Below are 57,671 nucleotides of genomic sequence, written 5' to 3'. Positions count from 1 at the left end.
CGGCGCCAACGCCGCACACGACATAAAGCCCGCAAATGGGCCATTGAACGGGAAACGAAACGATGAACCGCGCACTTGATTTCAGAACGCTGCCCGTATCGGCGCTGAATGACGACCAGACGCCAGCCGCCGTGAAAACGCGCTTGATGTTTGCGCAAGCCTTCGGCGCGGGTCTGTTCAGTCTGGTTTTGCTGATGCTGGTGGCCTGGGCCAGCCCCGCCAACGCCGCATCGCGGATCAAGGACGTGGTCGATTTCGAAGGCGTGCGCGACAACATGCTGGTCGGTTACGGGTTGGTGGTCGGTCTCAACGGCACCGGTGACACGCTGAAAAACGGCCACTTCACCAAACAAAGCCTGCTCGCCATGCTCAATCGCCTGGGCGTCAAGCCGACCGAAGCGGGTCTGGATTCCAAAAACGTCGCCGCGGTCATGGTCACCGCGTCGCTGCCGGCCTTTTCATCCAAGGGCTCACGCGTCGACGTCACAGTCAGCGCACTGGGCGACGCGAAGAACCTGCTCGGCGGCACGCTTCTGGTAACCCCGCTGCTGGGCGCAGACGGTGAAGTTTACGCCGTGTCGCAAGGCCAAGTCGCGGTCGGCGGCTTCTCCGCCGGTGGTGCGGGCGAAACCGTCACCAAGGGCGTGCCGACATCGGCGCGCATCGCCAACGGCGCCATCGTCGAACGCGAAATCGGTTTCGACATGGATCGTATGAACAGCGTCAAGCTGAGCCTGCGCAACCCCGACTTCACCACCGCGCGGCGCATCGCCCAAGCGGTCAACGCATTTCTCGGCACCACCGCAGCCAGCGCCACCGACCCCAGCACGGTGCAAATGAACGTGCCCGACGCTTACCAAAACAACGTCGTCAACCTCATCACCGACGTCGAGCAACTGCGCATCGAACCCGATCAAATCGCCCGCATCATCATCGACGAGCAATCGGGCGTCATCGTCATGGGCGAAAACGTGCGTCTGTCGACGGTGGCGATTGCCCAGGGCAACTTGACCATCCGCATCACCGAAACGCCGCAGGTCTCGCAACCCGGACCGTTTTCGCAGACCGGCACCACCACCACGGTTGCGCGCACCGACGTGCAGGTCGACCAAGGCGGCAACAGCCGTTTGGCGGTGGTCCAAGACGGCGTGTCGTTGCAAGAGTTCGTCAACAGTCTCAACGCATTGGGCATCGGCCCGCGGGACATGATCACCATCTTGCAAGCCGTCAAAGCCGCCGGCGCACTGCAAGCTGAAATCGAGGTGATGTGATGACCAACGTCATGCAAATGGACATCGAGACCGCCATGGCCCAGGGCCCGGCCCTGCCCAAATTTTCCAAGACGGCGGACCTCAACAAGATCCGCGAAACCGCGCAAGACTTCGAAGCCGTGTTCCTGTCGCAGATGCTCAAGCCAATGTTCGAAGGCATCGAAACCGACGGTCCTTTCGGCGGCGGCCAGGCGGAAGGCATGTGGCGGTCCTTGATGGTCGATGAATACGGCAAATCCATCGCCAAAAACGGCGGCATCGGCATCGCCGACGCGGTGATGTCGGAAATGCTCAAATTGCAGGAGGTACAGTGACATGGACGCAGGAAAACGCATTGATGATCTGTTGTTCATCACCAACGGCCTTGCGGATTTGTTGGAACAGGAAAACGCCGCCTTGCGCAGCAACCGGTTGGATGTCGTGCAGAATTTGCTGGAACGCAAAACGACCCTCAGCCGGGCCTATGAAATTCGTGTGTTCGGCATGAAGCAGGAACTCGAACACGAGCAGGCCCAGTACGATGAGGTCGATCACGCCAATCTGGAACGTCTGAAAGACGTCGGCGCACGGGTCGCGGTGTTAATCGAAGAAAATGAAAAAATGCTGAAAGTGGCGCTGGAAGTCAGCCGCCGTTTCATGGCTTGCGTGGCGGATTCCGCGAAACACGCCACGCCCGGAACCGGCGCATATTCCGCTAAAGGTGATGTCGGCACGCAAGCATCGATTGCGCACAAACAGGCCACATCCCTGGCCTTGGACGAAACACTCTAAGGCTTAAAGAAGCCTTCAAGGACACGCACCCAGAAAGGAAGCACTCATGTCCGGTAGTTTGACCCTAGCCTTGAGAACCGCGCAGAGCGGCTTGCTCGTCAACCAAAGCGCTTTGGACGCGGTGGCACAGAACGTTGCCAACGTGAACTCGCCCGATTATTCGCGCAAGATCGTGAATATGGAACAGCGCGTCGTCGCCGGAACCGGCGCGGGCGTGCAGCTTTCCCAAGTGACACGCGCTGTCGACGAAGGCTTGCTCAAAAGCCTGCGTCTTGAGCTGAGCGCTTTCAACCAACACGACGCTCAATCCAGTTATTTCAGCCGCTTGCAGGATTTGTTCGGCGCACCGGGGGACAACACCTCCATCGCGCACATCATGACCGAATTCGGCAAATCCATGGAAGCCCTGACCCTGGCTCCGGATCAGTCTTTGGAACAAGGCGAATTCGTCCGCCAAGCCAAAGAGGTCGCAAACAAGCTGACCCAGATGAGCTCCACCGTGCAGGAACTGCGCGTTCAGGCCGATACCGAAATTGCGGCTGTGACCAGTACCATCAATACCCTGGCCAGCGAACTTTCCGACATCAACAACAAGATTATCCAGAACTCATCCACAAGCGCGGATGTCACAGACCTGCGCGACAAGCGTGATGCCAAGCTGGATGAGCTGGCCGGCTATATCGACATTTCTTATTTCTATCGCGGCGACGGCGACGTGGTGGTGTTCACCCGCGCCGGACGCACCTTGGTCGACAACTCCTCGCCGACCATCTCGCACTTACCGGCAAGCACCGCAGCATCGACCACCACCCATGCCGAAGGTGATTTCAACGGTATCTACATCGGTATCGAAACCGCTGCGAACGACATCACCGACGAAGTGCGCGACGGCAAACTCAAAGGCTTGATCGATCTGCGCGACGGCACTTTGGCCGATCTGCAAAGTCAACTCGACGAATTCGCCGCGGAACTGCGCGACGCCGTAAACCTGATCCACAACCAAGGTTCCGGCTTTCCCGGCTCCGCGACGATGAGCGGCACGCGCGCATTCATCAACACCGGTACGGCCAAAACCGTGCCCATCGCCGGTGAGCAAACCATCACCATGGGCAACAATTCCGACACGCGCATCACGCTGTTCGATTCCACCGGAAATCAGCACACCACCACCACGGTTCAAGCAATCATGGCTTCTGCGTCTTACGGTTCCGGCGCATCGGCCGCGAACGGTCCGTGGAATATCGCCGAGGTCGCTGCGACCATGCAAGATTGGCTGCGTCAAAATGGCACCGCCAACGCCACCGTTGCGGTCAGCAGCACCACCGGAAAACTCAACATTAACCTCAATTCGACGACCTACAACATCGCCTTGCGCGATGAGGTCAACACCGCCGGCACCGTGCCTGCTCCGGTCGGTAGCACGGCGGCCAACGCTACCATCCAGTTCGACGCCAACGGTGACGGCACGGCCGACGAAACGGTCAGCGGCTTTTCAAATTTCTTCGGCCTCAACGATTTGTTCGTCGATGATGTGGTCGACAACATCTGGGAAACCGGGGTGATGTCAACCAGCTACGCATCGACCGCCGCGACCTTGACCATCTATAACGGCACCACGTCTACCAACGTCACCGTCAACAACGGCGACAGCCTGACCACCATCGCCGCCAGCATCAATGCAGCCACCGCCGCGGGCGTCACCGCCACCATCATCCCGGACGGCTCAGGCCAACGCCTGCGCATTTCCAGTCAAAACGGCAACGCCTTTACGGTGACCCAGGCCGCCGCCAATACGTTTATTTCCGACACCTCCCTGCACAGCGCCGATGTGCGCGTCAGCGAGCAAATCCGCGTTCGCGAAGACATTATTTCTTCACCCAGTCTGGTCACCCGCGGCGCCATTCAATGGGATGCGAACAAGGGGGCGTCCGGTGAATATTTCCTCAGCAAAGGCGACAATACGCTGATCAAAAGCATGTCGCAAATGTTCGCCACGACCAATACCTTCGATGCCGCCGGCGGACTGTCTTCTACCAGCATGACCTTCGTATCGCGGTCCACGAGCATCCTCACCAACAACGCCACGTTGGCGGAATTGAACGACAGCCAGCGCACCTATCAAGAGGATTTGAGCAACAGCCTTAAAACCAAATCCGATACCTTCAGGGGCGTCAACCTGGACGAGGAAATGTCCAATCTGATCTTGTTTGAGCAAGGCTACAACGCCGCTGCCCGCGTCATATCCGTCATCCAGGCCATGTTCGATTCACTCGAACGTGTGATCCGGTAACTGGTAAAGAAAGGAGACCCTGATCATGGCTGACCGGATTGCAAACTTAGCGACTAGCAACCAATTGATGAGTTACCTGGGCAAGACGCAGAACCGTCTCATCGATCTGCAGTACCAGGTGACGTCGGAAAAAGTCTCGCCGAACTACAAAGGCATTTCCAAGAGCGCCCAGTATCTTTTAGGCCTGGAAGCCACCCGCGACAGCATCGCTGGTTACATGAAGAACAACGAAATCATGAATGTTCGCCTGGACATCAGCACCACCGCTATGGACGGCATCCAGACCAACATCAACGATTTTAAAAAATCGCTCAAAACCTTCAACAGCCAGGCGGGCAAAACCCAGATCAACATTCGCGATATTCAACAGCAGGCCTTTAACTCGTTGTTGTCGTTGCAGGCATACCTCAACACCTCCGTCGGGGGCCGTTATGTATTTGCCGGTGGACGCACCGACACCATTCCGATGGACATGAACCTGACCACGTTGGACGATTTCCAAGCGACCTTCGATGGCGCCGCTGTCAGCTACCCCACGACGCGCGATGCGCATATCGAAAACTTTTCCATCAACAGTGATTCCACCGGTAAAACCAACTGGCTGACATTTCAGCAAGACGGTGACGGCAACACCGCGACCACGGGTGTCGGCACCATCACCGCCACCACGGCTCAATTCGCCAACGTCACCGTCGGTTCGACCATCGAAATCACCGGCACGACAAGCAACAACGGTACATACACGGTTGAGAGCGTGCTCGGGGGCGGAACCGGGATCACGGTCAAGACGCGTATGTTGACCAACGAAAGCAACAACGCCAGCTCCGTCCTCACCATAAGCCCCAACACGGCAACCAATGTCGCCCAAGCCGACAAAGTGACATTGGGCGGATCGATCGTCGCCGGCGATGCCTACACCGTGACGATCAATGGCACGGCGATCACCGCAACAGACGCCGGCGTCGGCACCGTCGTGGCTTTGCGCGATAGCTTGATCAGCCAAATCAACGCGAATGCCACGATCAATTCTCTCGTTACGGCGACCGCAAGCGGCGCCGATGGAATCAGTTTGGTATCCAAAGCACCGGGTGTGCCTTACACCCTTGCGGTGGGCACCACCGAAGCCGGCGGCGCCGTGGCCAACACAATTGACATCACGCCAGTCACCGCCAACGTCACGGCAGCCAACACGATTCTGACTTCGGCAAACTTTACGGACCTTTCGTTCGATCGCGCCACCAACCGCATCACGGTCGGCGCCGCCAGCATTGGCACCAACGCCTTGAGCGCTCTCACCGTTGGGTCGACCTTCACCATTTCCGGTACCGCACAAAACAATGGCACCTATACCGTCGCCGCCGTTGGCGCCAACGGCGACACGGTCGACATCGTACCGAAAAAATTGACGGACGAAGGCACAGCCGCCACGCCGACACTGAACTTCGCCGGCAACCAGACCTTTACCGTCAATACCGGCGACGACACCATCACGGCAGCGGCCGGAACGTATTCCAACGTCAAGGCGGGGATGAGCATCACAATTGCCGGCACCGCCAGCAACAACGCAACCTTCACCGTGACCTCCGTCGCTTCCGACGGATCGTCGATCAACGTACGCGAAACGCTGACGGCGGAACCGGCAGTAGCCAGCACCGCCGTCATCAGCAACGCCGACGGCACGATCTCATCGCAAACCTATTACGCTGGCGATGACCTGACGATCACCCACCGCGTCGACGAAAGCCGGAGCCTGAACTTCGACCTCAACGGTTTGGATCCCGCGTTCGAAAAAGCCATTCGCGCCATGGCCATCATCGCCCAAGGCAAATTTGGAACCGAAGGAGGTCTGGATCAAAACGCCTCGCGCGCGACGGAAGCGATCTATCTTTTGGAAAGCGCGTACGACGGAACCGCCGGGGGCACTCCCCCCTACGGCACCGAGTTGAGCGGCAGCATCAAGGACTTGTTGATCACGTCCGGCTATCAGCAGGTTCTGATCAGCCAGACCACGGAAAGTCACAAAACCTACACGGGGTTTCTCGAAACCCAGATCGCCAACATCGAAAATGCCGACCCGTTGGAAACGATCACCCAACTTTTGGACGACCAGCGGGCCTTGGAAGCATCGTATCAGACCCTCGCGCGCATTCGCGATTTGAGCCTGATCAAGTTCATGTAAGGATTGCGCGATAAATGGAGGGGGGGTTGAGCCTGGACATCCCCCCATAGTAGACTCTATCGTGATTTACCAGTCCGGATGCGGCAAGCCAAAGTCTAAGAGCAAACGAGCGGAGCACAAATGTCAACATCGCCCTATTCTTCCGTACCTCCGGCAGGTTCCCCCAGCCATTCCGAGGCTTGGGCTCTGACCGAAGCCGCCCGGCGCATTGCCACGGCACTGGAGAAGGTCGCAAGCGCCGACGATTTGGCGCAACCCGGCGCACGGCGAGAACTCCGCGATGCGATCCGCCTAAACTGGCGGCTGTGGACCATTTTTCAGGCTGAACTGACGTTGGAAACCAATCCCGTTCCGTTCGATCTGCGCCAAAACATGCTGACGCTGTGCCAATTCGTCGACAATCACACCATTGTGTGCATGAGCGAGTTGAATCCCGAGCAGATCAAAACCCTGATCGATATAAACCGCAACATCGCCCAGGGCCTTCTGGAAGGCCTCAACAACACCTTGGACAACGCGCCGCAAAACGCACCCAACCAGACCCAGAAAAGCCAATCTGAAGAACCCTTGCCCGCCAACAGCGGTGGGACCTTGAACACAAACGCGTAAGCCGCCATTTCGCGGCCCCGCGCGCCCCTCTCGCTTGTTCTATTTGCGCAATAATGGTATAGTTTTCACGTTACACAGGAAATGCCCAGAAGGGCGACATGGGCGCCAACGTGGTGCTCGTAGTGGAGAACGGGAAGAATGCCCATACCAAACGCCACCGATACCAATATTGGGACGACCCTGACGCGTGTCTCGGCGGCGAGCTTTCGCTTTGGTTTTGAGCAGCAATTCAACCAAATCCAAAACACCGTCATTCGCCGTATCAACAGCGAAATCGATACCGTCATCCGCAATGACGACACCCCGCGCCGCCTTGCCGCGTTGGAACGTGACTACGGAAAACTCGAAAAGAACAAGGCGCTGATCGACAGCTTCGCCTTCGACATGCGCGCCAACCAGACGCGCTTGGCCAGCATGCAGACGAACGTCTACGAGGCCATTTCCGCGTTCACCGCCGTCGATGACAACACCAACCTCACTGCCGATGAAATCACCGCGCTGAACGCCAAACGCGACGCGCTGATCGAAGAAACGTCGGCTTTGCTGCTGTCCGTGCATCCCGACATTTCGACGCCCTATGTGGTTCGCGATGTCAAAAACATGTACGAAACGCTGAAGGCCATGAGCCCTGTAGAGGGGGTCGTCGACCCGGCAGGCACCACAACGCCAACCAACGGCAATCGGCAAATCCTCGATGACTTGAACACCTTAAGCGGCCTCATCGATACAGCTTACGACGTCACCACGACAACGCTTGAAAACGCATCGCAGACCTCTTTGAATTTGTCCGCGACGTTGGCCACCAAACTGTCCGACATGACCCAGTTGTCCTCTATCGAACTGCAAAAACGTGAAGCGCAAATCGAAGACATCAAGGCCAACTACGGCAACATCTTGCGCGTGATCTCTCTCTCGTTCGAAGCGCGGATCAGTTCGGTTGAAGAAATGAATAAATCGGTTCAGGGCTGGGACATCCCGCCCGGGTCCGTGATGAATTTGTTTGTTTAAATCAGACACTGGTCGCAAGCGTTCCTGCGAAATTAGCCTCACACATACTTTTAGGATCAGACGTGCCTCTTCTTATCGACTTCAAATCCGGTGACAAGCTGATTATCAACGGCTCCGTTCTTGAAAACATCGGCGGCAACACGAAGATTCTCGTTCACAACAAGTCGGCCATCTTGCGGGAAAAAGAAGTCCTTTCCCAAGAGGATGCGCAAACGCCTGCTTCGCGTGTCTATTTCGAACTTCAGGGCGCATACATCCTACTTGATCCGGCGGAACGTGAGGCCTGCCTCGCACGCTTCGAACAACGCCTCAACGAGTTCATCGCCGCCTGCCCCAACGCCTTGGACATTGCCATCAAGGTGCGCGACCACGTGCACAACGACCGCATATACAAGGGCCTGAAAGAGGCGCAGAACCTGATCAAATATGAATCGAACGTGCTGCATAAATTCAGCGAACAGCTGAAAGCCTTCTTGGCGGAAAACGAACTCCTGCCCGAAGACGATGCCGCGGATGAGCCTAAACAGCTTCAAGGAGAAGCCCCCTAACCCTTTAAACATCCCAGGAAGAATTCATGGATATTTTTAAAGGCAAGTCCGTTCTCATCACCGGCGGCACAGGATCGTTCGGTCAAAAAATGGTTCGCCAGATTTTAGCCGAAGGCCACGCCAAACGCGTGATCGTCTATTCCCGCGACGAACTCAAGCAATTCGAAATGAGTAATGCCCCCGGCATCGCAGGGCGAGACGAAATGCGCTATTTCATCGGCGACGTACGTGACCGCGACCGCCTGACCATGGCATTGCGCGGGGTCGACATCGTCATCCACGCCGCCGCGCTGAAACAAGTTCCCGCAGCCGAATACAACCCTTTTGAGTTCGTCGCCACCAACATCATTGGCGCGGAAAACGTCGTTCAAGCTGCGTTGCGCGCCGAAGTCTCAAAAGTCATCGCCCTGTCCACCGACAAGGCCGCCAACCCGATCAATCTTTATGGCGCGACCAAGCTGGCATCCGACAAGATCTTCATCGCCGGCAACAACTTAGCGGGGCCTTTGGGCACGCGTTTTTCGGTGGTGCGGTACGGCAACGTGGTGGGTTCGCGCGGCAGCGTTATTCCCTTTTTTCAAAAGCTCATCGACGAAGGCGCGGATCACCTGCCGATCACCGACGAGCGCATGACGCGATTTTGGATCACCTTGCGCCAAGGCATCGATTTCGTCACCGATTGCTTGAACCGCATGCTCGGCGGCGAACTGTTCGTGCCTAAAATCCCGTCCATGCGCATCATCGATCTTGCCCACGCCATGGCACCCGACTTACCGCACAAAATCGTCGGCGTCCGCCCCGGTGAAAAACTGCACGAAATCATGATCACCTCCGATGACGCGCGCAACACCGTCGAGGTTGATAACGGCTACGTCATCAAGCCCCCCATCAGCTTTTGGGAAGGCGCGCAAGAAACGCTCAATCTCGGCACCCCGGTCGCCGAAGATTTTTCCTACGCTAGCGACACCAATCCTGAATGGGCCAGCCATGCCGATCTGTTGGCGATGATTCGGGAACACCACGATGACTGAACCCCAAGGCCTGTTCGCCGGCGCTGGCGCACCGGTTTTCATTGCCGAAGTGTCCAGCAATCACCATCGCGACCTCGAACGCTGCTACGCCTTTATCGAGGCGGCACACCGCACCGGCAGCGGTGCGGTGAAATTTCAGTTGTTTCGTATCAACGAACTGTTCGCCCCCGAGGTGTTGAAAAAAAGCCCCGCGCATCGTGCCCGCGCCGACTGGGAACTACCTGTCGGCTTCATCCCTAAGTTGGCGCAAAAGGCGCACGATCTCGGCATGCTGTTTTCGTGCACCCCGTTTTACCTGGATGCCGTCGGCGAGTTGGAACCTTATGTCGATTTTTACAAAATCGCGTCCTACGAACTGTTGTGGGACGACCTGTTGATCGCCTGCGCCAACACGCGCAAGCCCGTCGTCCTATCGACGGGGATGGCGACCATGAACGAAATCGCCCACGCCAGGGACGTAATCCACAGCGCGGGATGTGTCGAGCTGACGCTCTTGCATTGTGTCTCCAGCTACCCGACCCCGCCCGAACAGATGAACCTCTCGGCGTTGGAAACCCTGCGGAACACCTTTGGCGTGCCGACCGGACTATCCGACCACTCGGTCAATCCCGGCATCATCGCGCGCGCGGTGCATCGCTTTGGCGCCGTTGTGGTCGAGTACCACCTCGACTTGGATGGCGAAGGCGAAGAGTTTTCCGCCGGACACTGCTGGCTACCCGACCAGATCGCCGCCGTGATCGAGAATATCGAGACCGGCTTCAAGGCCGATGGCGACGGGATCAAGCAACCCGCCCCGTCCGAAATGGCCGATCGCGACTGGCGGGCGGATCCCGACGATGGGTTGCGACCGCTGAAATCGATACGTGATTTCGGGGACAGCGATGACACATAACCCCAAAATCGCGGCCATCATTCAAGCCCGCATGAGCTCGTCGCGTCTACCGGGAAAAATCATGCTCGATCTGGCTGGCAAGCCGGTGCTTTGGCATGTCTTTCACCGGCTCAAGAAATCAACTCGGATCAACCAAATCATTCTCGCCACCACCACGGACAGTTGCGACGATGTGTTGGTCGATTACGCCCATGAGCACGGCGTCGACGTCGTGCGCGGCTCGCGCGACAATGTCCTGTCGCGTTTTGCCGAAGCCGTGGACCTGCACAATCCGGATTACATCGTGCGCGTCACATCCGACTGCCCGATGCTCGACCCTCAAGTCATCGACAACCTGATCGAGGTTCTGATCAAAGAGCAAGGCGATTACAGCACCTGGAATCCCCATGTCGTGACCTTGCACGGCGGGTTCGAACCCTTCACCCGCGACTTGTTCCAGCGCATCATCGACGAAGGCGCCGACAATCCCGTGGCTCAGGAGCACGTTTTTGGCTACCTGAACGTGAATCCCAACCTTGGCAGAATGGTCGGCATTCCCGCGCCTGAGAATCATATTTTCGATCACGTTCGCTTGTGGCTCGACACCCCGGCAGACTTATTGTTGCTGCGCACCTTGTACGCCCGCACCGGGGCCGCGCCGGGCGAAATCGACATGGACGATGTCGCCACCTTGCTGCACAACGACCCGGATTTGCGCGCCCTCAACAGCCATGTGCGTCAAAAGCAAGCGTACGAGAGTTCGCGCAACGTCATCTTCCGATGCGACGGCGACGCCGCCATCGGCCTCGGCCACATCTCTCGCATGGTGGCGTTGGCGACGCAATTGCGCGAACGCTACGCCACCGCCGTTCACTTCGCCGTGATGCGCGGCGAACAGGGCGTGGCGATGATCGAAGACGCGCGCTTTCCCTATCAACTGGCGCCGTCCGGGGTGGAAGAAGCCGCATGGCTTGACGCCCTGATCCGCGACAAGGGTGCGCACGCCTTGGTGCTGGACATCCGCACCGATCTCAGCGGCGACGCCTTGGATCTATGGCGCGACAGCGGCGTTCTGTGCGTGCTGATCGACGACATCGGCCCGCGTCTGGAACATGCCGACTTGGTGTTCTGCCCGCCCACGCCGCGCACCCTGGCGCTGAATGGCCGTCCCGGTCGCCCGGACATCAAAGCCGGATGGGAGTGGCTGATTTTACGCGATCCGTTCAGCCACAAAACCATCCCTCCGCAAAACCCGCATCCCCACGCCCTCGTCAGTTGCGGTGCGAGCGATCCGGCGGGCTTCACCCGTATGGCTTTGCAAGCCTTGAATGATGTGACGGAGACGATCGATATCGACGTCGTGGCGGGCCCCTTGTTCACGGACCGGGCGGCTCTTGCCCAAATCGTTGAAAGCCATCGCCATGCGGTGCACGTTCACGACGCACCGCAAGACCTTGCGGGCTTGATGGCCGCATCCGACATCGGGATTGTTTCCTTCGGCGTCACGGCGGCCGAGATGGCGGCCATGGGGCTACCCGCGATCTATTTGTGCCTCAGCGACGACCATGCCCAATCCGCATCTGTGTTCGAGCAGGCGAAACTGGGGATCAACCTCGGGCGCGTCACACCCGACGATGCATCACGACTGGCGCGCACCTGCGCAGAGTTGCTCAACGATCCGTCCCGCCTGCAAGACATGTCGAAAACCTCACGAGATACTGTGGATGGGCGCGGTGCGGCGCGTATTGCCGAGATCATCGCTGAGCGCATTCAAGCCGGACGGCAAAATCAATTGCCGGCTTGAACCCGGCAACGTCAATTACATCACATAAGCAAAAATGTCGTCGTACAAGGTGACGATCTTGTCACGCGGGCACCCCGCCGCCTCCAGTTGACGTGCGATCGCATCCTGATAGGCATAGGACGACACAACCACGGTATCGTAGGCTGCAAAGTCCAACTGATCCGGCGACAGCACCGCATGGCCAAGAAATTCCGTCAGGTTCGCATTGCTGTCGGCCAGATCGCAGCTTTGCAGCCAATCGGGAAAGCGGTTGAACAAAGCGATGGTGTGCACACCCGCACCGTACACCAAGGTGTGCTTTCCGCTCAGCGGTTTAAGACGGGCGAAGGCATCTTCCCGCGCTTTTTCCCAAACCGCCAACGCATCTCGGCTGAGCTGCACGGCGCTCGGCGATATCGGGTGGGATATCGGGGTGCGATCAGGTGTAGACGCCTTGGCGGCAATCACGCGAATGCCCGGATAATGGTGTCGCTCGACTTCATCGCGACAGCGAAAGCCCAAATCGCCAATCATCCACGCCAGATTGATGAGGTTGAAATTGGTGACGTGGTAATAGCCCAATGGGGTGGAGATGCAGCGATCGTAACGCATCCCATCGGGCACCTCGACATACAATATACCCCCCGGCGCCAACAACGCATGCGCCTTGGCGATCACCTCTCGCGGATTGTCGAAATGTTCCAAGCAATGCGACAGCACCGCGATGTCGTACCCGATTTGCGGAGTATCGAAGGTTTCTAGAAATGACTGCGAGCACACCGTGCAGCCGTCGATTTCGCCGCATGGTTCCGCCGCACCGGTGCTTTCCACCAGCGTCGCGTTGAGGGTCCGCCCCTGCTCGCTCATGCGCTGATGAACCATGCGAAAAAGCATGCCGTCGGAGGCCCCGACCTCAAGATACTTAACCGGATCAGCCGCAGAGCCAGGACGAGGCATAGCCGCGATGATTTCCGCAACCTGCATGGTTTTCGTTTCCAGGTTCCACACATCGCTCGAAAGCGGCGACAGACCTGGGCGCTGGTGTCCGTGATTCTTTTCGATATCGGCGACGGCGGTGTACAGGCGGTCCTCGCGACTGCGGGTGCGGCTATAGATGATGCCGCAGTGGGGACACAGATCGACGCTGAAATACAACCGTCCGCCCAGCAATTCGATAAAATCTTCTGCGATGCGTTCCGACGCATCGCCATCGTGATCGCACACCGGACAAGTCGCCAAGGTCTTGAGCATTTTGGGATCGAATTCAGCGACCAACGTCATGCGTCGTCATCCTTGAGCTTGGGACGGTCGACGACCCGGCCGCTCCAATCCCAATCGATGCATTTGTCGCACACGCAATCGCTGGGGATGCGGTTGGTGATGTGCTGCGCGCGCAGGTCCAACATCTTGTCGCCTTGCCAGGCTTCGGCGATGGTCATGTCGCGAATGTTGCCCAACGACAATTCGCCGTCGATGTTTTGGCTGCACGGCACCAGTTCGCCGTTGCTCAACACCACCAAGCGCAACCACAACTGTCGGCATGCCAAGCGATCGTCGGAACTGCGATCGAGAATGCTTTCACTGTTGGGATCGCCTTGCGTTTCGCGGATGGGCGCGCGGCCGAGATAATCGAACTGTGGGCTGATGTGGATGGAATTGACCTTGTCCTTCCAGGTACTTTGAAAGGTTTCGATCTGCTCATCCGTTTCTTCGGTGCGCACATAGGTCAACGACACCCAGGGCTTTTCCGATTTGTGCTTGGCTTTGTAGTGATACAGACGCTCGATGTTGCGCAGGACCCTTTCGTAACTGTCGGTGCCGCGAATGGCTTCGTACTTTTCGCGGCTCAGTCCTTCGAATGAAATGTGGATCGAGTCCAACCCATCGACCACCAATCGCTCAATCTCGGCGTCCTTGATGGACGTGAAGTTGGTGGTGACGGACACCAGCGGGATGCCCTTTTGCTTGGCGATGCGGATATAGTCGACCGTTTTGCGGTTGAGGAACGGCTCGCCGAAAAAGAAAAAGTGCACCGCATATACGCCGAATTCGGCGCACTGGTCGATGGCCTTCAGCGCGATGTCGTCATCGATAAACGTCACCGGGCGCTGCATGTCGGGATGCACGCACATGACGCAGGTCTGGTTGCATTTGTTGGTGGGTTCGATATGTACGGTGGTGGGAACACGGGTGTTGAGTTTGAGATTGTAGGCCGTTTGGTTGATATCCAGGTACTCTTGGCGGTTTTTCGGCGTAAAAGCCGCCAGTTCCCGCAGCTCGTAAGCCGCAAACATGTTGTTAATGGATTTCATGCCACACTACCCTTTCTGGGCATTTACCTGCTCAAAGGCGCTTTCCACCTTGCGGGGAAGAGCTTATCATAGGTCGGGACTGGCACGAAAGCCAATCAGACGACGCATGAAATACAGCACTTCATCCGAACAGAATTTTTGAATGATGAGCACCATATGACGACCTCACCCTCTCATCCGGACCTCCGCGAAACCGCGCGTTTGATCCGTTGCCATTCCATCGCGTCCATTTATGTCGCGACCTCCGGCCATCCGGGCGGGGCGCTTTCTGCCGCCGATCTTCTGGCGTATCTGTACAGCGCTGAAATCGGCGATGAAGAACCGCGCGACGGCGATTTGACACGCAACCGCTTCATTTTGTCCAAGGGCCATGCCTGCCCGGCGCTCTATGCCGCTTTGGCTGTCAAAGGCCAGATTTCACCGACCGATCCGCTGCAACTGCGCAAATTGGGCTCAACCATGCAAGGCCATCCCCACGTCGGCGCATTGCCCCATGTGGAAACCAGCACCGGATCGCTCGGCCAGGGTTTTTCCGCCGCGCTCGGCATGGCGTTGGGCATCCGTCACCAAGGCGGCAGCGGCCGCGTCTACGTGATGCTCGGTGATGGTGAAATGCAAGAAGGCGAAGTTTGGGAAGCGGCTCAATGCGCAGCGCATTATAAACTCGACAAGCTCACCGCCATTCTCGATTACAACAAAATGCAAAGCGACGACTTGAACGAAAACATCATCGGCTTGGAACCGCTGGCCGACAAATGGCGCGCTTTTGGCTGGCATGTGGTTGAAATCGACGGCCACGACTTCGCCGCCATCGAGGCCGCGGTCGCCGAAGCCAAACGCACCACCGGCAAACCGACGTTGATCCTAGCCCACACGCTCAAGGGCAAAGGCGTGAGCTTCATGGAGAACTACCCCACCTGGCACGGCAGCGTGACCATGAGCTTGGACGACACCGAAAAATCCCTGATCGACTTGGGCGTAGCGCAAAGCGACGTGCCCGGCTGGCTCGACGGCACGATCCATGGGGGGCACACGCAATGAGCAACGCACCGCAACTGATCGGCAGCAGCGGCGATTCCCTGCGTGAAGCCTTCGGCAAAGCGCTCGTTGGCTTGGCTGACGAATTTCCCAATCTGGTGGTACTCGACGCCGACGTCGCGGGCGGCACCGGTGCGCATAACTTTCGCACCGCCCATGGTCACCGCTTCTACCAATTCGGCATCGCCGAACAAAACATGGTCGCGGCGGCCGGCGGCATGGCCGCGACGGGGTTGATCCCGGTGGTTACCACGTTCGCGGTGTTCGCCTTGCGCGCCCTGGAACAAGCGCGTCTGTCGGTGGCTTACGCCAACCGCAACGTCAAGATTGTCGCCTCGCATCCGGGCCTGGATGTCGGACCGGATGGTGCGTCGGCGCAATGCTTGGAAGACTTGGCCGCCTTTCGTGCCATTCCCAACATGACCGTGATCAGTCCCGCCGATCAAATCGAAACGGAGTTGGCGACCCGCGCCATGATCGAACACGTCGGTCCCGTCTACATGCGCACCGGGCGCAGCCCGACGCCGCGCATTTTCGGTTCTGAGCACACCTTTAAAATCGGCAAGGGGCAAATCGTGCGCGACGGCACCGACGTGACCATCGTCGCCTGCGGTGTTCAGGTTGCCCGCTCACTCGATGCCGCCACACTCTTGAACGGCGAAGGCATTTCGGCGCGGGTCGTCAACATGGCGACCATCAAGCCGCTGGATCACGACCTGCTGCAACGCTGCGCGATCGAAACCGGCTGCATGGTGACGGCGGAAGATCACAACATGTTCGGCGGACTTGGCGGTGCGGTGGCAGAATCGCTCGTCCAACGCAGCCCCTGCCCGGTTGAATTCATCGCCGTCAACGACCGCTTCGGCCAATCGGGCGAACCGGACGAACTGGTGCAACACTACAATCTCGGCATCACGCATATCGCCGATGCCGCACGTCGCGCGATCAAACGAAAGTAAGGACACGTCATGCTGCTTGCGGGTAAAATCGCCTTTGTCACCGGCGCCAGTCGCGGGATCGGTGCCGCCATCGCCAAAGGCTTGGCTGCTGCCGGTGCAGATGTGGCGTTGAGCTATCAAAGCAATGCCGACATGGCCCAAGCCGTGTGTGCAGACATCGCCGCCCAAGGACGCAAAGCCATCGCCGTTCAAGCCGATGTGCGCGACCGCGCCGCCATGCGCGCGGCCTATGACCAGGCGGAACGCGATCTCGGTGGCATCGACATCTTGGTCAACAATGCGGGCATCAACAATCCCACCGATTTCGATCAGATCACCGATGAAGACTGGGACGAAATCTTGGGCGTGAACCTCAAGGGTCCGTTCATCTGCGCACAAGAGGTCTTGGCGTTCCTCAAAAAACGCGGCGGCGGATCGATCGTCAACATCGGTTCCGTCAGCGGCCAATACGGTGGCCCGCGTACCGCGCATTACGCGGCGTCCAAGGCGGGCCTGATCTCTTTGGGGCAGGTGATCGCACGCTTCGGCGCACCTGACAACATTCGCTGCAACACCGTCGCGGCGGGCTTGATCGAATCCGAAATGGCCGCCGCCGGAATGCAATCCGCAGCGGTGCAAGAGGCTGCCAAAAACGTGGTGATGAAGCGCTTCGGCACACCCGATGAAGTCGCCGATGCGGTGGTGTATCTCGCATCCGACAAATCGTCATACATCACGGCGCAGACCATCAATGTCAACGGGGGGCTCTACTTTTGAGCCGCGCCTTGCTCATGGTTGGCGGCGGCGTGCAAGCCGTGCCCGGCATCCGCATGGCCAAGGACATGGGCCTGTTCGTCGCCGTCAGCGACCGCAATCCGAATGCGCCGGGTTTTGCCTACGCCGACGCCAAACTGATCGCCGACACCTACAGTGTCGAGCAAACCACGGCGGAGGCGGTCAAATTTCATCGTGAACAACGCTTGCTGGATGGCGTCATGTGCATGGCGACCGACGTGCCGCACACCGTTGCGGGCGTAGCGGAGGCCTTGGGTTTGCCGACCATCGGCAGCGCCACGGCGAACCTCGCCATCAACAAATTGGCGATGAAACAGAAGTTCCGAAACGACGGCGTCGCCATTCCGTGGTTTGACGAAGTGAGCGACGCGGCGCACCTTGCCGCCATCGTCGCGGAGCGCGGCCTGCCCTTGGTGATCAAACCCATCGACAGCCGCGGCTCGCGCGGGGTGTTGCGTTTGACCCAAGACATCGATCTGGATTGGGCCTTTGCCACATCGAAAGAACAATCGCCCACCGGGCGGGTGATGGCGGAAAGCTATATGAGCGGCCCACAGGTCAGCACCGAAAGCGTGGTGGTCGATGGCGTGGCCTACACTCCGGGTTTTTCGGACCGCAATTACGAACTGCTCGACACCTACGCGCCTTATATGATCGAGAACGGCGGCGACCTGCCGAGCTTTCTCGATGCCGAGGCCCAAGCCGCCATTTGCCGGGTGGTGCAAGACGCCGCCGACAGCCTGGGCGTGCGCAACGGCATCGTCAAAGGCGACATGGTCTATTCGGATGGCAAAGCCTACGTGATCGAACTGGCCGCGCGTTTGAGCGGCGGATTTTTCTGCACCCATGAAATCCCGCTCAACACCGGCGTCAGCACAGTCGAAGCCGCCATCAAGTTAGCCATGGGTGACCGCATCGACGTGCAAGACCTTAAACCCAAATTCCAACGTCCGGTGGTGCAGCGTTATTTGTTCGTGCCGCCGGGGCGCGTCACATCGGTCAGCGGCATTGAGCAAGCCGCCGATGTCAAGGGCGTGGAATTCGTCGATTGTTGGGTGAAGCCCGGCGATGAAATCATCCGCCCGATCCATTCCGGATGCACGGCTGCTGTTGTCATCGCGACCGGCGACACCCACGCGCAGGCCTTAAGCCGGACACAGCAGGCGCTGAACCATATTCAGGTAGTGACGGATACTTAATTTCTGCGCCCAATCACGTTGAACGGACGGATATCGAACGACATCGCCGGGCGCAACGAAACGATGATTTTACAACGGGGATATTGAACCTCACATGCCGGCCAATAAAAAACTTGCCATTGCCGTGCCGACCTACAACAGGGCGGACATTCTTGATTTCTTTTTGCAAACGTACGTCCCTGTGGTGCGCGAGCACGATATTGCCATCTACATTTCTAACAATGGCTCTTCCGACAATACGCTTGAGGTTGTTGAAAAGTGGCAACAGCAATACCCGTACATCGTGTGCTCAACGTTCGAGAAAACCGTCGACGTCGATGAAAACGTCCAGAAAGCCTTGAGCTTGTCTGAGGCCGAGTACACTTGGGTCACCGGCGACGGATTCGAGATTCCCCCAAAAACCCTCGATATGATTTTGGACATCCTGCCAGATGACGGTACGCATTATGACTTTATCGTCACCGACCTGGTCGGGCGCAAAAGAGAAGTCGAGGAAAAAGTATTTACCGACAAGACCGAAACGCTGGAAAAACTTGGGTGGATTATTTCATGTCTTGGCTGCACGATCTTTCACAGAAATGCGATTCAAAATGGACATTTTGAAAAATACCGATACACCGGATTTGGCCATGTCGGCGTTGTGTTCGATTACATCACCAAACCTGGGTTTCGATTATATTGGGCCCCGGATGCGATCATCGTATCCTTGAAATCGCCAGTTCGAAAACCGGGCTGGGGATCGTATTTTTTCGTCAATATCTTCGAAACATGGCCGAACGTGATCGCTTTGTTGCCAGACAGCTACAGTGACGCAAGTAAAACCATCGCACGGCGAGCGCTGCAACAGAAAACCGGAATCTTGAGATGGCGATACTTACTGGGTATCCGCGCACAAGGTATTTTAGACAGGGAATCCTATAAGAAGTACGGCGAAAAACTGCGCGAAGTGACGTCTGATTTGACAATGATGTATGTATGGATTTTGACCTTCATGCCAAAAGGCCTGTGTGCCGTAGCGATCAAGACAATCGAGTGGTTTCGCAGAAAGAATTATCAAATTCGCAAAGCGCTAAACCCCAATTTAATGAAATGAAAAGGCCGTATCCAGACTTTGTTAGGCGACGTTGAAGCTGCCCTTGATGGTATCTATCAGGTAATCCAACATCTCTTTCGTCAGGGCGGGCTGAACCCCGACCCAGAACGTATTGTTCATCACCAAATCGGTATTCTCCAGCGATCCGCTCACCCGGAAATTGCGCCCCGCCATATAGGGCTGACATGTAATGTTGCCGGCGAACAGCAATCGCGTACCGATCTTGCGCTCTTCGAGTTTTCGCAACAATTCGATGCGGCTGAGCGGCGCGCTATCGCGCAATGTGAGCGTGAAGCCAAACCAAGACGGGCTTGAGTTCGGCGTCGCTTCGGGCAAAATCAAAAACTCTTCACAGCATTTCAAGCCGGCGTACAGATAAGCGAAATTGGCTTTGCGCGCCGCGACGAAATCGTCGATCCGGTCCAATTGCGCGACACCGCATGCAGCCTGCATGTCGGTGATCTTCATATTGTATCCGGCGTGGCTGTATATGTATTTGTGATCATAGCCTTCGGGCATGTTGCCCAGCTGCCAGCAAAAACGTTTGCCGCAGGTGTTGTCGCGCCCCGGTGCGCAAAAGCAATCGCGGCCCCAGTCGCGAAACGATTCGATGATCGGCTTGAGCTTTCCGCTGTTGGTGTAAACGGCGCCGCCTTCGCCCATGGTGATATGGTGAGCGGGATAAAAGCTCAACGTCGCGACATCGCCGAATGTACCGACTAGGCGCGGCTTATCCGCCGCGATGATCTTGTCTCGATTGCGTTCCAATGGCGCACTTGGCGTGTATGTGGAGCCCAAGGCATCGCAGGTGTCCTCGATCACCCACAGGTCATGCTTGTGCGCAAGCCGCATCACGGTTTCAAGATCGAATGGATTGCCCAGGGTGTGCGCAAGCATGATGGCGCGGGTTTTGTCGCTGATCGCCGCCTCGATGGCCGTTGGGTCGATGTTGTAGGTGGGAATGTCGATATCGACGAACACCGGGACCAGTCCATACTGTAACAACGGATTGACGGTGGTCGGAAAGCCCGCCGCAACCGAGATCACCTCATCGCCCGGCTTCAATGCTTTGTCGCCAAGATTGGGCGATGTCAGCGCCGCCAAAGCCAACAAATTTGCCGACGACCCCGAATTGGTCGTCATCACGTGCTTTACACCCAAAAACTTGGCGAGGTTCGCTTCGAATTCTGCGTTGAAACGTCCTGTCGTCAGCCACGCATCAAGAGAAGCATCCACGAGATTTTTTAGCTCTTGCGCCCCCAACAACTTACCCGAAGGCGGGACCGCGGTCGCCCCGGGCTCGAAAGCCTTTTGCTTGAATTCCTCTGCGGCATACTCTTCGACCAAGGCCGCAATTTGAGCGCGGATTTGTTCTTTTTTCGGGGATGAATGCGTCATGGTGGCTGTTCTGGCTCCAAAACAAACGATCGTCAACGATGCGTCCGCAATTGCGAGATATGCGTAACACATGAGACGAACAAATTTTCTTACCTTAAGTGCTTAGATTTCATGAAATTTCAAGAAAAAGACGCCCTTTAGGTGGTAAAGTTTAGCAGTGCATTTACGATGGGTAAACGCACCCTGGCTCTGAGACGGAAAACGATGGAGGTCGCACGGAAATATAGCTATCCACAAGGACGCTCGAGTGGCAAAATCCTTGCCGTACAGGACATCAAAGCGGTTGGTTGGGTTTTGATGGAATGAACACCACACACCCCTGTCCCCCATCATTGATGGTCTTTATTAACTGTCCGATTGGTATTCCATGAAGCTGCATGAACTCTATGAACAGTATGCGTCCAAAGAATTGGATAAGCACAGCTACATCAGCGCCATGCATCAAAAGCATGCCATTCTTTTCGATTATTTCGAGTATATTAAAGATACAGATATTGAATCCATCACGATCGACAACTCAAAGATATTCGTGACGATGAAAGAGACAGGGATCAAACTGTATCTAGACCCCCATGACTCGCGCTTCATCCCCATCGAAATTCTCAATTTCAAATCCTTCGATCCGGTTGAGAGAGGCCTCATTTTCGATCTTGCGGGTAAAAGCAAAACGATATTTGACATCGGGGCAAATATCGGTTGGTACACCCTGAATTTCTGCAAGTTGGACACCGTCGAGCGGGTTCATTCGTTCGAACCCATTCCGCGCACGTTTGACTATCTGAGCCGCCATATTGCGTTCAATGCCTGCGACAAAGCCGTGCTCAATAACTTTGCCCTATCGAATGAAAATGGTGAGATCGAATTCTTTTGGAACATGAAAGAAACCGGCAGTTCATCGATGAAAAACATTCAAGAGCGCGAAGACTCCAATCTGGTCACTTGCCAACTGCGCACGCTCGACGACTATGTTCAAGAAACGGGAGCGCATATCGATATGATCAAGTGTGATGTCGAGGGCTCCGAATTGATGGTGTTTCAAGGCGGCCTCGCGACGATTGCGCGCGACAAACCCTATATTTTCACGGAAATGTTACGCAAATGGTCCGCCAAGTTCGGCTACCACCCCAACGATATCGTCAAGTTACTGGCCGACATCGGCTATCACTGTTTTGCTTATGTCGATCAGGCGTTAGAAAGAATCGAGAGTGTGACGGCCGAAACGGAGCCGACGAATTTTTTCTTTCTCCACCAAGACCAGCATCGCGACATTATCGAACAGAACCTGCGCGGCGGATAAACCCTGCCCTGCTCGATCCGGGCAATTCGTCAGCTGTCGTCCTTCTTGGAAAAGTATTCCGAGCGAAGTTTTTTCGCGTAGTTCAAATAATCGTCGTCAACGAGAGCGGCTTTATCCAGGCTGGAGATCTCGGCCTTATAGTGGCGATACAAGTCAGAAATTGAATCTCTATAGCTCATAAGCTCAAGACCACCACATTCATTCAACAATCTCGCATTGTCGCCGGAATATTCGATGCCGATTCCGTCGTTTAAAACGTGCACAGGACTTTGATAATCGCTGATTTCGTTGATGAGGTTTGCCACGGTGATGAGATCGATCGGGGCTGTCGGGGTGACGTTGTAAGAGCGATACGAGACATCGTTTTCAACGAAATACTTAACCACCTCGCAAAAATCGTCGACATATATGTAATCGTAATTCACATTTTGATTGATGACGATATCCAGGTGCAGCAAGTTTTTGCAGATTGCATTTGATATAAACTTGTACCTGTAGTCTTCGTGCTTTCCGAAAATCCCAAATATTCTTAACGTCACCATATTTTGATGCGTGCTGTTCTCGATATATTTTGAAATCACGTACTTGGAAAAGCTGTGCGGATCGTCCGGAACATGACTGTCGAAAAAGGTCTCCGGCATTTTTTTATGCCAATATTTTCGTGAATACTCTGACCCGCTGCCGAAGTTAATAAGCTTTGTCGAAGGTTTCATCTGGCGAACCAGATTGAAAAACATCCGCAGATTGTTTTCGCAAACGTCGTGGGGGTATTCCGTCCCGTTTCGCAGGGTAGTGGCGGAATGCACAATGACGCCAATCGGATTATCATTAAAATAAGACTGCACACTTTGCGCGCAGGTGAGGTCCAACTCCTGAAAGCCCGGATGTAAAACGTCGCAACCATCGCGTTGAAACTTCTCGACAAGATTTTTGCCGACAAATCCTTCTGCACCAGTAATGAGAATTTTCATCGAAGTCCTGAAATCAAAAAATTGGCGATAAATTGTGTCATGACGAGATTGGGGCAAACATAGCCTTTTTGTGGGCGAATACCAACCGACAGTAAACCTTGCGCCTTGACGCTGCCAACACAACATCGGAGGATCAACCAGCTGAGAAAACGCGTCCTCGACCAGAAGATTGAAGGGGTTGGGTATCCAATTTCATGAGAAACCGCATCATAGAAGATGATCTGTCATATATCGTCAATGCCGACTTACCGTGGCAGGAGCTCACTGGAAAAACCGTATTGATTTCAGGTGCCGCAGGGTTCTTGATTTCCTATGTCGTTCATCTTTTGCTTTTTCTCAATGAAAAGAACGACGCCAACATCAAGATCATTGGACTCGTGCGCGATGCCGAACGGGCCCGCGAAAAGTACGCCTCGGTGCCCCAAACGGAAAACCTCCTCTTCATCTCTCAAGATGTATGCGACGAAATTTCGATTGACGAAAAAATTGACTACATCATTCACGCTGCCAGCTACGCGACGCCAAAAGTTTTCAGGGACAATCCCGTCGGCACCATCCTGCCCAATGTTATTGGCACCAAAAATTTATTGGAGCTCGCCGTTAAAAACGATGTCGATGGCTTTTTATTTTTCAGCACTTCCGGGGTCTATGGGCATGTCGCGGACGAGGATTATCCCGTTCCCGAAACATGCTTTGGCGGATTGGATCCCATGGAACTTTCTTCTTGCTATCTGGAAAGCAAGCGGATGGGTGAAAATATGTGCGTCGCCTGGATGCACCAATACGGTGTCCCGATCAAAATTGTCCGGCCGGCAATAACTTACGGTCCTGGCCTCGATCTCGATGGCGGGCGGTCATTTGAAGATTTCATCGCATGCATCGTCCGCAAGCAAGACATCACACTTTATAGCGACGGCCGCGCCATTCGCAACTTCTGCTACATAGCGGATGCGACACTCGGCTTTTTCACGGTGTTGCTCAAAGGTGAAAACGGCCAAGCCTACAACGTCGCTACGGACCACGAAATCAGTATCAAAGATCTAGCGCAATACTTGGTCGATGACGTTTTTCCAGAGCGCAATCTTAAAGTCATATCAAAATTCGACACCTCCAAGGACTACCTCAGAACTCAATTTTCGCGCACAACTGTCGATATAAGCAAGATCCGTGCACTAGGCTGGACGCTATCGTTCCCTATTGCCCCGGGCTTTAAAAAAGTCGTGCAAAGCTTTGAAGATCATTGATGCCCAGCCTTTCAAAAACACATAACCATCTGTATTTTCAGTGTAATTATAAATTTTTGGCGTAGATGGTTCCGTTGACAGGTGTGAGCACATTCAATATCAATGAAAGCACAAATCGCATTAACTAAAATCTTACGCCCGTCACTTAGACTCGCTCCACAGAACTCACTCTTCAAAGCAGGATGCTATGAATAAAAACGAAAAAGATATGCTTGCGATCTTGCGCCAAGGCAAAGAAGAATATGGTTACCTTGGCGTCAAATCAGAGTTCGAAGCTGAAGGCACACGAGTCGATGAATTTCTACGCGTGTTGGAAATCACGCGTCGCGCGGACTTAAACGTGGGCTTAAAGATCGGCGGGTGCGAAGCCATTCGCGACCTGCTTGAAGCCAAGCAATTCGGCGTGGATTACATCATTGCCCCCATGGTCGAAACGCCTTACGCATTGAGAAAATATCTCGAGGCAGTTGAGCGAACCTATAGCCCCGAAGATTACGCCGATACAGATTTTCTTTTTAATATTGAGACGATCACCGCTTTCAACAATCTCGACGGTCTGATTGCCGTCGCAGCCCAGTCGGACATCAAGCCGGGTGTTGTATTCGGTCGCGTTGATTTTTCTATTTCCAACGACATGGGACGCGGCAAGATCAATACGGAATCGGTTCAGGAATATGTTCGCGTCGTTGCCCAAAAGTGCAAAGACAACGACCTGGATCTTGTCGTCGGCGGCGGCGTTTCCAACGAGGCCTTGCCTGGATTACAAAGCATCAAAGCCATCCGTCTGGATCGCTTTGAAACCCGCAAAATTATTTTCGACGCCAGCAAGCTTTCCGATGCAAAAATCGAAAAAGGCTTGTTGGCTGCCGTGCATTTCGAAATTTTGTGGCTTGAAAACAAGCGCGAATACTACAAAAACATTTCCACCGAAGACGAAACCCGCATCGAAATGCTGAAATCACGTTGGACATAACCTCCCAAGGTAACGCACGGACCAGCCACATTGCTCATGGATTCGATCTTATTCGACCTCGATGGCACCTTGGTCGATAGCGCCATAGAAACCCGTACCATCCTCAACGACATGCGTGCCGAGCGCGGGCTGGGACCGATAGAGGACAATCATTTCCGCCAATCGATCAGCTATGGCGCAGGAAGCCTCATCAAAAGCGCCTTGGCCCCGCGCGATGAAGACCTTCAACCGCTCATCGACGAGTTTCGAGCAAAATACAGAGCTCTCACCACGCCACGCAGCTCAATCTACCCCACTGTTGTCGAAACATTATCTGATTTGAAGGCCCGTGGTTTTAAGCTGGCTGTCTGCACGAACAAACCCCAAGGTTTGTGCGAAAAGGTGCTGAAAGACACGGCCCTGGAAAGCTTCTTTGAATGCGTCGTCGCCGGGGGCCCTTCGATCAAACCCAAACCGCACCCAGACGCTATCCATGTTGCGATTTCGAGTTTGGGCGCGGATGTATCATCGACCGTACTGATTGGCGACAGCACTACTGATCAACGCGCGGCGCAATCGGCAGGCATTCCCTTCATCTTTTTTGCCTCGGGCTACAATGATGGAGTTGTTGAAGATCAAGCCATGGCTTCAATTGGAGAAATGAGGGACTTGCTCACACTGGTGAAGACCAAGTCTCAACTCATTTAGCCGCACGTGCCGGTCATTCCAGCATATTTTCTTTCATTTCTTGTTCTGAAAGAAACGGCGACATGTCTTCAAGAGACGGGGATACGATGGTGCCGTCGGGCAGTTGCTTGGAAGCCAGCTTCGGAGCAAAGGGTTGGTTCTGATCGACCATGACCTCACAAATTGCGGGCCCCTCCGTCGCCATCGTTTTTGCGATTGCAGTCGCCATCTCTTCATGGGTGGCGCATTTAAAATAAGGCAACTCAAACGCAACACTGATCTTAGCGAAGTCCGGAAGGCTCACGCCAGATGACGGTCCAGCACCGACCTCAACGCCATTGAAGAAGTTGCGGTGGGTTTGAAATATCGATGAGTAGCCCTGATTGTTGATGATGAAGATTTTGATCGCCATCTTGTTGCCTGCGATGGTTTGCAGCTCTTGCAGGTTCATCATGATGCTACCGTCACCCGCAATGCACACAATCGGCCGTCCGCCGGAACCTTTATAGGCACCTATGGCGGCGGGCAGATCATAGCCCATGGACGCACTACCCGAATTTGTCCAAAGGCGTTGGTTCTGCTTCAAGTTCGCGACTTGAAACCCGATGACACACGCTGAACCGTTGGCCGCCACAATGACTTGGCCATCGTTGAGACGTTCGAATAAGCTTTCCATGAAGCAATAAGGATTGATCGTGTCGTTTTTCCAATATTCCGGCAAAACGACTGGAAACTTTTGGCGTCGGTCCTGGCACCATGCGAGCCACTGGGCGTGGGTGTATTTGTCCCCACCCTCGGCACGCTCGGCAAGAACCGGCAGGAGGTCGGTCAAATCAGCATGGATGACCAAGTCGCCCTTAACCGTCGGCTTTTGCATCTCCAACGTATCGACATCAACCCAAATTTTAAAGGCCCTTGCAGCGAACGTGGACCAGTTGTAGCTCACCTGTCGGATGTTCAATCGACTGCCCAAGACCAAAAGTACGTCTGCATTCTGAACCACGAAATTCCCAGCCCGGTCCCCGACGGTTCCCGGCCGCCCAACATACAAAGGATGATCGTTCCAAATGACATCATGGGCATTCCAACCGGTCACAACGGGGATACCCAACTTGTCGACAAGTTCTAGGAAGGCATCATGCCGACCGCTCAGACGCACGCCCCCCCCTGCAAAGATGACTGGCCGCTTCGCCCCGGACAATTTGGCCAAGATGTCGTCACAGGCTTGATCCAGGTCCGTGTCTTTCCACGGTTGCGTCAATTCATTCGGGTCAAACGCGATCAAACCGTCTGTTTCGATGAGTGCACCCTGCACATCGATGGGTATGTCCAGCCAACAGGGACCCGGCCGCCCGCTGACCGCCAGAAAATATGCTTTTTCGAGGTGATAACGGATCGATCCGGGATCGGTGACCATTTCGCAGTATTTGGTCATCGGCGTGGCGATCGGCTGGATGTCGACTTCCTGGTCGCCGTATTGGCGCAACGCCAACCCCGTGCTGCGAACGGTGGTTTGGTATTTTACCTGTCCGGATATGACCAGCATACCGATCGAGTCCGTCCACGCACCGTAAACGCCGTTCAGGGCATTGATGCTTCCAGGCCCGGATGTCACATTAACCAAGGCGGGGCGATTTGTCAGCCGACAATAGGATTCCGCCGCCATGGCGCAGGCTTGCTCATGATGATTGAATATGCACTCGAGCTCGTCATGGGTGCCTAACGACTGATTGAGATGCATGGCACCGCCGCCGGTAACCATGAAGACATGTTCTATGCCAAGCTCCACCACTTTTTGGGCAACGTAATCGGAAAGTTTCATTCTCATTTGAGGCTACTCGTCCTTCTGATCTGATAGCTTCTGCACTCAAATCTATCGGGTCTAGTTATCAACCGCGACCAATTCGTTTCCTTTGAGGATATAAGCTTCCAACTTGCGATCAAATCCTCGCACAGTCTTGAGCACCTCTTGCGGATAAAGTCCCGGAACCATGATGATGACGGCATCGACATCCGATGCCTCCAATTCCCCAGGTGAAACGATCTTGTTGAACGTCACCGGGCTGTACTTGCCTTGCTTGAAATCTGCGGAATCGACAATGAACGCAATTTCGGTGAGGCGGCTGATCGCGAGCAACGCCAAGGTGCGATGCCCTGCCCCCCAAACCGCGATTTTTTTGCCGTCACGCTTATAGCGATCGACCAGTTCGAATAACTCGGTGGCAAGCTTATCCACCTCCGCCACATAGGGCGACAAGTCTAAATTGCGGCGTTTGCGCACGATGATTTCAATGTCGTTGTCGTTGTTGATGGTTTGGCAGCTCAGCACCTCAAACCCGTTCATCTCGAAAGCCAACGACAAGGTGCTTTTGGTGAAATACACCAGATGATCGGCGACGAATTCGTACAGACACTTCGACGCCAATAAGTATTCCAAGTTGGGAACCGTGACGTAACCAATGGCGTCGGGCGTCGTGACGCGATAAATCGACTGAATGAACGCTTTGGTGTCCGGTTGATGCTCAAGATAGTTATACGAGAAAAAGACATCCGCCTTGCTGACGGGAACGAAATCATCGATGTAGCCACGATGCATGTTGCGGCCGTGTTTGAGCGCATGTTCAACGGATTGGGGCGCATACTCCAGTCCCGTGGGGTCGAGTCCTGCCTCAACCATCACATCGAGCATCTCACCTTTTGCACTACCTATTTCCAGTGCTTTTTTGCCCTTCAAATCAAACCGGTCGACAAAAGCGTTCATTTCTTTCAATCGCGTTTGCTTGGCATGCGGGGACAACACCGCCGCAGTAATGACTTCTTTGAAATAGTCCACCGGGTCGATTTTCAATTGCACAAGTCCGCACGATGGACATTGAAAAACGTCCAACACGATGCCGGTATCTTCGGCGAACTCATCCTCTCGCGGATAAAATTGAGCCGCCTTGGGAAAGGGTTGCATGTTGATGATCGGCGGCGCGTTCAGCGGCGACGAACACAGGCGACACGGTCGGGAATCTTGTTGATTCGTCATCGTCTCATCACGTCCACTTATTGGTCGGAAGAAGTTTTTGTAGAGGCAACAGCTTTCCAGCCGCCTTGATTGAACCCCATGTTATAGGCGGGCAACCCATAGCCCATGCACTTCGCACAGATTTCCGCCTCATCTTTGCTTTTGTTGATTTCAACCAACGAACTATCGAGAAAATTGTCTGCGACGATTGTGCCCTCTCTGTTGAAAACGACACAGCACACCGGAACCTTCAAATCCCAATTGATGTTCATTTGGTTGTCTTTGAAGGGGCAGGTGTTTGCACGAAAGTCTTTTGTAACTTCCAGTCCTTCATCGATATTGACCAAGAGAATATCTTCGAGCGCTTTGGTTTGGGGATCTTCTATACCGTCACAGTGATCCAGGCACCGTTCCAGCGGCATGACAAGCGCGTAAGTGGCGGACAACGTAAAGCCCAGTTCATCACAAAGCTCCTTCATCTTGTTCAGGTTTTTGTGATTGTTATTTGTGTAGAGGTGGTAGTTTACGTCGACGAATGTGCCTGCATTGTATTTGTCGATGTAATGCTTCACACGATACAAATTCGATTTCACCAAATTGATATCGCCGCCCGTATGGGTCAGATCGTAAACGTCGGGATAGTATCCGGAGATGGAGACTTTCAAGTACTCCGGCCGGGCCTGAATGACATCCCGAATTTGATCCGCCGATTTAATGGATAGGTTGCTCGATACGGCGGCAGCGATGCCGTTCTTGTGCAGATGCTTGATGATCTTAGGCAAGTCGGGATGCAAAAACGGCTCGCCCCAACTGTACAAGCTGACATGGGTGACGACTTCAACCTCGCTCTTGATTTTGTCCAAGACCAGTTTGAAATTATCAAACGACATCATCCCCCGGGGATACTTTTCTCCGTCTATGCTATGTGCGCAAGACGGGCACACCAGATTGCAGGTCCCGACAATGTCGATGGTATAAAATGAATCGCAATAGTCGGAATACAGGACGAAATCTTCACCTGAAAAATTCATGCCCTGCAACGCCTTGATGATCTCGTCTTCTTTGATCGAAACCGCGATCACAATTGCCAAGCCGGGATGTCCACGCTGCAGATCCTTCAGCGCGTCTGGATGCCGAACAGGTATGCCATTGATCGTTTTGCCATCAAACGCCGGATCTGAGTCGACGAAGCTGACGACATTCAAGTCATGTGATTTTGAGAAGCGCAGAAAGCCCATCCCCGTCATCCGCGCTCCCCAAATGGCGATGGGGCGAGCATTTAGCGCGTCGAGCAGGCTGTTTTTTGACTTCGCCATGTCGGATTACTCGGCCTCTCTGAGCTTGGCGCAGTATTCCTCGAGATCGGGATGGTTTGCGTACCACTGGTAAAGTTCCCGCACGGAATCCTTGATATCGGTAAAAGAAAAATCACCGAATTCTGCCCTGAATCGGGCGTTGTCTGCGGAGTATTCTGGCTTTTGCCCCTCTTCTTTGACGGTCACGGTTTCATCGTGGGGAAGAACCTCGCAAATTACATTGGCGATCTCCAGCAACCCCAAAGGCTGGGCGGTGCAAATATTGTAATTTCTATACTTGGTCTCTTTGGTGAAAAACATCTCGAGGATCTTGATGAAATCCTGCACGTAGATGAAATCGAATTTCATGTCTTGATTGATCGTCACGCCCAAGCCGGCGAGTGATTTACAGATGTTGTTCGAGATAAACCGTCGTGTGTAATCTTCGTACTTTCCAAAGATGCCCAGAACCCTCAAGTTCACGATGTTACGGGGCTTCTTCTCGATGTCATTGGACATGACATACTTCGACAGACCGTAGGTATCGCACGGCACGTGGTGGCCAAAATAGTCTTCGGTCATCATCGGATAATAATGGCGCATATCGTATTCCGCGCCCGATCCGATGGTGATCATCTTTCCGAAGTGATCCGAGCAGCGCTCGACATTGAAATACATCTGCAAATTATCGGACAGAGATTGAATGTTTACAGCGCTGAAAACGACAACATCCGGGCAATGTTCCTTGATATATGCCTCGACGCCTTCGGTGTCCAACAGGTTGAGCTCTTGTCGTTTTGGCGATAGGACGACATAGTCTTTCGGCTCCAGATACTCGACGATGTTACGTCCGATAAAACCGTTTGAGCCTAAAACCAAAATTTTCATATTCGCCATCTTATTCAGTTACCCAAGGGTTGTTTTCCAGCGTTTCGTCATCGGGCACGCCCATCTTTTTCAATACGTCCGCCTTGTACGGGTCGAGGTCTTCGTCGACACAGACCATCGGGGCCGAACAATTGTTGCAGAAATTGATCTTGTGACGCGCGTCTTTCAGCATCGCCACGCGCAATTGACGAAGGGCATCACCTTCCCAGATTTCCTTAGCACTTTGCGTGTTGACGTTGCCGATCACGACTTTGCGCGGCCAATCCAAGGTACAGGGGCTAGTCGTGCCATCGCAGTTAAAATGCAGATACATAAAGACGAAGGGACATATTTCTTTGTATTTTTTTATTTTTTGATCGTACATCCCCGTTTCGTCGACTTCATTTTGCTTGTCTGCCTGGGTCTCGGCCCACTGCGGGACAATTTTTTCGATGTAGATTTCGTCGCAAATATTTCCGAACGTCGCGTAAAAATATTCACGTTCCTGTTCACTGAGAACATGAATGCGATGATCGTCCTTATCCAGCGAGCTGGTTCGGTCGGCTATTTTTATGTACATCTTGCAATCGCCCCGCACGCTGTACAAATGAGCGATGTTATTGATCAACTCATCCATGTCCTGACGCACGCCAGCGACCTGCATGTAGCGTTCGGATGTCAGGCCTTCCAAGGATATGTTGATCCGCTGCAGACCTGCGTCGGCGATGGCTTTGTTTAATTCAGGTGTAAGCTTGGAAGCGTTGGTGAACAGCTCAATCGTTTCGGCGACGCCTTTGTTACGGGCGTATGCGATCATCTCCGGAAGATCCGGATGCATTGTTGGCTCTCCGTGATTACCAATTTTGATTTTCTTCAATTTGTCATCGAATTCGCCAAGATCGTCGACGATCTTTTTGAACAAATCCACCGGCATCATACCTCTTTTGAGGTTCGCCTGTTTCATCGCCGCATTGTCGGCTTGAAAACAAAAGCTGCATTTGAAGTTACACAGGCTGGACACATCGATATGAGCCGAAAACGGCGTTTTCAAGGGAACCTGATCCTCAAGCCGCACTTTGGGGGCGGAGTAGATTCTAGGCTGAACAACCGCCGCCATGTCTGTATCACTCATAAATTCATCCTATTTTCGGTTCCGAGCTTTAAGGCTTCGACGCGTCACAGAGAATCTATCCCATATCCACCCGGCTCGTCACCTGCTTGGCGCAATCAATTGCACAGTGTTTTCAGGACGACTGAAACGACGACCTTATCGAACGACAAATCCACCTTGATAAGCTTCACCAAAGTTCCCAATTAATGAAGGAAAAACCAGCAGCAAAACCCCATAATTCATGAGGTCATTCAAGGAATAGAAGCGCCCTTGCCTCGCCGTTCTCTGCTGTTACACTTGACTGTCTGAAAAGTGCTACTCACCCTTGTGAAGGTGATTATCAGAAAGATAAACGAACCTGCATCAGAATTTTGCAATCCGAGTCTTAAGGGTCTTAGACATGACAAAAATACTTTTCATCATCCCCCCTCATATTCCTTTTGACGATTTTCTCGCGCCCCGCAGCACCTCTAAACAGGTCAGAAAAAAAGACGGCAAATTATACGGCAGTTTGGTGACCGACATGCCGTTGGGGGCTTTATCCTTAAGCGCTTACATCAAGCAGTATTGCAAAACCGATGTTGAAACCGAACTGCTCGATTTCAACATCGAACTCAACGACATCGATACGTTCTCGCATGCTTCGCCCATGGAGTATTATGAAGAATATCTGCGCAATCAGCTGGCGGTCGAACCCGATATCATTGCCCTTTCCGCGCTCTTTTCGTCATCGTATTTCAACATCCTCGACATCGCGGCATGCTGTCGCAAAGTCTTCCCCGATGCACTCATGCTCGCCGGCGGCAGCGTTCCCACAAGCATGTATGCGTATCTGTTTAACGCCACCGATGACTTTGATGCCGTGTGCTACGGCGAAGGTGAATTGCCTTTTGCCAAACTGATCGATGCCGAAGACCGTTACGCTTTGTTGGACAAGCATTCCAGTTGGATTACGCGTAAAAAAATCGACGAGAATGCCATTTTTGGACATGAGTTCATCGAAGATTTGGATGAAATTCCGTTTTACGACTATGACATTTGTAAAATGGAAAAATACGGCGCCAACCCTGCGATCATGGCCTATGGCTCGATCAAGGATAAAGTCGACAACTTCCATATTATGACGTCGCGCGGTTGCCCATTCCGCTGCACGTTCTGCGCTTCACATAAGGTACACGGCCGGTCCATGCGCTATTACAGCATGCCCCGGGTCAAAGATGATCTTCTACGCCTGAGGGATCAGTATGGCGCCAAAATCTTCGTCTTTCAGGACGATCACTTCATGGCCGACACGGAACGCGCCAAAGAAATTGCCCGTTATGTCGCCGACCTCGGCGTCAAGGCTGTGTTCCAGAACGGCCTGACCCTGTACGCCCTGGACAAAGACATGCTTAAGGTTCTCAAAAGCGCCGGTGCAGACCAACTGGTTCTGCCCGTGGAATCGGGAAGCGCACGAGTTTTGAAAGAAATCATGCGCAAACCATTGAAGCTTTCCATCGCCGAACGGGTTGCTGACGATTGCCGTGAACTTGGCATCTATACCAACGTCAATATTCTCATCGGCATGCCTGGCGAAACAAAAAAAGACATCGAAGATTCCCGCCAGTTTCTCAGAAAACTCAACGCCAACTGGAAAATCATCGTTGTGGCCACGCCGCTGGTGGGTGCGGAAATGCACGACATTTGCGTTGAAAAAAATTACATCAACGCTGCCGACATCGGTTGCGATTTCCGAAAGGCCGTGGTCGAAACCGAAGACTTCACTGCGCAGTACATCCAAGAAATTTCCTACGACATTAACTTGGATGTGAACTTCATCCACAACATTGATTTCAAACTCGGTGAGTATGAACTGGCCCTCAAAGGTTTTGAAACCGCGATCCGTGCTAAAGACGATCACGGCCTAGCATATCATTACGCCAGCATGTGCTATGAGCAGCTTGGCGATCTTGAGAAAGCCAAAAAATATCAGCAAGTTGCCATTCATGCGTACGAAAACGACCCGGTGTGGAAAAATGCCTTCGATAAGTTCAACATTTCCCCATACAACCATGACCTAAACACCCACCTCCAGGTTTGGCTGGAACCAGAAAAAGCCTCTGTCGCATAGCCGTAGAGCGTGGGCGCATCGTCATTTCACACATAAATACTTGGGAGCGAGATCATATGCCCGATCTCCAAAACGCAATCCATGTCATAGACGCACATATTACCGATCCCCATCAGGGATTGGGCGAAGATGTATTTCAATTGGTCAGTCGTTTGACCCCTATGGTTAACGTCGATTTGCTTGTCAAAAATGAACGCGGTGAGATTTTGCTGACCTGGAGATCCGATGAATTCTACGGCCCCGGCTGGCACATTCCAGGTGGCATCGTTCGTTTCAAAGAAACGTTTCACGACAGAATACATGCCGTGTCACATGCTGAACTGCACGCTACCGTCGAGCACGACGAGATGCCGTGCCTCGTGACGCAATGTATCAATCCGACACGACAGACGCGTGGTCATTTTATTTCCCACTTGTTTGCATGCAGACTAACGTCACCTCTCAAAGATACACTGAAATATGACCCTCAATCCCCCACCAACGGGCAGTGGGCTTGGCATACAACCCTCCCTGATAATTTCATATCCGAACAAAGAGGCATATATGGCCCTCTGTTTCCTGCTTAATCGGAGTTCCGATCGTTTGTATATGACTGCAAGGCACATTCAAGACGTTGAGAAGGCGCCACCACCAAAAACTACACAAGAAAAATAAATATTACCGAAGTCACTGATCTGATATAGTCGGGGGAGTATGTCAGTTCTGTAGAATGCAGATCGAAACGCCTGAAGAATATTAGGTAAAAGGCACACGATATGAATGTTTTGCTGTGGAAACCCGGTGTCTACGACAGCACCAGGGGAGAATTGCCAACCATCGGCCTCGCCATTTTGGCGACCACCATCATCGACGCCGGTCACCACGTCACCATCGCGGACCACCATTTCAACCCGCCTGCCGTTGGCGAGGAAGAAACTGCGTTCATTGATCTGCTCAAAGAAACCAAACCCGACCTGCTGGGCATTTCCGCTGTGTCCCACGAATGGGCCATGCCGCGCGTTCAGGCCGCCATCAACACCGCACATGAGATGGGCATTCCGATTTGGGTCGGCGGACCACATGCGATCGCCTTTTGGGATATTCTCGAACAAGACGAGCGCATCACCAAGGTCGTGATTGGCGAAGCCGACGGACGCTTCCAAGACATCCTCGACAGCGAAGAAAAGGTCTTGCGTCTCGGCCGCAGCGAAGTGTTCAACGAACCAACTTTTTCCGCCATGATCAACAGTGAAAACCTGGTCGATTATCCGTTGTTCGTGTCGCGCGGCTGTCATTATAACTGCACGTTCTGCGCCGCCACCAAGGTTTTTGGCAGCCGCTGGCGCGGCCGCTCGCTGGACACGGCATTTTGGGACGAACTGGACCGCATCGCGGTGAACCATCCCAAATGCAAGATGATCTCGATCATCGACGATGCCTTCACCCAAGACCTGGAACACGCCAAGGACTTCCTCAAGGAATATCTGCGTCGCGGCTATCCCTATCAGGTCAGCGTCTTCAATGTACGCGCCGATTACATCGATGAAGAATTTCTCGACCTACTCAAACAAACCGGCGTCGAAACTCTGGCGGTGGGCATTGAATCGGGCGACCCGGAAGTGTTCCGAAAATTACGCAAGGGTGAAAAGCTCGACACCATCGCCACCGCCATCCGCATGATCCAAAAGGCCGGCATCACGCCGTGGATGAACATGGTCATCGGCCTGCCCGGCGACACCATCGAAGCGCACCGTCGCTCCATCGAATGGGTGTTGCAGTTCGATCAGCCGCGGATCGTGCAGTGGCTGATCTTCACGCCGTTTCGCGGTACGCCCGCATACGACTACTTCGTCGAACGGGGCGAAATCGAAGACGGGTATATTCCAAACTTCCAAGGCCGCTATGAAAAACTACCCGACGACGGCATGTTCGATTCCGCCGAGTTCTCTCGCGAGGAAAAGAGCCTCGCCCAGCTCGAAGCGTTCTTGCGCTGTCGCGTGCCGATTTTGATCTTGAGCGACGAACGGGTCCGTGAACTGTGCAAAAAGCATGGCATGTGGGAGTTGTACGAAGAGTGGCGCGCCACCGCCCCGATTAAGGAATTCCTGGAAAAGACGGTGCCCAACAAAATCGCCAAGGGCCAAGAAAGCATGAACGAAGAAGAATATCACGATCTGCTGGCCCAATTTAAGGAAGGCGAGATTGGGGTCGAGTTCAAAAACGACAACGAACTGCCGACCGACCATTTCGTCTATAAAGGCGCCAATCCATAGACCTCAACCGATAAAGACGACTGATCATGACGTATGTAATTTGTGAGCCTTGCGTCAAGTGCAAGTACGGCGATTGTGTCGAAGTCTGCCCCGTGGACTGCATCTACGAAGGCGACGATATGCTGTATATCAACCCTGACGAATGCATCGACTGCGACGCCTGCGTGCGCGCCTGTCCAGCCGAAGCGATCTTTATCGATGACGAAGTGCCCGAGCAGTGGGCCGCCTATATTCAGATCAACGCCGATTTCGCATATGATGGGAAATCCCCGGTGACGTCAAAAGACGATGTCGTAAAAGGCGAAAATTGGGATGCGGAAACCGCGGCAAAGGCTCCGCAATAAGCGCAATTTTCACAGTCGTCGGAAAGAAGGCAATACGCAGCACGTATGGATAAGGAGTTTTACGTCGAGGGCCTGATGGACCTCACCCCGTACCGCTTGGTACGCGGTGAACTGGATGAGCGCTGGGATCGATTTGCCGCGACCTCACCGCAAGGATCTATTTTTTCCCGCACCGCTTTTCTCTCAGCACTCGATGAACACCTGGCGCTCTGGTATTGCCTTAAGAACGAAGAGACGGTTGGCGCCGTAGTGCTGCACGAAAGCGCCGATGGCCGCCATGGCCTGCGCCCGCCCGGCGTGATCTACAATGGCATCATGTTCGCCGAACCCCGCGCACAACAAGGCCCTGCCCAAGTGCTGTCGGAACAGTTCCGCATCATATCCGCCATGGTCCGCGACCTAACCAAAACCTATAAGCGTCTCGATCTATTTTGCGCGCCGGGCTTCACCGATATACGGCCGTTCTTGTGGCATAACTACGCCGGCGACGGTCTACATTTCAGCACCCAGGTACGATACACCAGCCTCCTCGACATTCACGATGCGAACGCGCCATTGGGCGCCAACCCGGTTTACGAGCGCGCCAACAAATCGCGCCGCCAAGAAATTCGTTACGCCATCAAACACGGTGTAGAGGTCGATGACAGCTTGGATATCGACCGCTTTGAAAACCTCTACCGCAAAACTTTTGAGCGCCAAAACCAAGTCGTCGACGAACCTGACCTGGCGCGCCTGTCGGCACTTATCCAATCGCTCGCGAACGCCGACATGGCGCGCATGTTCGTCGCCCGATTAGCCGACGGCACGGTGGGCAACATCGCGGTGTTCGGAATCGACGGTGCGCGCGCGTATTATCTCTACGGCGCCAACGCCGCCGAAGGACGCGACAATCACGGCGGAACCTATGTGCTGTGGCGCGCTTTTCAGATGCTCAATGAAGCTGGCGTGAACGAGGTTGATCTGGAGGGCGTCAACAGTCCCAAACGCGGTTATTTCAAATTAAGTTTCGGTGGCGCATTGTGCCCGTACTACAATCTCACCTACCCCGCAACCTCTTGACCTGACTGCACGGAACCGCGCGACATGAGCTTCAACGAACGATGGGAAAAGGATATCTATGCCGAGGGCTTGCAGCTCAATCACTATCCTCACCACACCGTGGTTTCCCATGTCATGCGCTTTGGCGCAGGAAGCCCGGACAAGTCCCTGATCAAGGTGCTCGACATCGGATGCGGCGCCGGCAACAACTTGGTGTTCATCGCCAGCGCGGGGTTCCAGGCGTTTGGCATCGACGGTTCGGCCAGTGCGGTGGCATTCGCCAAACGACGCCTCGAACGCGAACATTTGAGCGCCGACGCCCGGGTTGGTGACTTCGCCAACTTACCGTGGCCCGATAACTTTTTCGATCTGGTCATCGACCGCTGCGCACTGAGCCACAATCGCCGCGCCACCATCGAAGCGACCCTTGATGAAATCAAGCGCACCTTGAAGCCTTGTGGCGAGCTGTACTCCGAGCTGTGGAGCGACGCGCATTTCGAAAAAAACTACGGCACCCCCCTTGGCGATGGGTCTTGCGAAGTCTTTAGCGAAGGCACCTTCAAGCCCATCGGTACGACCTTCTTCGCCAGCCTCCGAGACATCGACGACTTGTTCGCCAGCCGCTTCACCATCACGACCAAAAACCACATGACGTGCGAGCATATGATCGAACAGCGCACCTCGGCGTCGTGGGCCGTGACATGCCGCAAGCCGGTGGAGGACTGAGCCATGACCTCATCTCGTGGCGACGACATGTACGCATGGATCCGCGACCTCATGCCGCTCAACCGATCCATCACCGGAGATGGCGTGCGTCAAACCTTGAGATATCTTCAAGACCGCCTACCAGATCTCGAGATTTACGAAGTCCCGTCCGGAACGCCCGCGTTCGATTGGGTCGTGCCCGATGAATGGAACGTGCGCGAGGCTTATCTCGAAGACGAAACCGGGCACCGCTTTGCCGACTTTTCCCGCCACAATCTTCACCTGGTGGGATATTCGGAACCGGTCGATCAATGGCTGACGTTGGAAGAGTTGCAACCGCATCTCTATTCCTTGGCGGACAAGCCCGACGCGATTCCCTATGTCACCAGCTACTATCAGCGCGGCTGGGGATTTTGCCTGTCCCATGCTGAGCGACAAAAGATGAAGCCGGGCCGGTATCGTGCCTACATTGACGCGACCCTCAAACCGGGCCATCTCACCTACGGCGACGTGGTGATTGCCGGCGAAAGCAATCGTGAAGTTCTGCTATCGACCTATATGTGTCACCCGTCCATGGCCAACAATGAATTGTCCGGCCCGGCGGTGGTGACGGCGCTGGGACGTTGGCTGCAAGAGGCGGATCGAAAATTCACCTATCGACTGGTGTTCGTTCCTGAGACCATCGGCTCCATCACCTATTTGAGCCGCAACCTGGAAATCATGAAAACCAACACCGTGGCAGGATTTCAAGTCACATGCGTCGGCGACGACCGCGCCTATTCCTACTTGGAATCGCGCCTTGGCAACACCTATGCGGACCGTATTTTGCGCCACGTCCTCCATCACCATGCCGGCGCGTACGACAGTTATGATTTCACCAATCGCGGCAGCGACGAACGCCAGTATTGCAGCCCCGGCGTGGACCTGCCGGTGGCGACATTTTGCCGATCTAAGTTTGGGACCTATCCCGAATACCACACCTCACTCGACGATTTAAGCGTGGTGTCCGCCGAGGGCCTTCAAGGAGCATTCGACGTCTTGAAACAATGCATCGAAGCCATCGAGGTCAACGCCCGTTATCAGGCTACGATTCCGTGCGAACCGCGCTTTGGCAAACATGGACTGTATCCGAACGTAGATACCGTTGGTTCCGGCATCGACATTCGCCCGCTGCGCGATCTCTATGCCTATTCCGACGGCGATCATGATGTTTTGGACATTGCCGAGCGCATGGGCCGGCCGATCAGCGACTATTTTGCGGTGCTCAACAGTCTGTTGAACGTTGGCCTGATCAAGCCTTGTGTTGGATGAGAGTTTTGGACTTACGCCACGTTTGACGTGCCCGACAACGCCGTCATCGCAAACATGTATTCGTTGCGTCCCGGCATCGGCAAATAAGGCCCCAATTTGGCGGTATCATCGATTTCACGAGCGGATAGCGCAACCCGACAAAAGAACAAATCGTCGACCGCCTTACACGTGACCAACGCAGGCATCGCCGCGACATCCCTGGGGCATTCCAGAAGGACTTGGTTCGTGGCATCGCCGATAATCAGACGCCCTTGCGTCATCCCCGTCGCTGCGCGCGCCGACACCAAAAACGATGGCGCGCGCATGTGGTCGATATCTTGTTCTGCAAGCGAATAGCGTTCCATGTCCGGGCCGCCGTTGTGAACCGCATAAAACAGACTGGAGCGGTCAAAACAAGCCGGGTTGAGGGTTATGTTGGCGAACCGCACCGAACCTTGAACGCCTTCGATCCAATCGACGCGGTATCGCACCTCCACCCTGGGCTCATGGGCAAAGAACCTGACACGCTTAAACAAGGGGCCGGCCAAGGTCGATACATGCGCCTCGACATCAATGAAACGATTGTCGGGATCTAGGAAAATCGTCGGCTCGACCTTTTCCAAATCGGTCACCTGCGGGCGGCCGATAATTTGTGCAATCAGGTGGCCTGAGTAGAAATCCGCACCCCAATTGATGTCGAAGAAATATCCATGTGGCAGCGTGCGCAAAAAACTTTGCTCGTTGCCTGCCACCCAAAATCCTTCGATGGCAAGACCGCGCATCAAACGCAGCCGTAGCGTTCCGCTTGGCGCGCAGACGGTCAAATAGCGCCTGTCTTGCTCTAGGCGGAAAACCGACTGGTCATTTTTACGCACACGCAAGACATCTTCAGTGCGTTTGAATACGGCGCTGCGTTCACCGAAGGCGCCAAAATCCGCCAACTCGGAAATGTAGTCACGCCAACGTGTTTCGGTGATGTGGGTACGATAATCGCTGCTCCACAGCCGACACAAATTCCGCCACTGCTGGTCCGTGGTGTTTTCATCGCTGCTCAATCGATTAAAGGCTCGCCAACACGCGGTGTTGGCCCACACGTCGTCTCGACCCGTCGCGGCCCATCGTAAGATATTGTATTTCGGTTGCTTTTTGACTGGAATCGGGTCGTCAGGACTTTCCAGAGACAGAAGGTTCCCTTCAAGGCCCTGGTTTTTAAGGGACAGAACTACGCTGGGATGGACGAATTCAAAATGACCGGTGGCCGACATTTGGTCGAGCAAGTCGCGCATGCGATGCCATTCGTTTTCGGTTTCGATGGCCGGCTCGGTGGCGAAGCGTCCCGGACGGTAATCGAAAATTTCGGCATCGTTTCCGTAAAGAGGAAATGCGATCACGGCATCGTCGCGATCGACCATCAGGTATTCGAACATATCTTCGATATCGATTTCGCCGTGGACATAGCGCTGAAAGCGCTGAAACGGGATCGAGTCCACCCAAATCAACGGGATGCTCTGCCCGTTCACACCCAACGCACGTTGCGGATAGTATCGCCAGCTTGACGACCATTCCTTACTGTGTTGGCTGTGTGGATTTGCCCAGTCCATGATGATGGCCTTATAGCCCGCATCAAGATACGTCTGCACGAGACTGGGGGAAAATGCCTGTTCGTTGATCAGCCCCAAAGCAGGTTCGACGCCGAGCAATTCTTTATAGACCGCGTTACCCGCACGTAAATTCTGAACGTTCACTTCGTGCGGCACCAATGGGCCGATTAATTGCGCGTAACCGCTGCCGACGAATTCGCACTTTCCTTTCTGTACCAACCGCTTCAATTCCTCAATCCACAGGGGATCGATCTCGCTGATATGTTCCAACGTCAAGCCGGTGGCCTCGACGGCTAAGGGATAGCCGTCCTTGATCAGTTGCAGCAAAGGCCAGTAACAACGTTCCAGGACAACCGGGCGATCGTTTTCCTCGATCGAGGAAAACGACATGTTGAGATGAAAAATAGAATACGTTTTGATGTTCTTATTCATACTTTTCCAGCCACAGCGCAGCTTTAAACATTCACCCGCTATTATCTTGGAACAACTCGCACATCCACTTTATGGACTTTATCGAATGCCTTGAAGTCTGGTTACAAAAAAACCCCGCTGAAAAACCAGCGGGGTTTCATTGTGAAGTTGAATTCAGACCTAAGTCTATTCAAAACTGTCCGATTAACGGAACAGACCCAAGACGGACTGTTCGGCCTGACCAGCGAACGACAGAGATTGGATACCCAATTGCTGGCGAGTCTGGAGAGCCAGAAGGTTCGCACCTTCTTCGTTGATATCGGCCAAGGTCAGCTTGGAACCACCTTCTTCAAGCGTGTTCACATAGGACTGCGTGAAGTCGAGGCGGGTCTGCAGCAAAGCAACGTTGGAACCAAGGCTGGAAGTCTTGGAACGCAGCGTCGTCAGAGCGTCGTTCAACTTGGTGATCTGCGTATCGACACTGGTGCTGTTGCTTGCGGCAACATACTGTTTCGCAGTAACAGCCGCAATCGCCACACCCGCCGAAGCATCGGCCAAATCAACCGTCAAGGTTGTGCCGCTAAGGGTGTTCACCGTGTTGCTGGTGGCGATGGTCAAGGTATAAGTCGTACCGTTCACCAACGAGATACTGGCCGAACCCGCAGTCAATGCACCGATCGACAACGAAACGGTGCCGTAGGTGAAGGTCTGCGCCGAAGACGCCGTGGTAAGTGTAACGTCGCTACCGACATAGGTGATGGACACAGTGTCGCCGTTCGACAACGTGCTGGCGGCGGAAACGGCATCGTAGCTGAAGTTGAGCGTGTTGGCCGCAGTGCTGATCGCGGTCACATCGGTAACATTCAAACCGGAGGAGGTTACGTCAACCGAAGAGATGCTCAACTTGGAGGTGGTGATGTCGGAGAATTCTGTCGACAACGTTTGGCCGGTACCATTGATCAGGTTGGTGCCCTGATATGTGGCGTCAGCCGTCAGCAGATCGATTTGAGCGCGAAGATCGTTGAACTGGGTGATCAGATCGGTGAACTGAGTGCCCGTCGCGGATTTCAAGCTCTGCGCGACACCTTTGAGCTGGCGAACGATGCTTTCAACGGCGTTCAAACCATCGATAGCCGCGGTAACCGTGCTCACGCCCTGATCGATACCGTCTTTCTTTTCGGTAAAGTCAAACGCGCGGTCAGTGAGCGTCTTTGCTTGGAAGAAGGCAACCGGATCATCGATAGCACTCGCAACTTTCAAGCCGGTCGAAAGACGGCCCTGGGTGCGGTCGATAAGATTGGTGGTGCCTTGGAGAGAGAGAAGGCTGCCACGTACGGCAGCAGAGAGTGTGACGTCAGCCATAACGAAAATCCTCTATTCTAGAGTAAGTTTTGCAAAAGCAGGTTTCTATCCTGCTGCCCACACCGCAACATTCTGCTGAACTGTGAACCTTGTCATTTTAGCCAAGCACCCGCGCACATACAAGCAAAAAAAGTGCTGCGAATTTCACTGAACACACAAGAACTTATCAGTCCCAAGACTCTCTATTTAGCAATCTTCCGGTGTTTTGTAGCGCAGAAATCTCAACATCCACCTCATCACGCATCGATTCGATTCCGCGACAATATGCGTCTCGCAAGAACCCGATCAGATCGGCTTTTTTGTCGTATTGTTCTATGCGGTCGATGAAATACTCCCCCACCACCAAAAGCAGATACGTCGAACCGCGCACGGTCAATGCTGCGGAATTGTCGAACGCCAACGGCCGAACAACCTTCATCAGTTCTCCGATATATCTTTTTGTACTCAGATCCGAATTATCCAAGATGCTCGCAATCATTTGATCGCAAATCTCGCGCACATCCTGGATGATTTTTCCGTCTTGCCAGTGCTTTTCGAAATCTTGTTTCGTATAGACCGGAAACCGGCTCATCATACGCTCGACAAAAACTGGTTTCGGCTCAGAGGGTTCCGGTAAATCGACGAACTCGGGCAACAACGGCACCGTTCCTTCAATATAGGCGCCATCACTACAGTTGTAATACGTGTGCCCAATCGACGAATTCGTTATCGAGACCTCAAGGGTGTCGCGAGACCATTCGTAAATATGCGCCGCCTTCACGGAGCCGCCAAAGTTCCCACGCATTGTTCGGTCCCATGGATTGATGGGCGATTCATGCTTTACCCCTTTTTCCATGTACACCGTATTTGCGGAGTGATGTTGAGTCTCATCGACAAAGCCGAGATCCATGCCAAAAAAGTAATATTGGCGAAACCCGCTATCTTGGGCAAAACTGGTTCCGGTGTTGCCAACACTTGGACCGGGAAACCTAAGGCAGTTCAACAAATTACCTGAAAAAACCGGGAATGAACTGAGCATGTGGCGAAAATAGTACACACGCTTGGCAAAAACCTCTTTCACCCCAGGAACAAGCGTCGTTGAGCCGACCAGGCAAACATCGGATATATCAAACTCCTGAGCAACGAACTCTGGAATTTCAATTTGCACCTTGCCGCGTTCCAACTCGGCATGAAAATCCGGCTTAATGCCAGCCCGCATCAGCGGCAGCAGCGCCGTACCACACGAAATAATAACAGCCCGGTTCTGATTGGCCTTGATCACCTCAATCGAACCATCGAGGGAAGGCCCCGAACCGACGATGAACACCGGAAATTCCAGCTGATCCAAATGAGCGAGAAACACCTTCTCTTCGCCGCTTTTAAGGTTGTTATAAGTGTTGGCGACCATGTTCAGTTCATCTTCGAAGAAACCTAGGCCGGAAAACAACATCTCGCCTTGGGTAGCCAAGAATTTTTCAACGGCATAAAAAGCCGGGTTTTCATAGTGCGTGTAAACGGTCAGGCCGTCGAAACTGGCGCGGCCATACTGGGTGTATATGCGCCGAATATCATAAATCAGTCCGCTGGATTTACCGTCCGTAAGGATGTGGACGTTGCCACCATCTTCGAGAACTTTACCAATCACCCTCTTCCAATCGAGACAGAACAGTGACTGATACAGGAATTCCATGTTCGGCTCGATGAGCACCAAGTTCCGCGGCTTAACATCTGCAAGCAGCGGCTCAATATGCTGGCCCAACCCAACTCCCTGCACCACAAGGTGAAATGCATTGCGGGTGGTTCTTTGTTCGTTGAAGGTGACTGCATTGTCTTCGGCAAATTGCTTTAAGTCGTTGAGCAGTCGCGTGCCCTCAGAATCCATATTCGCCACTGAATCATACGTCAGCGTGATCACGCCGGGGCTATTCCAATACTGCTCGATCTGCTGCTCTACATGCTTCTGGGCCCCCTTGCCGTAAAGCTTCATACCCTGAAAAAGCACATCCGGTTCACCGTCCTCGTCAAAAACCAACTTCGACAGGGCTTCATGATTGGACAACCGTTCAGCGAGGGCTGGATTGATGATCTTGAAAAAATCAAGATTTCTTTCGAAAAGTTCGTCGGCGGCCGCCATGATTGATCACCTTTTTTGAATTTTCGTGAAAAACATCTCGGCCAATTTGCCTTGAAAATCTAGGGCGAAACTATCCACGTTCATCAGCGCGGATTGCGCGCATTGTGGGCGCAGTGCATTGCGGAGACCGGCCAGTTCACCATGATTTGAGGCCAGCGACTTGGCGACGGTCAAAAAGGCATCGTCGTCTTCACAGGCCCAAGACGGTATTCCGGCGGCGCGTAAAACGGCGCCGCTATACGTCACATATGAAATTTCGTCATCCGGCCTGGTGAGGCAAGGAACACCCATCCACAGCGCCTTGATAATCGAATCGATCTTTTCGGTTTTGGCCGCGAGAAAAATATCCACGTGATCGAAAAAACCACCCAGGCGCTCGTCTTCATCTGGCGTATAGAGCTCAATGCGCTCGAGCAAGCCCACCGGCTCAAAAATTTCATTGAGCCGCGCCAAGCCGATTTCAGATATTCGCGCCCCGATGTGAAGACGAAGCTTGGCGTTGTCGACCTCGGTCAACAACCGAACCCATAAGGCCCCGTCCCGATCGGACAAAGCGCGAAAATCAAGGTAAGCGCCAAACGTGACATACCCCTTGCTCTGTACGGGCGGCGGCGATGGATCACCGTATCCACGCACTGGCTTTCGCGCAAACACGGGACCATTGAGGCGTAAATTTGCCTGCTGTGCTCTTAAAAACCGCGCCTGAGCGGAATCAGTGCTGCCGTCCGTGACGACGAAATTGATGCCCGGCAGACCGCCGCCGTGTAAAGGCGCCAACCAACTGAGGCGCAATCCGCATGGTTGATGGGCGACGAAGGCAAGCCTTTGATTTTGCCCAGCACCGCACATATCAATCAGGATGTCGATTTGGTCACGTTGCATGATGAGCGCCAACGTCTTGTCGTTGACATCGTAAACGGGGCGAGAGCTGTCGGCCCAATTCTTGATGGCCTGCGTGACGCCATCGTGATTGATGTTTTGGATATAGACGTGCCCCTCGAGCAAGTTCTTGTCGAACCGTTCCAAGAGGTGGCTCAACACCGAGCCTTCAAAGCAGTCGTAACATTTGTCGGAAAGGAAGCCGATGCGGATTTTGCCATCGGATGATGGCGTATAAGGGAAATACGGTTCTTCGTTCGTCAATCCAGCCTGTGTGAGGGTCTCCCATACGGCCCCACGCACCTGTTCGGCTTTGGGCATCAACGACAACAGGTAAAAAGCTCTAACGCCGACTTTAAGATCACCTGGCGCCCCCTGTAGAGCTTTTTCAATGTAATCCCGCGCTTGTTCGAAAAACCCCAAGTGGCTCAACGCATCAGCCAAACTCAAACAATAGTCGACATTATTGGGCTTGAGCTGCAAGACGCGTTGGAGAACAGGAACGGCATACCCATAATCGCCCATTTCGATCAACGTTCGGGCATAAAGATCCAACGCAGGAACATAGGAAGAATCCATTTTCAGCTCGAGTTCGCATTCAGAAATAACCTTTTCGAACTCACGCTGATCGAAAGCGACCAATGCCGTCACATAGTGACTATGGATCAGTTCATGCTCGGCTGTTTCGACAAAATTCTTCAAATCCGGCGGCAAGATACCCGCCATTTGCGGATGAGAGGCCAGCACCACACCGAGTTTGGCGAAATAGAGCGCATCGTTCAGTCTATCGGATTTGGTATAGAGGCTAGACAACGCCTGAGCGTATTCACGCACATCGGGGTCCAGTTCATGGGCCTTTTCGATCATACTGATCGCATCGCCAACATAGCCCGATAGGTACGTCAGAACCCCAAGGATAAAGTATCCTTCGCTCTGCTCAGGGTGCTTGCTTATGAAATCTTGTGTGACTGCAATCGGATCATCCGATACTTCGCCAGACAGAACCTTCAATAAGGCCACCAAGTCTTCTTGATGCGATTGCGTTTGGATTTGAGACATCGTCACCACAGTGAGAGAAAAAGAAGAACGCCATGTGCGCGCACGACAAAGAGTAACGTCGAAGCCTTAAATCTCAATGAAATTTTTTACGCCTCCCCGGTGGTCATTACGGCATAGCGACAAGCGTGCCCGGCTAGGCATTATCTTCCCCCCTACGCAGGCAAAAAAAGCCGCAAGTGCCGCCAACGACCGAGAGAGAGAGATCTCTGCTAATAATTTTTACTTTATTTTCATTGCATTACATGAACAACCCACCCTGGCACAGCCCTTGCTTTGATATCAGCGGATGAAAGCAACACAAGGGTTAGGTCCAATGGACGTTTCTGCAGCAAAAACCAAAGCCATCGTTGACGCCGCTGCTGGCTCGAAGCCGAAAAGCACCGCTGAACAGCTGATGGGCGATTTTTCCGCCGCTGTCGCCGAGCGGATGAAAATGTCCGGACAAGGTGTCGCCGAACACCGCAAGGCGAACCTGGCCGAAACCATGAGCGCCAACCAGGCCGCAAAGCCTGAGCCCAAGGCCGACGCGCAGCCCGCCGAAGTGGCGCCGCGCGATGACCGCAAGCCGCGCGAACGCGCCGAGGCCCCTGAACCCAACCGCGATGACACGGCCCGCCCAGTCGAAGTGAAGAACGACGCGCCGCGCGACACCCAACAACAAGATGCACCGCGTAACGAAACAGCGCAAAACGATCGCAACGACGATGGCGCCAGCCAGCAAAAGGCTTCGTCCGACAGCGATCAGACGCAAACCGACAAAGTTCCGGAGCAACAAGCCCAATCCGGCGATAACGAAGAAGCCGTCGACACCGGCGAGGCTGTCGCACAAACCGCAACCGAACAAACTGCACCCGGCCACGGCGAACAAGTTGTCGCTGCCGTCGTCGATATGATCGGCAAGACCGACACGACCGCTGTCGCTACCTCGCAACAAGATGGCGGGGCAAAAACTCAACAATCCGCAAACACCCAACAGCTCGCAACTGGCCCGACCAAACCTGGGGACGAGGTTGGCGATGTCGACCTTGCGGCACAAAACGCACAGAAAAAAGCCACCGCCAACACCGGGCAGCAACAGTCCCAAGCCAATACGGGGCAAAAGTCCGACGGTACCCACACCTTGAATTCCGACGCCGCGCTGAAACAGCAGCAGGCCGCCGATATCGCCGCCAAGGTCGGCCCGGACCAGAAATTGAACGTCAACGTCACGGTGACCAAGCAATCCGAGCAGCTGGTCAGCCAGCCGACGGCCAATCTGAGTGCGCAAGCCGCCATAGCCGATGATGCCAACACCACGTCGCAAACCACACCCCAGGCCGCAACGCGCGCAGCAGCGCCGGGTCCGCAAACCGCGCCGAGCCACAACCTCGGCAATCAAACGGGGCAGCAGCCGGGCGGCGACGCCCAGCAGCAGGCGCAACAGCAGTTGCAAATGGCCCAGGTCGAAGCTACCAAAACGGTTTCCGCAACCGACAACAAGGCCCAGGCCGCACAAAACGCGAGCACACACGCCGCCAACGCCACCGTCAAAATTGGCGGCACCGAAGGCATGAGCAACGCCCCCGGCTTGACGCAAACGGCACCTACGCAGCTCAACCACCAAGCCGCCATGCCGCAAAAAGCCGCAGCCAATCCACATGCCCAGCATCGTGCTGCCGTGACCGAGCAGGTCAATGTGCAAATCACCAAGGCCATCGCCGACGGCCTGGACAAAATCAGCATTCAGTTGCGCCCCGCCCACTTGGGCCGCATCGACGTGCAGCTTGAAATGGCGTCCGACGGCCGCGTCACTGCGGTGGTCACCGCCGACAACAAGGACACCCTGGACTTGCTCAAACAAGATTCCCGCGAACTGGAACGCGCCATGCGCGAAGCCGGCCTGAACATGGGATCGGGCGACGTTAGCTACAACCTGCGTGAAAACGGCGGGCAAGCTCAGGACGGCCAGGAAACGGCCGGTCGCGGTCTGGGTTCGGGTCCGTTGACCAACGAACCGACCCTCGACGAATTGTTGGAGGCCAACACGAGCCGTCCCAACATCATCAGTGAAGACCGTGTCGACATCACGGCGTAAAGGACAGAGCGATGTTTGACAGTATCAGCGATACCACCGCCATCGATACATCGACCAAGGCGGGTCAGGATCAGAAAAAGCTTAAAGACGACCTCAATCAGTTCCTCAAGCTGTTGGTGTCTCAATTGCAAAACCAAGATCCGCTCGACCCGATGGATGCCAGTGAGTTCACCAATCAGTTGGTGCAATTCTCATCCGTCGAGCAACAGATTCAGGCGAACGCCAACCTGGAAAAAATGATCACCGCGCAGCAAAACACCCAGGCTGCGTCGATGGTCAACTATCTCGATAAGGTGGTCGAAGCCAAGGGCGACGAATTCTACATGCTCAACAGCCAGGCCGTGGCGACCTACACCCTGCCCGCCGGCGTCGAAACAAATATCCTCACCGTTCAAGATGCATCGGGCAAGACCATGTTCACCGTCAAAGGCGAAACCGACCCCGGCTTGCACCGCATCGGCTGGGACGGCAGCAAGAACGACGGCACCACCGCACCGGACGGCGCCTACACCTTGGTGGTCAGCGCCAAGGATGCCGACGGCAACTTGCTCCCGGTTCAACAGACCGTATTCGGATACGTCACCTCGACCGGCGTCAAGGACGGCAACGTCACCGTCACCATGGGTGACGTCGAAACCGACATGACCAACATCATTTCCGTGGAACAGCCCATCATCGCTTCTGCGCCGGCGGCTCCCTAAGGAACGCTACGCAACGGCGCACGGCAGATACGACAGATACCGACCATCGTCGGATGAAAGATAGGAGAGTAAAATGAGCTTGTATGGTGCATTGTTTTCCGGTGTTTCCGGACTTACCGCTCAGTCGAGCGCCATGGGCGCCATCTCTGACAACATCACCAACGTCAGTACGATTGGCTATAAGGGAACCACGGTCAACTTTCAGACCTTGGTGACCAAGCAAACCTCTTCGACGTTTTATTCCGCAGGTGGTGTGCAATCCAAACCGCGCCAACAGACCGATGTGCAGGGTTTGCTGCAGGCTTCGACTTCGCAGACCGATATCGCGGTTTCCGGCGGCGGTTTCTTCGTCGTCAACCAAGCCAGCAATCCGGGCGTTTCCGACCCCTATCTGTTCACCCGCGCGGGTTCGTTCATTCAGGACGACGAAGGCTATTTGAAGAACGTCCAGGGTTACTACCTGCAAGGTTGGCCGACCGATGCCGCAGGCGTGGTCAAGCCTGCCAACAGCTCGCTGACCATCACCAACCAAAACATCATCTCCACCGACTACGTGGAAAGCATCAACCTCAACCGCGTTGGCGGCACGGCAGCGGCGACCTCAAACGTTGCCATCGGCGCGAACTTGCCGGCGTCGGGCACCGACAGCGAAGCGGGTGACACACATAAAACCGACGTTGAATTCTTCGACTCGCTCGGTACCGCCAACAACATGTCGGTTGTCTATACCAAAAGCACCGTACCCAACCAGTGGGACGTATCCATCGCCCCGCCGCCGGGCACCAGCGTCGCAACGCTGTACGACGGCGCAAGCACACCTTTGGTTTACGAGAGCAACGGTTTGTTGGAATTCACCGCCATTCCGTCGGCGACCAGCACGCTGACCATCAACAGCACGACCTACACCTTCACCACCGGCGCCACGGCCGGCGTCAACATCTCCACCGCTGCCGGTCGCACCTTGACCCAAGTGGTGGCCGATTTGGTCGCTCGCGTCGAAGCCAACGACCCGACCTTCGCCGTGCCGACCGCCGCACTGAGCAGCCGCATCAAGGTTAAAGACGGCGTTACCACTGCGGTTGAGTTCCGCGAAAACGGCGTGGGCAACATCACTGTGAACCCGGCCTCCCTGCTCAGTTCCACCGGCGCCGCGGTGACCAAGCAGACCAGCAGCTTCACGGTCCAGCAGCAAGACAACACCTATAGCGACTTCACCTTGTTCAAGTTCCCCTCCGTCCCCGCGAACGGCACCTCCATCGTTATTCGCGGCACGACCTACACGTTCCAATCGGGTGAAGCTGCGGACGCAACCGGCGCCAATACCATCGTTTCAACGGCTGGTGGCACCGTGGCGAGCATGCTCGCTGACTTGGAAGCCGCGATCGAAGGGCAGGACACGACCCTTGCCGTTACCGGCAATCGCGTACGGACCTTGGCCGTGGGCGGTGCTACGGTCGATACCCTCTATCTCGAAACCGTGAACAACGTCACCAACACCGTGGACACCACGGCGCTGGGCATCACATTGACCGATGGCGACGGCACCGCACACGGCACGACAACGTCCGTTTCCACCACCAAGGGCATGATTTTCGATGCCGGTGGCGTGCCGTCCGCATTCAACGCCGTTTCCTTGGAAATCCTCGGTTATGCCAACGGCGCGCAGAACATGAGCAATGCTGCCGGTGAAGGCAGCCGCGTGACGCTTGACTTCGGCACCGTGGGTGAGTCCAACGGCATGGTCCAGTTCGGCGCACAGTTCGTGCCCGACTTCATCACCCAGAACGGCTCCAAATTCGGTACCTTCGCGGGTGTGACCATCGGCCAGGACGGCTTGGTCACCGCGCTGTTCGACAACGGTGAAACGCGCAAAATTTTCCAGATCCCCATGGCCACCTTCGTCAACCCCAACCAGTTGGAAAACAAATCCGGTAACGTGTGGTCTGCCACTCAGGCATCTGGCGATTATACGCTTCGCGTCGCCGACAGCGGCCCTGCCGGACAGGTGGTGCAGTCGGCGCTGGAAGCCTCGACCGTCGATATCGGCGCCGAATTCACCAACATGATCGTCGTGCAGCGCGCTTATTCGGCCTCGACCAAGATCATCACCACCGCCGACCAGATGCTCGAAGAGCTGATGCGCACCAAGTAATTTTCAGTTTGCTCTCTGGCGGGGCAGAAAGCCCCGTTTTCAAGCACGCACAGCGAAAGAGGCCCTTTGGGGCCTCTTTTGTTTTGTCCTTTTGCCGCCCCAATTAGGCATTCTTTAAGATCGCCTTGCTATCACTAAGGGGCAAGAGACAAAGACTGCAAGAGTAATGACCGACAACACACACTTCGCCCCAGGCGCCCCCAACGATACCAGCGATCTGACCTTGGACGATCTGCCCCCGGCGGACACCAAGAGATGGGTTACCGCGCGCAAGGCAACCGTGGTCAATGCCGTGCGATCGGGCTTAATTTCCTTGGAAGACGCTTGTCGGCGCTATGCCCTTTCGGTGGAAGAGTTCGTCACCTGGCAAAGCTTACTGGATCAACACGGTATCGCCGCGCTGCGCGTCACCCGCGCCAACCAGTTTCGCAAATCGCGTTAACCACGCGCTTCCCTCGATAATGCATCAAGTTCGCTCTGCCCATTGACGCAGATCGCGCTCGACCCGTTCCAGTACGCTGATCCAATCGCGCCGTTTCGGCTGGCGGTAAAGCGTCATCGTCGGATACCACGGGCTGTCCGTGCGTTCGATCTGCCAACGCCAATCCGGCGCGTGGGGTAACAGCACCCACACAGGTTTCGCCAAGGCGCCTGCGACGTGCGCGACCGAGGTATCGACGGTGATCACCAAATCCAACTGCGACACCAATGCCGCCGTGTCGGCGTAATCTTTGATGTCGTAGGTCAAATCGATGATCGGCCAGCTTGCCTGTTGCAATTGCTCGGCGCTCGGCCCGATCTGTAAATTAACGAAAGTGCAGCCCTTTACGTCAGACAAAGGCGACAAGGTCTGCAACGCGATCGAGCGTTCACGGTCGTTGGTGTGATGCGGACTTCCGGCCCACACCAGCCCGACCTTGAGGCCCGTGGAATCATGCAGGCGCGTACGCCACGCCGCCGCCTCGTCATCAGCCACGCCCAAATAAGGAACCTCGGCGGGGATGAGGTCGGCCTCCGGCGACAATAATCCCGGCAGCGACAGAAACGGACATTGCACCTCGAACGGTGGCAGATCTTCACCACGCGCGATGACGCGCTCGATCCCGGCAACGGTTTCGAACAGGCGTTTGAGGCTTTTGGGGCATTCCACGATCACCCGGCCGCCGCGTGCGTGGACCAAGGGCGCGTAGCGTACAAATTGCAAAGCATCGCCCAAGCCTTGTTCGACGTACAACAAAATGGTCTTGCCATCTAAAGCTTCGCCCATCCACAACGGTTGGGGAAAGTTGCGGCGCTCGGACGGAAATTCCTTGGCCAGCCAACGCCATTCATAATGTTGCCAGCCGGTTTTGAATTCACCGCACAACAGCATCAACACCGCCAGGTTATGATGCCCTTCGGGATGCGCGGGATCGATCGTCAACACCCGTTCGAACGCCGCGCGGGCTTCGTCCACGCGCCCTTGCGCCTGAAGGATATCGCCGAGATTGTTGAGCACCTCGACCGTATCCGGATGATGCTTGAGAACGCCTCGGCACAGATCCTCCGCCTCTTCCAGATTGCCCTGCCAACGGTGCAGAACGGCTAAGTTGTTGAGCGCCTTGACCGATGCCGGGTTGAGCCGCAACACCTGTTCATAAGCTACAAAGGCCTCATCGACCTTGGCGCCCAGGCGCAACACCAAGCCCAAATTCGTCCACGACTGTTCAGACGAAGGTGCGATGCGCACGGCTTCACGCAACAGCATTTCGGCGGCTTCGGTTTGACCCATCGTTTTGAGCACCAGGGCCTTGTTGTTCAAGGCGTCCAAGTTTTCCGGCTCGCGCGCCAGCACTGCGTCAAAAGCTTCCAACGCCAAGGTATTTTGCCCCTGCGTCGCCAAAGCGTTACCGAGGTTAAGGTGGGCCAGGATCTGATCGGGGTCGGCCTGCAACGCGGCCCGATAGGCATTTGCGGCCTCTTCGAGCCGGCCGTGCTGTTCCAAGATGACGCCAAGATTGAGATACGCCTGGGGATGGGACGGATGCGCAAGCATCGCCTTGTCCAGATAGGCCAGTGCCCGACTGACATCGCCATCGCGCCAAGCCGTCGCACCAGCCATGTTCAGCGCATCGACGTGATTGGAACTGTGCGCCAAAATACGGTCATAAACTTCCAAGGCGGCTTGGTTTCGCCCCTCTTGGTAGAGCTTCAGTCCTTGGGACAGCAAAGCCTGCATCTCAGAAGAAGACATATTGACGCTCATCGGGCCCTCTTTATCACGCGCATGAATCGCCGTTCATGGTACATGATTAACGTCACCGTCATAGAAAAACCGAGACACAGGCCCTTACGTTAAATATGGAAGGCGTCTCAGACATGCAGACGCAACTACGCACGCACCATTGTATGGCGCGCGCTCAAAACCTTGACTGGCGACTTACGTTATACGTCCACTGAAGTCGACGTTGTTGGGACCGGACCTTGTCCAGCCGTTGAAGTCGCTCCAACCGAACCCGTGGAGACCGTGGAGACGGCCACGCCGGCAGCAGAACTGCCCACCGCTTGCGTCGTCGTACCTGGTGCGCCTTGCACTTCGGCCGTCGTCGTAGTTTGGCTGGGTGCGGCTTCACCGTTGGATGCACCACGTTTGTAGGCGCTCACGGCTTTTTCAGAAGGATACTGGTTGAGAACTTCCCCCGTGGCGCCATCCCGATATTGCAGCACGTAGACGCCACTTTCGGGATCGACAACGCCCTTCGGCGAGGTGACATAGTTGGAGACGTCAGGGCTCGAACCCTGGCGCACTGCAGACTGCGCACCTGTATCGGATGTCGCTTTTTGACCGGATGAAGCCAACCGTCTCGGTTGGGAAATGGCGCCCTCCGGCGCCACATTAACTGATAAATCGCTCATAGCGTTCACCATTTGCTTTCTGCCTAAACGTGAGAATTCTATCTCACAATAGATGACCCTACCGAAATTTAGCTAAAATTGCAAGCAATGATTAATTAACTATAACCCCAACCAACCCAGAGGCATGCCGAGTAGGCAATTTTTGCCGCCCTGTTAATAACTTATTCACCATCAAGCCACTAGCTTAGACGGTGGAGAAACGGGTTGGCGCATTGCCCAGCAAGGGCATGAAGAATACCGCACCCCGGGGGCCCAGAAGGGCTACCAACAGGACTTTGGCAACTGGTAGAGGGGTTCCTCCGTGGACACACTCGTGCAGACACTGCGCAATCTCGGCACGGCACGGCTCGCGATCATGGGCGTGGTGTTCTTCGGCATGATCGGCTTGTTCATTTACTTGGCCACCCGCATCACGTCGCCGCAGATGGCATTGCTTTACGGCAATTTGGAAACCCAGGATTCCACCGCCATCGTCGCCCAATTGCAGGCCCAGAACGTTCCCTTCGAAATGCGCGCCGGTGGCACTCAGATTTTCGTTCCCGACGGCCAAGCCGCTCAATTGCGCCTTGCCATGGCCAATCAGGGACTGCCGTCATCGGGCTCAGTCGGTTATGAGCTGTTCGACAAGCAAGGTTCGCTCGGCTCCACCAATTTCCAGCAAAACATCAATAAAGTCCGTGCTTTGGAAGGTGAGCTCGCCCGCACCATTCAGACCATCAACAACGTGCGTTCGACCCGTGTCCATCTGGTATTGCCCCAACGCCAACTGTTCCAACGCCAACAAACCCAACCGACCGCCTCGATCTTTTTGAAGATGCGCGGCGCGATGCGCTTGGATACCAACCAAGTGATGGCCATTCAGCATCTGGTGGCCGCCGCCGTCCCAGGTCTGTTGCCGCGCTCGATCTCGATCATTGATGACAAGGGCGAACTCCTGGCGCGCGGTTTCGAAGGCGATCCTGCGACCAACCCGGCCCTGGTTTCCCAGCAGGCCGATGAGCGTCGCCGTGCATTTGAAGCCCGTCTGCAAAACGTAGTCGAAAAGCTGCTCGAAAAATCGGTCGGCTTCGGCAAGGTTCGCGCCGAAATCACCGCCGACATGGATTTCGACCGCATCACCACCAACGAAGAGATCTTCGATCCCGACGGCCAAGTGGTGCGCTCCACCAACTCGATCGAACAAAGCACCTCGCAACGCGACCAGGAACCGTTGCCTGTATCCGTTAACGCCAACCTGCCCGACGGTGCAGGTGCCGGCGGCGATCAGGCGACCCGCAACGCATCCGACAATCGTACCGAAGAAGTCGTCAACTTCGAAATTTCCAAGCGTGTCGTCAATCAAGTTCGCGATACAGGCATCGTCAACCGCCTGTCCGTCGCCGTGCTGGTCGATGGCGCCTACGAGTTGGACGCAAACGATGACCGCGCCTACCGGGCGCGTACCCCGGAAGAGATGGAGATGCTCGTGTCGCTGGTAAAGGGTGCGATCGGCTTTGATCAAGCCCGCGGTGACGTGGTCGAAGTCATCAACATGCGCTTCGCCGACACCGAACTGCCACCGCCGCCGAAACTGGACCTGTTCTTCGGCATGGAGAAACAGGACTTCCTGCAAGTCGCGGAAATGCTGGTGATTTTGATCCTCGCCATCTTGGTGATCTTGCTGGTGGTGCGCCCCCTGATCAGCCGCGCGTTCGAAGCCCTGCCCGGCGCCATGAACTCGATGGCCGAAAGCGGTCGCATGATCGCCGACCAAGCCCAACTTGCCGCCGGTGCCTTGGCCGCACCGCCGGCTCCGGATGGCTCGATGGCGGAAGAGGATATGTTTGAAGAACTCATCGACATCGACCGTGTCGAAGGCCGTGTGAAGGCGTCCAGCGTGAAGAAAGTTGGCGAAATCGTCGAGAAACACCCAGATGAAGCCCTGTCGATCGTTCGCAACTGGCTTTATCAGGAAAGTTGAGGTAGCCCTTAAAAGCTCATGGCCCGCGTAAAAGACGATTACCGATCCCTCACCGGCCCGCAAAAAGCGGCGATCTTCATGCTGTCGTTGGGTGAAGAGCAGTCGACGGCGCTGTTTGAGATGATGGACGACGAAGAGATCCGCGAACTGTCGCAGA

47 protein-coding genes and 1 pseudogene are annotated in these 57,671 nt (G+C 54.8%); 33 read left to right on the top strand and 15 right to left on the bottom strand.

The genetic code is table 11. The annotated features are described in order from the left end of the window. The first annotated feature begins 194 nt into the window (after positions 1-194). The 11 genes from VIN96_RS02470 (at position 195) to VIN96_RS02420 (ending at position 12,382) form a co-directional block, all read left to right on the top strand. A complete protein-coding gene (locus tag VIN96_RS02470) occupies positions 195-1,271 on the top strand; it encodes a flagellar basal body P-ring protein FlgI (protein WP_331893969.1) in 1,077 nt (358 codons plus the stop codon). Continuing rightward, on the top strand, positions 1,271-1,585 hold the full coding sequence (locus VIN96_RS02465) for a rod-binding protein (protein WP_331893845.1): 315 nt from the start codon (positions 1,271-1,273) through the stop codon (positions 1,583-1,585). The genes VIN96_RS02470 and VIN96_RS02465 overlap by 1 nt, the downstream gene beginning before the upstream one ends. A 1-nt stretch (position 1,586) precedes the next feature. Further along, the gene (locus VIN96_RS02460; protein WP_331893844.1) at positions 1,587-2,042 is read left to right on the top strand and encodes a hypothetical protein; all 456 of its coding nucleotides are present in this window, start codon (positions 1,587-1,589) and stop codon (positions 2,040-2,042) included. 46 nt (positions 2,043-2,088) lie between these two features. Next, positions 2,089-4,332 (top strand): flagellar hook-associated protein FlgK, encoded by a 2,244-nt coding sequence (flgK, locus tag VIN96_RS02455; protein WP_331893843.1) that lies wholly within the window; start codon positions 2,089-2,091, stop codon positions 4,330-4,332. Positions 4,333-4,357: 25 nt separating this feature from the next. Then, entirely contained in the window at positions 4,358-6,511 is a 2,154-nt protein-coding gene (locus tag VIN96_RS02450) for a hypothetical protein (protein ID WP_331893842.1), read from the top strand. A gap of 120 nt (positions 6,512-6,631) precedes the next feature. Continuing rightward, positions 6,632-7,120 (top strand): flagellar biosynthesis regulator FlaF, encoded by a 489-nt coding sequence (locus tag VIN96_RS02445; RefSeq protein ID WP_331893841.1) that lies wholly within the window; start codon positions 6,632-6,634, stop codon positions 7,118-7,120. A gap of 138 nt (positions 7,121-7,258) precedes the next feature. Then, positions 7,259-8,128 (top strand): hypothetical protein, encoded by an 870-nt coding sequence (locus VIN96_RS02440; RefSeq protein ID WP_331893840.1) that lies wholly within the window; start codon positions 7,259-7,261, stop codon positions 8,126-8,128. A 62-nt stretch (positions 8,129-8,190) separates the two neighbouring features. Further along, a complete protein-coding gene (locus VIN96_RS02435) occupies positions 8,191-8,676 on the top strand; it encodes a flagellar biosynthesis repressor FlbT (RefSeq protein WP_331893839.1) in 486 nt (161 codons plus the stop codon). A 26-nt stretch (positions 8,677-8,702) separates the two neighbouring features. Continuing rightward, positions 8,703-9,707: a UDP-N-acetylglucosamine 4,6-dehydratase (inverting) gene (gene pseB, locus VIN96_RS02430; protein ID WP_331893838.1), complete on the top strand. Its 1,005-nt coding sequence runs from the start codon at positions 8,703-8,705 to the stop codon at positions 9,705-9,707. Further along, complete coding sequence (locus VIN96_RS02425) at positions 9,700-10,599, top strand: N-acetylneuraminate synthase family protein (protein WP_331893837.1); 900 nt, start codon at positions 9,700-9,702, stop codon at positions 10,597-10,599. The genes pseB and VIN96_RS02425 overlap by 8 nt, the downstream gene beginning before the upstream one ends. Then, complete coding sequence (locus tag VIN96_RS02420) at positions 10,589-12,382, top strand: cytidylyltransferase domain-containing protein (protein WP_331893836.1); 1,794 nt, start codon at positions 10,589-10,591, stop codon at positions 12,380-12,382. The genes VIN96_RS02425 and VIN96_RS02420 overlap by 11 nt, the downstream gene beginning before the upstream one ends. A 15-nt stretch (positions 12,383-12,397) precedes the next feature. On the opposite strand, the gene VIN96_RS02415 is transcribed toward VIN96_RS02420, so the two are convergent. Together VIN96_RS02415 and VIN96_RS02410 are read right to left on the bottom strand one after the other, a co-directional pair. After that, on the bottom strand, positions 12,398-13,642 hold the full coding sequence (locus VIN96_RS02415; protein ID WP_331893835.1) for a methyltransferase domain-containing protein: 1,245 nt from the start codon (positions 13,640-13,642) through the stop codon (positions 12,398-12,400). Then, entirely contained in the window at positions 13,639-14,673 is a 1,035-nt protein-coding gene (locus tag VIN96_RS02410; protein ID WP_331893834.1) for a radical SAM/SPASM domain-containing protein, read from the bottom strand. Before VIN96_RS02410 ends, VIN96_RS02415 begins: the two co-directional genes overlap by 4 nt. 156 nt (positions 14,674-14,829) lie before the next feature. Here VIN96_RS02410 and VIN96_RS02405 point away from each other — a divergent pair, with 156 nt between their 5' ends. From VIN96_RS02405 to VIN96_RS02385, 5 genes are all read left to right on the top strand, one after another. After that, a complete protein-coding gene (locus VIN96_RS02405) occupies positions 14,830-15,714 on the top strand; it encodes a transketolase (RefSeq protein ID WP_331893833.1) in 885 nt (294 codons plus the stop codon). Next, positions 15,711-16,670, top strand: coding sequence for a transketolase family protein (locus VIN96_RS02400; RefSeq protein ID WP_331893832.1), 960 nt, complete (start codon positions 15,711-15,713; stop codon positions 16,668-16,670). The genes VIN96_RS02405 and VIN96_RS02400 overlap by 4 nt, the downstream gene beginning before the upstream one ends. Positions 16,671-16,679: 9 nt before the next feature. Continuing rightward, a complete protein-coding gene (locus tag VIN96_RS02395; RefSeq protein WP_331893831.1) occupies positions 16,680-17,426 on the top strand; it encodes a 3-oxoacyl-ACP reductase family protein in 747 nt (248 codons plus the stop codon). Continuing rightward, positions 17,423-18,643 (top strand): ATP-grasp domain-containing protein, encoded by a 1,221-nt coding sequence (locus VIN96_RS02390; RefSeq protein ID WP_331893830.1) that lies wholly within the window; start codon positions 17,423-17,425, stop codon positions 18,641-18,643. Before VIN96_RS02395 ends, VIN96_RS02390 begins: the two co-directional genes overlap by 4 nt. Before the next feature lie 94 nt (positions 18,644-18,737). After that, positions 18,738-19,736, top strand: coding sequence for a glycosyltransferase family 2 protein (locus tag VIN96_RS02385; RefSeq protein ID WP_331893829.1), 999 nt, complete (start codon positions 18,738-18,740; stop codon positions 19,734-19,736). A 21-nt stretch (positions 19,737-19,757) separates the two neighbouring features. Here the strand turns inward: VIN96_RS02385 and rfbH are convergent, their stop codons facing one another. Beyond that, a complete protein-coding gene (gene rfbH, locus VIN96_RS02380) occupies positions 19,758-21,134 on the bottom strand; it encodes a lipopolysaccharide biosynthesis protein RfbH (protein ID WP_331893828.1) in 1,377 nt (458 codons plus the stop codon). Between the two features lie 367 nt (positions 21,135-21,501). On the opposite strand from rfbH, the gene VIN96_RS02375 reads away from it, so the two are divergent. Further along, positions 21,502-22,431, top strand: coding sequence for an FkbM family methyltransferase (locus VIN96_RS02375; RefSeq protein WP_331893827.1), 930 nt, complete (start codon positions 21,502-21,504; stop codon positions 22,429-22,431). Between the two features lie 29 nt (positions 22,432-22,460). Here VIN96_RS02375 and VIN96_RS02370 read toward each other — a convergent pair whose 3' ends face one another. Then, a complete protein-coding gene (locus VIN96_RS02370; RefSeq protein WP_331893826.1) occupies positions 22,461-23,402 on the bottom strand; it encodes an NAD(P)-dependent oxidoreductase in 942 nt (313 codons plus the stop codon). Between the two features lie 194 nt (positions 23,403-23,596). Between VIN96_RS02370 and VIN96_RS02365 the strand changes: the two genes are divergently transcribed. The 3 genes from VIN96_RS02365 (at position 23,597) to VIN96_RS02355 (ending at position 26,306) form a co-directional block, all read left to right on the top strand. Beyond that, complete coding sequence (locus VIN96_RS02365; protein ID WP_331893825.1) at positions 23,597-24,646, top strand: NAD-dependent epimerase/dehydratase family protein; 1,050 nt, start codon at positions 23,597-23,599, stop codon at positions 24,644-24,646. A gap of 187 nt (positions 24,647-24,833) precedes the next feature. Next, positions 24,834-25,619, top strand: a complete 786-nt coding sequence (locus VIN96_RS02360) for an aldolase (protein WP_331893824.1) — start codon at positions 24,834-24,836, stop codon at positions 25,617-25,619. 36 nt (positions 25,620-25,655) lie between these two features. Then, complete coding sequence (locus VIN96_RS02355) at positions 25,656-26,306, top strand: HAD-IA family hydrolase (protein WP_331893823.1); 651 nt, start codon at positions 25,656-25,658, stop codon at positions 26,304-26,306. 13 nt (positions 26,307-26,319) lie between these two features. On the opposite strand, the gene VIN96_RS02350 is transcribed toward VIN96_RS02355, so the two are convergent. Genes VIN96_RS02350 through VIN96_RS02330 form a run of 5 tightly spaced genes read right to left on the bottom strand, consistent with a single transcriptional unit; the run spans position 26,320 to position 32,574 of the window. Then, positions 26,320-28,113: a thiamine pyrophosphate-binding protein gene (locus tag VIN96_RS02350; RefSeq protein ID WP_331893822.1), complete on the bottom strand. Its 1,794-nt coding sequence runs from the start codon at positions 28,111-28,113 to the stop codon at positions 26,320-26,322. 54 nt (positions 28,114-28,167) lie between these two features. Then, the gene (locus tag VIN96_RS02345; RefSeq protein WP_331893821.1) at positions 28,168-29,316 is read right to left on the bottom strand and encodes a methyltransferase domain-containing protein; all 1,149 of its coding nucleotides are present in this window, start codon (positions 29,314-29,316) and stop codon (positions 28,168-28,170) included. A gap of 17 nt (positions 29,317-29,333) precedes the next feature. Further along, the gene (locus VIN96_RS02340; protein ID WP_331893820.1) at positions 29,334-30,611 is read right to left on the bottom strand and encodes a radical SAM protein; all 1,278 of its coding nucleotides are present in this window, start codon (positions 30,609-30,611) and stop codon (positions 29,334-29,336) included. 6 nt (positions 30,612-30,617) lie between these two features. Beyond that, entirely contained in the window at positions 30,618-31,478 is an 861-nt protein-coding gene (locus VIN96_RS02335) for an NAD(P)-dependent oxidoreductase (RefSeq protein ID WP_331893819.1), read from the bottom strand. A 10-nt stretch (positions 31,479-31,488) separates the two neighbouring features. Then, positions 31,489-32,574, bottom strand: a complete 1,086-nt coding sequence (locus VIN96_RS02330) for a radical SAM/SPASM domain-containing protein (protein ID WP_331893818.1) — start codon at positions 32,572-32,574, stop codon at positions 31,489-31,491. Positions 32,575-32,968: 394 nt separating this feature from the next. Between VIN96_RS02330 and VIN96_RS02325 the strand changes: the two genes are divergently transcribed. The 7 genes from VIN96_RS02325 to VIN96_RS02295 all read left to right on the top strand — a co-directional run bounded on the left by VIN96_RS02325 (position 32,969) and on the right by VIN96_RS02295 (position 40,328). After that, on the top strand, positions 32,969-34,678 hold the full coding sequence (locus VIN96_RS02325; protein ID WP_331893817.1) for a B12-binding domain-containing radical SAM protein: 1,710 nt from the start codon (positions 32,969-32,971) through the stop codon (positions 34,676-34,678). A gap of 56 nt (positions 34,679-34,734) precedes the next feature. Continuing rightward, the gene (locus VIN96_RS02320) at positions 34,735-35,244 is read left to right on the top strand and encodes an NUDIX domain-containing protein (RefSeq protein ID WP_331893816.1); all 510 of its coding nucleotides are present in this window, start codon (positions 34,735-34,737) and stop codon (positions 35,242-35,244) included. 189 nt (positions 35,245-35,433) lie between these two features. Continuing rightward, positions 35,434-36,930, top strand: a complete 1,497-nt coding sequence (locus VIN96_RS02315; protein ID WP_331893815.1) for a B12-binding domain-containing radical SAM protein — start codon at positions 35,434-35,436, stop codon at positions 36,928-36,930. Between the two features lie 26 nt (positions 36,931-36,956). After that, complete coding sequence (locus VIN96_RS02310; protein WP_331893814.1) at positions 36,957-37,274, top strand: ferredoxin family protein; 318 nt, start codon at positions 36,957-36,959, stop codon at positions 37,272-37,274. 45 nt (positions 37,275-37,319) lie between these two features. Continuing rightward, entirely contained in the window at positions 37,320-38,333 is a 1,014-nt protein-coding gene (locus tag VIN96_RS02305; protein WP_331893813.1) for a GNAT family N-acetyltransferase, read from the top strand. A gap of 24 nt (positions 38,334-38,357) precedes the next feature. Then, positions 38,358-39,038 (top strand): class I SAM-dependent methyltransferase, encoded by a 681-nt coding sequence (locus tag VIN96_RS02300; RefSeq protein ID WP_331893812.1) that lies wholly within the window; start codon positions 38,358-38,360, stop codon positions 39,036-39,038. Between the two features lie 3 nt (positions 39,039-39,041). Continuing rightward, positions 39,042-40,328 carry a DUF4910 domain-containing protein gene (locus tag VIN96_RS02295; protein WP_331893811.1) on the top strand — a complete coding sequence of 429 codons (1,287 nt, stop codon included), beginning with the start codon at positions 39,042-39,044 and terminating at the stop codon, positions 40,326-40,328. Between the two features lie 11 nt (positions 40,329-40,339). Here VIN96_RS02295 and VIN96_RS02290 read toward each other — a convergent pair whose 3' ends face one another. The 4 genes from VIN96_RS02290 to VIN96_RS02275 form a co-directional block, all read right to left on the bottom strand. Beyond that, entirely contained in the window at positions 40,340-42,340 is a 2,001-nt protein-coding gene (locus VIN96_RS02290) for a hypothetical protein (RefSeq protein WP_331893810.1), read from the bottom strand. 183 nt (positions 42,341-42,523) lie between these two features. Continuing rightward, the gene (locus tag VIN96_RS02285) at positions 42,524-43,681 is read right to left on the bottom strand and encodes a flagellin (protein WP_331893809.1); all 1,158 of its coding nucleotides are present in this window, start codon (positions 43,679-43,681) and stop codon (positions 42,524-42,526) included. Positions 43,682-43,847: 166 nt separating this feature from the next. Then, positions 43,848-45,794 (bottom strand): motility associated factor glycosyltransferase family protein, encoded by a 1,947-nt coding sequence (locus VIN96_RS02280; RefSeq protein ID WP_331893808.1) that lies wholly within the window; start codon positions 45,792-45,794, stop codon positions 43,848-43,850. A gap of 6 nt (positions 45,795-45,800) precedes the next feature. Beyond that, on the bottom strand, positions 45,801-47,732 hold the full coding sequence (locus VIN96_RS02275) for a tetratricopeptide repeat protein (protein WP_331893807.1): 1,932 nt from the start codon (positions 47,730-47,732) through the stop codon (positions 45,801-45,803). Positions 47,733-48,045: 313 nt separating this feature from the next. Here VIN96_RS02275 and VIN96_RS02270 point away from each other — a divergent pair, with 313 nt between their 5' ends. The 4 genes from VIN96_RS02270 to VIN96_RS02255 all read left to right on the top strand — a co-directional run bounded on the left by VIN96_RS02270 (position 48,046) and on the right by VIN96_RS02255 (position 53,101). Beyond that, positions 48,046-49,806, top strand: a complete 1,761-nt coding sequence (locus VIN96_RS02270) for a flagellar hook-length control protein FliK (RefSeq protein ID WP_331893806.1) — start codon at positions 48,046-48,048, stop codon at positions 49,804-49,806. 11 nt (positions 49,807-49,817) lie between these two features. Continuing rightward, the gene (locus tag VIN96_RS02265) at positions 49,818-50,507 is read left to right on the top strand and encodes a flagellar hook assembly protein FlgD (RefSeq protein WP_331893805.1); all 690 of its coding nucleotides are present in this window, start codon (positions 49,818-49,820) and stop codon (positions 50,505-50,507) included. Between the two features lie 73 nt (positions 50,508-50,580). Next, positions 50,581-52,659, top strand: coding sequence for a flagellar hook-basal body complex protein (locus tag VIN96_RS02260; protein WP_331893804.1), 2,079 nt, complete (start codon positions 50,581-50,583; stop codon positions 52,657-52,659). Between the two features lie 166 nt (positions 52,660-52,825). Beyond that, the gene (locus VIN96_RS02255; RefSeq protein WP_331893803.1) at positions 52,826-53,101 is read left to right on the top strand and encodes a DUF1153 domain-containing protein; all 276 of its coding nucleotides are present in this window, start codon (positions 52,826-52,828) and stop codon (positions 53,099-53,101) included. Between the two features lie 24 nt (positions 53,102-53,125). On the opposite strand, the gene VIN96_RS02250 is transcribed toward VIN96_RS02255, so the two are convergent. Beyond that, positions 53,126-54,904: a tetratricopeptide repeat protein gene (locus VIN96_RS02250; RefSeq protein WP_331893802.1), complete on the bottom strand. Its 1,779-nt coding sequence runs from the start codon at positions 54,902-54,904 to the stop codon at positions 53,126-53,128. A 179-nt stretch (positions 54,905-55,083) separates the two neighbouring features. Beyond that, positions 55,084-55,533 (bottom strand): hypothetical protein, encoded by a 450-nt coding sequence (locus VIN96_RS02245; protein ID WP_331893801.1) that lies wholly within the window; start codon positions 55,531-55,533, stop codon positions 55,084-55,086. A 322-nt stretch (positions 55,534-55,855) separates the two neighbouring features. Between VIN96_RS02245 and fliF the strand changes: the two genes are divergently transcribed. Then, positions 55,856-57,514 (top strand): flagellar basal-body MS-ring/collar protein FliF, encoded by a 1,659-nt coding sequence (fliF, locus tag VIN96_RS02240; protein ID WP_331893800.1) that lies wholly within the window; start codon positions 55,856-55,858, stop codon positions 57,512-57,514. 18 nt (positions 57,515-57,532) lie between these two features. Further along, positions 57,533-57,671: pseudogene (locus VIN96_RS02235) on the top strand (flagellar motor switch protein FliG); the annotation flags it as partial.

This window comes from Magnetovibrio sp., from assembly GCF_036568125.1.
Classification (GTDB): Bacteria; Pseudomonadota; Alphaproteobacteria; order Rhodospirillales; family Magnetovibrionaceae; genus Magnetovibrio.
Note: the sequence above shows the minus strand (reverse complement) of the source record. Positions and strands in the feature narration are given on the sequence as shown.

Bases quoted from the DNA above. Each gene is read 5' to 3' on its own strand.
- VIN96_RS02450 (WP_331893842.1), top strand. From the start codon at position 4,358: ATGGCTGACCGGATTGCAAACTTAGCGACTAGCAACCAATTGATGAGT.
- VIN96_RS02360 (WP_331893824.1), top strand. From the start codon at position 24,834: ATGAATAAAAACGAAAAAGATATGCTTGCGATCTTGCGCCAAGGCAAA.
- VIN96_RS02325 (WP_331893817.1), top strand. From the start codon at position 32,969: ATGACAAAAATACTTTTCATCATCCCCCCTCATATTCCTTTTGACGAT.
- VIN96_RS02270 (WP_331893806.1), top strand. From the start codon at position 48,046: ATGGACGTTTCTGCAGCAAAAACCAAAGCCATCGTTGACGCCGCTGCT.
- VIN96_RS02310 (WP_331893814.1), top strand. From the start codon at position 36,957: ATGACGTATGTAATTTGTGAGCCTTGCGTCAAGTGCAAGTACGGCGAT.
- VIN96_RS02285 (WP_331893809.1), bottom strand. From the start codon at position 43,681: ATGGCTGACGTCACACTCTCTGCTGCCGTACGTGGCAGCCTTCTCTCT.
- VIN96_RS02395 (WP_331893831.1), top strand. From the start codon at position 16,680: ATGCTGCTTGCGGGTAAAATCGCCTTTGTCACCGGCGCCAGTCGCGGG.
- VIN96_RS02305 (WP_331893813.1), top strand. From the start codon at position 37,320: ATGGATAAGGAGTTTTACGTCGAGGGCCTGATGGACCTCACCCCGTAC.
- VIN96_RS02320 (WP_331893816.1), top strand. From the start codon at position 34,735: ATGCCCGATCTCCAAAACGCAATCCATGTCATAGACGCACATATTACC.
- VIN96_RS02400 (WP_331893832.1), top strand. From the start codon at position 15,711: ATGAGCAACGCACCGCAACTGATCGGCAGCAGCGGCGATTCCCTGCGT.
- VIN96_RS02295 (WP_331893811.1), top strand. From the start codon at position 39,042: ATGACCTCATCTCGTGGCGACGACATGTACGCATGGATCCGCGACCTC.
- VIN96_RS02290 (WP_331893810.1), bottom strand. From the start codon at position 42,340: ATGAATAAGAACATCAAAACGTATTCTATTTTTCATCTCAACATGTCG.
- VIN96_RS02330 (WP_331893818.1), bottom strand. From the start codon at position 32,574: ATGGCGGCGGTTGTTCAGCCTAGAATCTACTCCGCCCCCAAAGTGCGG.
- VIN96_RS02385 (WP_331893829.1), top strand. From the start codon at position 18,738: ATGCCGGCCAATAAAAAACTTGCCATTGCCGTGCCGACCTACAACAGG.
- VIN96_RS02315 (WP_331893815.1), top strand. From the start codon at position 35,434: ATGAATGTTTTGCTGTGGAAACCCGGTGTCTACGACAGCACCAGGGGA.
- rfbH (WP_331893828.1), bottom strand. From the start codon at position 21,134: ATGACGCATTCATCCCCGAAAAAAGAACAAATCCGCGCTCAAATTGCG.
- VIN96_RS02355 (WP_331893823.1), top strand. From the start codon at position 25,656: ATGGATTCGATCTTATTCGACCTCGATGGCACCTTGGTCGATAGCGCC.
- VIN96_RS02465 (WP_331893845.1), top strand. From the start codon at position 1,271: ATGACCAACGTCATGCAAATGGACATCGAGACCGCCATGGCCCAGGGC.
- VIN96_RS02425 (WP_331893837.1), top strand. From the start codon at position 9,700: ATGACTGAACCCCAAGGCCTGTTCGCCGGCGCTGGCGCACCGGTTTTC.
- VIN96_RS02365 (WP_331893825.1), top strand. From the start codon at position 23,597: ATGAGAAACCGCATCATAGAAGATGATCTGTCATATATCGTCAATGCC.
- VIN96_RS02260 (WP_331893804.1), top strand. From the start codon at position 50,581: ATGAGCTTGTATGGTGCATTGTTTTCCGGTGTTTCCGGACTTACCGCT.
- VIN96_RS02350 (WP_331893822.1), bottom strand. From the start codon at position 28,113: ATGAGAATGAAACTTTCCGATTACGTTGCCCAAAAAGTGGTGGAGCTT.
- VIN96_RS02275 (WP_331893807.1), bottom strand. From the start codon at position 47,732: ATGTCTCAAATCCAAACGCAATCGCATCAAGAAGACTTGGTGGCCTTA.
- VIN96_RS02340 (WP_331893820.1), bottom strand. From the start codon at position 30,611: ATGGCGAAGTCAAAAAACAGCCTGCTCGACGCGCTAAATGCTCGCCCC.
- flgK (WP_331893843.1), top strand. From the start codon at position 2,089: ATGTCCGGTAGTTTGACCCTAGCCTTGAGAACCGCGCAGAGCGGCTTG.
- VIN96_RS02370 (WP_331893826.1), bottom strand. From the start codon at position 23,402: ATGAAAATTCTCATTACTGGTGCAGAAGGATTTGTCGGCAAAAATCTT.
- VIN96_RS02255 (WP_331893803.1), top strand. From the start codon at position 52,826: ATGACCGACAACACACACTTCGCCCCAGGCGCCCCCAACGATACCAGC.
- VIN96_RS02440 (WP_331893840.1), top strand. From the start codon at position 7,259: ATGCCCATACCAAACGCCACCGATACCAATATTGGGACGACCCTGACG.
- VIN96_RS02335 (WP_331893819.1), bottom strand. From the start codon at position 31,478: ATGAAAATTTTGGTTTTAGGCTCAAACGGTTTTATCGGACGTAACATC.
- VIN96_RS02280 (WP_331893808.1), bottom strand. From the start codon at position 45,794: ATGGCGGCCGCCGACGAACTTTTCGAAAGAAATCTTGATTTTTTCAAG.
- VIN96_RS02405 (WP_331893833.1), top strand. From the start codon at position 14,830: ATGACGACCTCACCCTCTCATCCGGACCTCCGCGAAACCGCGCGTTTG.
- VIN96_RS02300 (WP_331893812.1), top strand. From the start codon at position 38,358: ATGAGCTTCAACGAACGATGGGAAAAGGATATCTATGCCGAGGGCTTG.
- VIN96_RS02345 (WP_331893821.1), bottom strand. From the start codon at position 29,316: ATGACGAATCAACAAGATTCCCGACCGTGTCGCCTGTGTTCGTCGCCG.
- VIN96_RS02445 (WP_331893841.1), top strand. From the start codon at position 6,632: ATGTCAACATCGCCCTATTCTTCCGTACCTCCGGCAGGTTCCCCCAGC.
- VIN96_RS02420 (WP_331893836.1), top strand. From the start codon at position 10,589: ATGACACATAACCCCAAAATCGCGGCCATCATTCAAGCCCGCATGAGC.
- VIN96_RS02470 (WP_331893969.1), top strand. From the start codon at position 195: ATGCTGGTGGCCTGGGCCAGCCCCGCCAACGCCGCATCGCGGATCAAG.
- VIN96_RS02460 (WP_331893844.1), top strand. From the start codon at position 1,587: ATGGACGCAGGAAAACGCATTGATGATCTGTTGTTCATCACCAACGGC.
- VIN96_RS02250 (WP_331893802.1), bottom strand. From the start codon at position 54,904: ATGAGCGTCAATATGTCTTCTTCTGAGATGCAGGCTTTGCTGTCCCAA.
- VIN96_RS02265 (WP_331893805.1), top strand. From the start codon at position 49,818: ATGTTTGACAGTATCAGCGATACCACCGCCATCGATACATCGACCAAG.
- VIN96_RS02415 (WP_331893835.1), bottom strand. From the start codon at position 13,642: ATGACGTTGGTCGCTGAATTCGATCCCAAAATGCTCAAGACCTTGGCG.
- VIN96_RS02375 (WP_331893827.1), top strand. From the start codon at position 21,502: ATGAAGCTGCATGAACTCTATGAACAGTATGCGTCCAAAGAATTGGAT.
- pseB (WP_331893838.1), top strand. From the start codon at position 8,703: ATGGATATTTTTAAAGGCAAGTCCGTTCTCATCACCGGCGGCACAGGA.
- VIN96_RS02410 (WP_331893834.1), bottom strand. From the start codon at position 14,673: ATGAAATCCATTAACAACATGTTTGCGGCTTACGAGCTGCGGGAACTG.